Source organism: Chryseobacterium sp. AG363 (assembly GCF_003610675.1).
Taxonomy (GTDB): Bacteria; Bacteroidota; Bacteroidia; order Flavobacteriales; family Weeksellaceae; genus Chryseobacterium; species Chryseobacterium cucumeris.
The window spans coordinates 2,751,165-2,808,835 of sequence record NZ_RAQF01000002.1 but is presented as its reverse complement, the minus strand read 5'-3'; the positions used below and the strand labels follow the sequence as shown (position 1 = coordinate 2,808,835).

Genomic DNA, 57,671 nt, shown 5'->3' with positions numbered 1-57,671 from the left:
ATAACAGAAACATGATGGCTAATGCCAGTGGAACAATAAATGCCAGTCTGGAATAGGCTCTGTTTTGATTTTCAAACTGTCCACCCCATTTGATCTGGTATTTTTCATGATCATATTGGATATCTTTTTCAATTTTATCCTGTGCATTTTTCAGGAAAGAAGAAAGATCGGTTCCTCTTAAATTCAGCTTTACCGTAAGATGTCGTTTATTCATTTCTCTGGTAATAGTACTTTCACCTGTACTTAATTTTACTTCTGCCACCTGTGATAAAGGAATTTTTGCTCCGGAAGCTGAGGTTAGCATCAGATTTCCGATTTTATCAGGAGTGTCACGGCTGTCTTCTGTATATCGGCATGAAATATCATATACTTTATTGCCGATAAAGATCTGGGAAATGGCTTTTCCACCTAGTGCAACCTCAATGAGATCGGCGACATCGGCTACATTCAAACCATATTGGGCAATTTTATCTCTGTTGGCAATAATCTGCAGTTGAGGCAATGGGGGTTCCTGATCTATAGCAAGATCTGCTGAACCCGGAATTTTATTTAAAGTAGACAATACATTTTCAGCAATTCTTCTGGTTTCTTTAAAATCTTCTCCATATACCTTTACTACTAATTCGCTGTGAGCTCCGGAAATTTTATCCATAACTCCGTCAATCATAGGCTGTGAAAAACCTACGGTAAATCCCGGCATATCTTTATAATCAGCTGCCAGTTCTTTGATGAGGTCTGCTTTGGTTTTTCCTTCGGGCCATTCGCTGTAAGGTTTTATCCCGACCGAGACTTCAAAATGGGAAGCTGTCCACGGGTCGGTACCATCATCATTACGTCCCGCCTGAACCATCATATACGTAATTTCAGGATGTTTTAAGGTGCGGGCACGTAAGGTATCACTCATTTCTTTTGATTGGGCTAAAGAAATTCCGGGAGGCAGCTGTACCTGCAGCCATATAGAACCTTCATCCAGTTCGGGAAGGAAATCTTTTCCGACCTGATAGGAGAGAATTCCGGCAGATACTAAGACAATCATAATGGGAATGAGAACTCTTTTAGGAGTCTGCATTATTTTTTCAATGCTTTTTCCATAGGCTGCGCTGAGTTTCTCGAGCCATTTATTGTGATAAATCTTTTGTGGTTTCCGATAAATTACATAAGCTAATCCCGGGATAAGAAGTAATGCTACAGCAAGGGCTCCCAACAGAGCATATCCAACAGTAAAAGCCATGGGGGTAAATAATTTTTTTTCTACTCTTTCAAAAGCAAATAAAGGCAGATAGGCGGTAATGATAATGATGGTTGAAAAGAAAATAGGTTTTGCCACCTCAATCACTCTTTGGGTAATGGTTTTTTCTTCCAGTGTCTCTTCAGAATTTTCTTCCCGTTTCTTCAGAATGGTTTCCAGCATGACGATGGCTCCGTCCACAATGATTCCAAAATCAATAGCTCCCAATGAAAGCAGATTGGCGGGAATATTGGTAAAATGCATTAATATAAAAGCAAATAATAAAGAAAGAGGAATGGTAATAGCCACTAAGAACGCTCCACGCCAGTTTCCAAGAAATACAATCAGCACAATAATTACCAAAACAATTCCTTCGGTAAGAGTATGAGACACTGTGGTAAGCGTTGTTTTGACAAGGTCTGTTCTGTCCAGAAAAGGATGGATCTTTACACCGGGAGGAAGTGTTTCATTATTCAATTCTTCAATAGCTTTGTGTACTCCTTCCAGCACTTGTGATGGGTTTTGACCTCTCAATAAAAGCACGATTCCTTCCACACTTTCAGAATAATTGCGGTTTCTGTCGGTGTAGCCAAGAATTCCTTTCCTTTCCAGATTCCCGTATTTTAATGTTCCTACATCATTCAGGAAAACTGGAACTCCGTTTTGGGTTTTGACTACAATTTTTCCAAGATCATCTAAATCTTTTACCAAACCTATTCCACGAATTACATAGGCAAGATTTCCGCGGGGCAGCATACTTCCTCCAGCGCTTACGTTATTTTTGGAGATGGTTTCAGTAACTTCAGAAAGTGACAGTCCATATTGTTCAAGTTTATGCGGATCCAGCTCAATCTGAAACTGCGTGGTAATTCCTCCGAAATTGGTCACATCGGCAATTCCTGAAACCTGTTTGATACGGGGGATAATTACAAATTTTTGTAAATCCGTAAGTTCCCGCAGACTGTGGTTATTACTTTCGATAATATAACGATAAACTTCGCCAATAGGAGAGGTGAGAGGATCTAATCCAGGCTGTGCACCATAGGGGAGCTCCACATCCGTCAGTCTTTCCTGAATACGCTGCCGTGCCCAGTAATCGTCTATACCATCATCAAAAACCATAGTAATGATGGATAGTCCGAAGGTACTTTTGCTTCGCATTACATGCATTCCCGGAAGCCCGTTGAGTGATCTTTCCAGAGGAATGGTAATCTGTTGTTCTACTTCTTCGGCAGCCAAGCCCGGAACCTGTGTTACCACCTGGGAAGTTACATCGGCGATATCGGGATAGGCTTCTATGGATAGCCTGGTCCAGGAATAATACCCGAAGAATCCCAGTAAAAGGAAAAGGGCAAGCATGAGCCATCTCTTCTGTATCGAGATTGTTAGTAATTTCTTCATAGTTTTTCTTTTACATTATTTCGCATCCAGCATATAAATTCCTCCTTCAGTCATGATGGTTTCTCCGGATTTTAATCCCGATATAATTCTTACTGTTTTCTGATCGGTTTCTCCTGTTGTGACAGCACGTTTTGTATATTGGCTCTTGCCTGTTTTTACCCATACATACTGAGAGTTATCCTGCTGCATTAAAGCGGTTACGGGAATCATTACTGTCTTTTCAGGAGTTGTTGAAAAGTTGACTGTAGCGTACATGCCCGGCTTTAGTTTTCTGTCCGGGTTGTTACATTCAATAAGGACTTTGATGCTTCGGGTATCTTCGTCTACAATTTCATTGATGTGGTATACTTTTCCGGTAATATTCCTGTCGGGATAGGCGCTTACCTTTACAGAAACCTGATCTCCTTTATTCACAAAACGGATGTCTTTTTCTTTTACATCACCGGAAATCCAGACTTTTGATAATTCTGCGATGATCATTACCGGATCTGCATCTCCTTTCAGATATTGGCCGTTGACAATTTTGTTGGAAATAATTTCTCCGTTAATGGGTGCTCTTACCAAAAGAGGACTTCCTATACCTCCGCCTTTGCTGTTATATACCTTCAACGCAGAAGAAGTATTGGAGAGGGATGTTTTTTTATTTTTAAAATCAGTTTCTGCTTCGTCCAGTTCCTTCTGAATACCCACTCCATGTTTTACAAGATCCTGTTGGCGTCTGTAATTTTTTTCTGCAAGCTGTACATCATTTAACGCATCTGTGTAATCCTTTTGAACCGAAAAATAATCTGAAGAAAGGATTTCAAAAAGAGGGCTTCCTGCCGAAATATTTTGTCCAAGCTGAATAAAAGATTTTGTAATTCTTCCGGAAAAAGGACTGGCAATTTCCGCATAATGATTAGGTATTGCCTGGATTGTTCCCGCTGAAATCACTCCATCACTGTGTTCCTGTTCAGTAACGACCTGTGTTTTAATTTTTTTGAAAACGGGATGGGTTTCCGGAACGGTGACCTGATTATTTTTGATGAGGAGATCCTGATCCTGCGGAGTTTCACTTTTGGAATTTTTACAAGAGGTAACAATTGTCAAAAGTACCATTGTTAAGACTGTTTTTCTCATATAAGTTATTTATAACCATTATTTTATTGATAGATCTGCTAGCAATGAATTTTGTTACTAAAGCCACTGCCCGAATTTTCTGATAAACCATTGTTTCACAAACTGGGTTAAAACACAATATCCTGTAAGAATCCCTATTAAATAAGGGAAGTAGCTCAGAGGTAAAGGCTGCATTTTGAGATACACTGCCATTGGAGTGAAAGGAATCATAATTCCGATCAGCATGATTAAACTTGTTAAAGCAACAACTGGTGTGGCGGCCCAGCTTTGGATAAATGGAATTTTCTTCGTTCTGATAATGTGAACAATCAAGGTTTGAGATAATAAACCTTCCACAAACCAGCCTGTCTGAAACAACCCTTGTTGTTCTGGTGTATTGGCTTTGAAAATAAAAAATAGTACGGCAAACGTGACATAATCAAAAATGGAGCTCAAAGGACCTATATACAGCATGAATTTTTTAATGCTTGCAGCTTCCCATTTTTTAGGTTTTTCCAGAAAATCTTTATCCATTGTATCCCATGGGATGGAGGATTGTGATACATCATACAGTAAATTCTGTGTCAGAATCTGTAGCGGAAGCATAGGAAGAAACGGAAGTAGTGCACTGGCTCCAATCATGCTGAACATATTTCCGAAGTTGCTGCTGGCCGTCATTTTGATATACTTGACGATATTCCCGAAAGTTCTTCTTCCATAAATTACTCCGCTTCTAAGCACCATCAGATCTTTTTCCAACAGAATGATATCTGCACTTTCTTTGGCAATGTCTGCTCCGGTATCCACAGAGATTCCCACGTCTGCTTCTTTTATAGCTGCTGCATCATTAATACCGTCACCCATAAAACCAACGGTGTGACCTTTTGATCTTAATATTTTTACAATACGTTGTTTTTGTAACGGGCTTACTTTAGCAAAAACAGAATAGAGATCCATATCCTTGCAAAGTTCATCATCAGTCATATGCTCCAGTTCATCACCCAGCATAATGGTATTGATAGGAATTCCTACATCATGGCATATTTTTTTAGCAACAATATCATTATCTCCGGTTACTACTTTCACTTCTACACCAAGCTTGTGTAAAGCTTTGATACTTGGTTCTGCTGATGGTTTTGCAGGATCAAGAAATCCCATAAATCCTGTAAGGGTAAGTTTATTTTCGTCGGCAACGGAATAATTCAATGGATGATCACCGTCAAATTCCCGGATGGCAATTAGCAATACACGAAGTCCTTCAGCATTGAGCTTTTCAGACATTCTGATAATCTGTTGTTTCATATGATCATCCAACGGAACACTATTGTCATTCTCAACATGCAGGCTGCGATCATCTCCAGGATCTAAGGCATATTGACATAAAGGAAGCATTTCTTCCACTGCCCCTTTGCAGATCATAAGATGCTTTCCTTTTGATGTATTCAGGATGACAGACATTCTTCTTCTTTCAAAGTCAAAAGGAATTTCATCCACTTTTTGATACAATTCATCTGCCCTCATCATATTGTGAACTTCAGCATGATCGAGAACAGCCTGATCCAACAGATTTTTGAGGCCGGTTTGATGAAAACTGTTAAGGTAGCCCCATTTTAATACTTCATCATCTTCAATACCACGAACGTTGAGGTGGGTTTCCAATACAATTTTATCCAGCGTAAGTGTTCCTGTTTTATCGGTACACAGAATATCCATAGCTCCGATATTCTGGATGGCATTGAGTCTTTTAACAATTACTTTCTTTTTACTCATATTGACTGCACCTTTGGCAAGATTGGCCGTGACAATCATAGGAAGCATTTCAGGAGTCAATCCCACAGCTAAGGCAATGGCGAACAATAAAGCCTGCATCCAGTCCCCTTTTACCAATCCGTTGATCAGAAAAATAACAGGAGTCATGATCAGCATAAATCTGATCAGCAGATAGCTCACTTTATTAACTCCTATATCAAATGCAGTCTCAGGTCTTTTAGAAGCCAGACTTCTGCTGATGCTTCCGAAATAGGTGAAAATACCGGTATTGGCTACAACAACCGTTGCTGATCCGCTTACCACATTGGTTCCCATAAAACAGATATTCTGAAGGCTGAGAGGATTACGGTATTGGGCATCTTTGATAGGAAGTGCATTTTTTTCAACCGGAAGAGCTTCTCCTGTAAGAATGGATTCGCTGATGAAAAGATCTTTGCTTTTAAGAATTCTGCAGTCGGCCGGAACCATATCACCTGCGGACAGAACAATAATATCTCCGGGAACAATTTCAGTGATTTCTATTTCTTCGCTCTCATTAAATTTTCTTTTGGTAAGACAGCTTGTTTTTACCATCTTTTTTAATGCTTCTGCTGCTTTGTTGCTTCGGAATTCCTGAATGAATCTTAAAACAGTACTGAAGAGCAGCATCACCGAAATAATAATACTTGTACTGAAATCTTTTTCTCCTGCAGGGACAAGAATAGCATCAATAAATAATGAGATTATGGCAATGCAGGCCAGAATATAATTAAATGGATTAAAGAAAGAATGAGCAAATTGTTTTACCCATGAGGGCGCTTTTTGGGTAGCAATTTCATTTTTACCATAAATTTTCAGACGGTCTTTTACGGTGTTTTCACTAAGTCCTTCTTCTGAGGTTTCCAGCAGGGCATACACCATTTTTTCATTCTCGGCTGCAGCTTCTTTCAATTTTACAAGAGCCGCGGAATTGAGATTTTTGTTTGAAGATTTTTTTAACATCGCTTCAAAGGTTGTTTTTAATGTTACAAATCGTTTTCGGTACCTATAATTTCCCAGCTTACTTTGATGACTTTGTCTTCAATCGTTAATCTGCTGGCTGTTTTTTCCATGAAACTGTCCTGCGGAGTAGAAGCATGAACTTCCGCTGTAATGATGGCGTTTTCAGGCAGCCCATTATCATCGCTGGTAAGAGATTTCAGCAATACTTTATCATTTCCGCTCAGAGACTGCATCAGTTGCACGCGGATGTGATTTTCTACTTCACTTTTGCATTTGATGCTGAGAAGGTATTCTGTATAATGGTTTCTGCTGTTGATATTGTTGCCCAGTTTTACGCCTAAAGGACGAAGGGTGACATGAGTGAGGATAATAAATCCACTGGTAATGGCTGCTTCCACGGGAAATCCCATAGCACTGAGAGCACCTACAGAGGCCGAACACCAGATGGTGGCTGCTGTATTGAGCCCCCTCACGGTAAGACCATCTTTCATGATAACGCCTCCACCTAAAAAACCAATCCCGCTTACAATATAAGAAGCTATTCTACCTGTAGCATCGCCTCCGATTCTGATGGAAAGAAGTACGAATGCTGCGGAGCCAAGGCATACCAGTGTATTGGTGCGGAGACCAGCACTTTTCTGGCGCCATTGTCTTTCAAAACCAATGCTGGCACCCAGAGCAAATGCGGTAAGGAGACGAAGAGTAAATTCTAATGTAGTCATAACTTTTCCTTTTGTTATAAAGCTTTTCAGCTGTACGGGAAAAGTGAGTACAACTAAAGCTTTTAAGATTGATAATTACTGTAAGGATCTGAGTCCATATGCTTTATTTTTTACTGTGCAAAAGTAGAACGGTCTCTTTTTTTTTACCGTTAGAAAAGCTTTAGAATGTTATTAGAAAATCATTAGAGAAAGTTACTTCCTGTTTTTCTTAATGATCCTGCAGGAAATATTTATTATATCTTGTTAATATATGTAAACTGTACCCATGGTAAGAGATAAAATTTCAATACATTTAGAAGCTGATTTTTGTAGGTCGAATTTTACAATTTGTCATATGAAATAAAAGCTTGTTTAATCCCGGAGACTTCCTTCCAATACCTTTTGAATTATATATTTTAGATATGAAAAAATCAAACTTAGCAATACCAGCTACGCTTTTAGCGATTATCTGTGTGCAGGGAGGAGCTTCCATTGCAAAGCAGCTTTTTCCCGCTATCGGAGCTATTGGTACGGTTACTTTAAGAATTGTACTTTCTGCGGTTTTGCTTACGTTGATTAACCGTCCTAAATTTTTACAATTTGACCGTCAGAAATGGAAATACTGTGCAATCTATGGAGTTGGACTGGCTGCAATGAATCTTATTTTCTATATGGCTATTCAAAGAATTCCGCTGGGATTGGCGGTGACTGTAGAGTTTGCAGGTCCTTTATTTCTTGCATTGGCATTGTCCCGAAAACTGCTGGATGTTATCTGGGCGTTACTGGCATGTGTAGGAATTCTGCTGATTGTTCCCTGGAAAAGTGATCATGTAGATTTATTAGGACTTGGACTTGCCTTTCTCGCAGGAGTCTTCTGGGCACTTTACATTATCATGGGTGGAAAAGTTTCCAAAATAATGGATGGAAAAGATGCGGTTACTACAGGGATGATCTTTGCAAGTCTTGTGATTATTCCATTCACGATATGGGATGGTGCTGTTTTTAATATTACTGCGACGATTTTTATGAAAGGGCTTGGTGTGGCTATTCTTTCGAGTGCTTTACCTTTTTCACTGGAAATGATGGCCTTGAAAAAACTTCCTGCAAAAACTTTCAGTATTCTGATGAGCCTGGAACCTGCATTTGCAGCGCTTTCCGGATTGGTTTTTCTTGCTGAAGAATTATCTTTTTTACAGTGGATTTCTATTGCCTGCGTGATTACAGCGAGTATTGGAACAACTATTTTTAGCAAAGTTTCTAACCATTAAGAAGATTTTTACAATATGATAAGAATGCATTGGAAAATACAATTAATCTTACTTCTTATATCCCTGTTTTTTGTTGGGTTAGGTATGGAAAGTATTGTAGATGAAAAAAAATCAGGATATCTTTTGCTCAGACAATTGTTTCACATGATCCCTTTTATGACCAGCAGTGTGATTTTTATCAGAAATATTTATTACCAACGTAAAAAAAAGAATAAAAAAGTTGATTCTGAAGTTTAATTTCTTCGGTTGTCTATACAATATCAAATATCACTGCAAAAATAGTTTCGTTACCTTCTGATAGCACCGTAATTTTTGCATTATGGAGCAGAATAATTTTCTGGGTGAGAAATAATCCTATTCCATGGCCCTTTTCCTGTCTGGATGTTTCGCTTCTGTAAAAAGGTTCAAAAATATGTTGTAAATCTTCTTTGTTAATGCTATTGCCGGTATTGGTAAAACGCATTGTAAGAATTTTTGAATTGGTATTTACATCAATCAGGCAAGTGTGTTCCGGTGAATATTTGCAGGCATTGTCAATAAGATTGTTGAAGGCAACCTGAAGAAGATATTCATTTCCCTGAATGATAAGCTGATGCTCTTCCACGGAATCTTCTATGTTTAAAGAAACTTTATATCCTGAATTTTCTTTGGTGATTTTGGTATAAGATTCCAGAAGAACTTCATCAAGACGTACCTCCGAAAAACTGATCTCATTGGGATCATAGCTTGCTTTGGCAAGATCCATTAAACTATTCGACAATTTTACCATATTTCGGGCATCATCCAGTGCATATTGGATGGTTTCCCGATATTCTTCTTTGGTTTTATCCTTTGCTGAAGCCAGTTCCAACTCAGTAATAATGGCGGATAAGGGAGTTCTCAGTTCATGTGAAATATTGGAGACAAAATGTTTTTGTGAATCAAAAGAATTTTCAAGCCGTTCCAGCATTCCGTTGAAATTTTGAGCAAGCTCATTAAGTTCGTCTTTTTCCTTAGTAGTTTTCAGACGCAATTGAAGTTTTCCGGCTGTAATTTTTTTAATCTGAATAACCATTTCACTGAGCGGACTTAATGCTTTTTTGGAAAGAAATATTCCTGCCAGATAAATTAATATGAGAATACTGAAGAATGAAATAATACTGATGGTAAGAAGATGTGTCAGATAATCATATCCGTATTGATCATAGGCTGCTGCAGTTACTGCATATGTTTTTCCTTCATAATGATAGGTCATCCCGATCACCTGCAAATCATTTAAAAAGAAATTGATTTTCTTCTTTTGAAATATCTGAGCTAGCATTTCCGGAGTTTCCTTTACATAATCTACTTTGGCATCATCATGATAGATCAATTGCTTATTGGAATTATAAATGGCAACCTGAACTTCATTCAATGTTCTGGTATTGTTTTTATAAAGCTTATGCATTTCCTGTTCCGGAAGGGAGCTTCGGAAAAATAAATCAGCCTTGGCAATCGCCTCGTTCTGAAGTTCGCTGAAAAAAGATTTTTCTCTGGCTTCTTTGGATGAATAATAGATCGAAATACTGTAAATACTTAAAAGCATTGCAGTGATTAAGGTAAAAAGCAGGGTAAGTCTGGTTCTTATTTTCATCCCGATATTTTTAGTTTATCTTATTGATTTACTATACGGTACCTGATTCGTAGTCTTTTTTCAGAATAAATCCCATGCCGGCTTTGGTGTGGATCAGTTTGGTTTCAAAATCTTTATCTATTTTCTTTCTGAGATAATTGATATAAACATCAATAAAGTTAGTCCCCGTATCAAAATGGGTTTCCCATACTTTCTCTGCAATTTCAGTTCTGGAAAGAACCCTTTCGGAATTTTCCATCATGAATTTTAAAAGATTAAATTCTTTTGGGGTTAATTTGATAGGCATTTGATCACGGTTCACAGTTTTCTGTTCCAGGTTCATTTCTATGCCTTCATATTTAAGAACAAAAACTTTTTGATGTAACTGTTGTGAAAAACGTTTCAGAAGTACTTTTATCCTTGCTACCAGTTCCCGCATTTCAAAAGGCTTGGTGAGATAATCATCTGCTCCGGCATCAAATCCTTCCAGCTTGTCATCAGTAGTTCCCAGGGCAGTAAGCATAATGACAGGAAGATTGGGTTTTAAAGTTTTGATCTCATGGCAAAATTCAAGACCATCTTTTTTGGGAAGAATAATATCGGTCACTACCAGATCAAAATTTGTCTGTAAAGCCAGTTTCAGGCCTGTGACTCCGTCATATGCTACAGTGACCTCAAATTCAGCTTCCTGAAATCCTTTTGCAATCAGTTTTGAAAGCCTGTCGTCGTCTTCAACTAATAAAATATGGGGCATAAGATTGTGGAATGTTTGGGTTGGTGTGAGGAATAGATCAATATTCCCACAAATGTAATGAATTCTATTTTGTAATTTTGGTACCGAAAAGTATAATAAAATGTCTGAATGTAAAACATTTTTTAATAGAAGAATCAAAGGCATTATGTTGACTGGGCTCTTGTCCTGTTTAATCGTTTTGGTGATCCAGTGTAATCACTCTTATGCAGGTAATGTACAGCTTAAAAATGGAGATCTTCTTTTTGTAACCGCAAAAGAATCGGGACTTTCCGGAGCGATCAATAATGTAACTCAAAAAGAAAAAGCGGCTTCATTTGATCATATAGGAATTCTGGAAAAAGAAGACAACCGGATGTTTGTTCTGCACGCTGCTCCCAAAGGCGGTTCTCAGAGACAGGATTTGAAAGATTTTATTAAAGATCAGAAAGAAGAAGGGCAGGAGGTTATTGTTTACCGTTTGAAACCGGAATATCAGAAAGCAATTCCTGAAGCAGTTAAAAAAGCAATTTCCATGTTGGGAAAACCTTACAACTTCAATTATATTCTGGATGAACAATCCTATTACTGTTCGGACTTTGTAGAAAGAGCTTTTCGGACAGAAAATATTTTCAAACTGGAACCGATGACGTTTATTGATCCCAAAACAGGAAAAACGAATACATTCTGGGAAGAATTTTACACTAAGAAAAATCTCAAAGTCCCTGAAGGAGAGCCCGGTTGTAATCCTAATGGGCTGGCTGGTTCCGACAAATTGGAAAGAGTAGGGAATTTTTAAAATATAGAAAGAAGCTGAACGGGCTTCTTTTTTTTATGTTAAATTTTAAAAAAATATTAGTCTACTAATTTGGTGGACTAATATTTTTTTATATTTTTGTCACAGATTTAAAAACAAAAGTGTCATATGATCTGACAATGTTTAACCCAAAAATGTTTAGCAATGATTACACCTAATCCCGGCCTGCAGGTTTTACAAAATAAAATTAACCTGCCTAAAAAAGAATTGTTACTGGAAATAGAGTTGAATGGCAAAATGAAATTTGAACATTTGATGAATACGATCTATAATCAATTCGGCATCTGTCATAGAGTGTTATCTGCTAATGTAGAGTACGTGAACGGATACAGTTTCGGTTCGGTACAGTTATATATTAATGTTAATTCAGAAGATTTTCAGCAGCTTGAAGTCTATCTGAATAAAAATAAACTTATCAATACGACGGTAGAATATACCTGCAGAACCTATTTTTAAGTGAGATTCATATAGTTTTAATTACCAAAGTGTCCGGTGTTTTTACCGGGCACTTTTTATTTTTGCACTAAAAACAGATAAAAAAGATCAATCGTTAACCTGGATAAAATTCCCCTCATCTGGAGGAGTGGTAAAAATTCAAAGAATTTTTGACGGGGTGGTAAAACAAAAAAAACGCTCAGAATATTCTGAACGCTTTCCTATTATTAAATAAAATAATTTTAAATTCTTTCGATGTCAGCACCAATAGCTCTCAGTCTTCCATCAATATTTTCATATCCTCTGTCAATCTGCTCGATATTGTGGATAATAGATTTTCCTTCAGCAGAAAGAGCAGCAATAAGAAGGGCGTTTCCGGCTCTGATATCCGGGGAAACCATCGTTGTTCCTCTTAACGGAGCTTCCTGGTTTAATCCGATCACTGTAGCTCTGTGCGGATCACATAAAATGATCTGAGCACCCATATCGATTAATTTATCCACAAAGAATAATCTGGACTCAAACATTTTCTGATGAACCAGAATACTTCCTTTTGCCTGAGTAGCTACCACTAGAATAATAGATAATAAATCCGGTGTAAATCCTGGCCAAGGCGCATCCGAAATCGTAAGGATAGAACCGTCAATAAATTTCTGGATTTTATAATGCTCCTGTGCAGGAATATAGATATCATCACCGCTTTGCTCAAGCTGAATTCCCAGTTTTCTGAAGGTATTCGGAATCACACCAAGCTGGTTCCAGTTTACATTTTTGATGGTGATTTCAGATTTTGTCATGGCTGCAAGACCAATCCATGAACCGATCTCTACCATATCCGGAAGCATCGTATGCTCAGTACCTCTCAGATATTCAACCCCTTCAATCGTAAGAAGGTTGGATCCGATTCCTGAGATATTGGCTCCCATTCTGTTCAGCATTTTGCATAATTGCTGAAGATAAGGCTCGCAGGCTGCGTTGTAGATTCTTGTTTTTCCTTTTGCAAGAGCTGCTGCCATTACAATATTAGCCGTTCCGGTAACAGAAGCTTCTTCCAGCAGGATGAATTTTCCTCTTAGTTCCTTAGCTTTTAAAGAATAGAAATATTCCTCCTCATCATAATTGAATTCAGCACCTAATTCAACAAGTCCCTGAAAGTGAGTGTCCAATCTTCTTCTTCCGATTTTGTCACCACCCGGAGTCGGCATATAAGCTTCTCCATAACGGGCAAGCATTGGTCCCATCAGCATAATGGATCCACGTAGTTTTGCTCCGTCCTTTTTGAACTCATTAGATTTAATATAATCAAAATTAACCTGATCAGCTTTGAAAGTATAATCTCCCTGTCCGTTTTTAGTAATTTTTACTCCAAAATCCCCAAGAATTTCAATCAGCCTGTTTACATCATGGATATCCGGAATATTTTTGATTCTTACTTCCTCATCTGTCAGAAGAACCGCACATAAAATTTGTAGAGCCTCATTTTTGGCTCCTTGTGGAGTTATTTCACCCTGCAGTCTTTTTCCTCCTCTTATTTGAAATGTTCCACTCATTATTTTCTGTTTTTATGATTGTTATTATGCCTTCTCTTGTTAGGCTGGTTATTATTGTTTTTATTATTGTTGTTATTCCTGTTGTTATTGTTGTTATTTCGGTTGTTGTTATTGCTGGTGTAATAGATCTTACTCTTTTCAAGAGAATCTATTCCGGTAAGATCCAACCTGTTTTCGGAAAGTTCTTTCAGGTGGCGGAAAATCACATCATCCGTCACATGTTCTTTATTATAGACATTATAAGACTTCTTCATATTGTTGGCAATCACCTCGATTAGGGCTTCTTTTTCATCACCCGTTTCCAGTTCAATTGCTTTTTCTATCAATTGAAGAATACTTTTTCCGTAGAACTTAAAGTCACCTTGAAGTTTTGGATATTCCATTCTTTTAGGTTTTTCTGCCAGCTCTTCCATTGTGGGGAAGGGATAAGGAGAATCTACATCCAGATCATGATTGGCAAGAATATAAAGATGGTCCCAAAGTTTATGTTTATAATTTTCCTCGTCGCGAAGTTGTGGGTTTCTCTGACCCATAAAATCGATGATTGCCATAGCCATTTCGTTCCTTTCCTCTTTGGTAGGAAGTTCTTTGCAGCGCTCAACCAACTGTTGTATAATTCTGCCATATTCCGGCATATGAAGCTGAGTTTTTTGGGTATTGTATTCCATAGTATGCAAATATATGGATTAAAAGAAAAATTGTCTCGGGATTCTGAAAAATTTATGATTTTTTAATGAAAAAATTGAATGCCTTTCTTATTGATTTATTGTGGGAAATGAAAATATTTCCCATTTATTTGAATTTGTTTTTAATAAAATTGTATCTTGTTTAATAGATTGATAATTAATTAAAGCGATGAAAAAAACAAACTTTTTCCTTTCACTGCTGGCTTTAGCATTAGTAAGCTCATGTAGAACCAGTGATGAATTGACAACTGAACCTACCAGACAAGAAGAGGTTCACAACAAAACAGTGAATGTTACCCATCATGATGGACGCCCTTTCAGTACAGGAAACGGTTCCGGTTCTGCACAAAGTAAATTCACAGCCGGACCGGGTGGCGGAGTTCTGATGCAAGGTTTTTACTGGGATGTTCCGGAAGGGGGTAACTGGTGGAATACCGTTAAAGATAAATTAACCGCATGGTCTACCGCCGGAATTGGAGCTGTATGGCTACCGCCTGCATCAAAAGCTCAGAATGGGGCTTATTCTATGGGATATGATCCTACCGATTATTATGATTTTGGAGATTTTAATCAAAATGGAAGTACAGAAACCCGTTTCGGATCCAGAGCTGAACTGGAAGCATTGATTACCAAAGCGCATGCTGAAAACATGCAGGTGTATGCAGACATTGTAATCAATCACAACAGTGGCGGGCAGTCTGAAGCCAATCCTTTTACAGGAACCAATACCTGGACTAATTTTTCTGGTGTGGCTTCCGGAAAATTCCAGAGAAACTACAATGACTTTTATAAAAACTCTTACGGGAATAATGATGAAGGGGCTTTTGGTGGCTTCCCGGATTTATGTCATGCTAATCCTCATGTGCAGGACTGGCTTTGGGGGAGAGAGGATTCCGTAGCAAAATATTATAAAAATGTGATGAAATTTGATGGCTGGAGGTTTGATTACGTTAAAGGATTCGGGCCATGGGTTGTTAATACCTGGAATTCTAACGTAGGTGGATTTTCTGTCGGGGAATTATGGGATTCAAATGTCAACACATTGGAATGGTGGGCCAATAATGCCAACAGTTCCGTATTTGATTTTGCAGCTTATTATAAAATGGATGAAGCCTTTGATAATGGTAATTTAAATGCTTTGAATGATGATATGATGTGGAAAAGAAATCCATACAAAGCAGTCACTTTTGTGGCCAATCATGATACAGATATTATTTACAATAAAATGCCCGCCTATGCCTATATCCTAACCCATGAAGGTTATCCGACCATTTTTTACAGAGATTATGAAGAATGGTTAAACAAAGAAAGACTGAATAATCTGATCTGGATTCATAATAATAAAGCTACCGGAACAACTTCCATTCTGTATACTGATAACGATGAATATATTGCAAGACGTAACGGCTATAATGGTAATCCAGGGCTTGTTGTTTATATAAATACTTCTTCAAGTTGGCAGGAAAGATGGATAGAAACGAATTGGAGCAGTCAGCAAATCAAAGATTTCACAGGAAATTCAAGTTGGTATCCAACAACTCAGGGTGATAAATGGGTGAAAATCCAATGCCCTCCGAATTCTTATTCTGTGTGGTCGCTTAATTTATAAGTAATGAGCAATGGGTAATTATTGATAATTGATAATTGATAAAGCTGGTAAGAGACTATTCTTCAGTTTGATTTCCATTAAACATTAAACAGGAACACCTATCCGTCTTATTTGTCATTCCGTAGGAATCAATACAATGCATTAATATTGTAGCTAACTCTTACGGAATGATCTTTTTATAAGTTAAATGAAAAGGAGTAAGAACAATTAATTACACCTGAATAAATTTTTTCTTCTGATGCTGATCAGGTAAATAACATTTCTGATTGGCCAGCTTCATTCTGTTTCTGGAAATAACATCATACACTTTGTCACTTAAAGATGCCGGCAGGATTTTCCCAACAAAGGAAAGTTTATAAACTCCTCCCAGTAAATTAGCAATTTCCAGTACGGCTCTTGATTTGATCTGATAATAACGTCCGGGTTTCCAAAGATACATCGTATTGAATACATTGGTTTCAAGCCCTCTTTCAGATAAAAACTGTTGTCCGAAATCAGATTGAAGAGAAGCAAACATGAATTGGTCTTTTTTGTCTCTCTCCAAAATCCATTGCACCCAGAAATTACAAACTCCGCAATCTCCGTCAAAAAAAACAATATGTTTATTTTCCCAACTTTCCATGACTTTATTTATTAAACATGATTCCTCTCTCAGTGTCTTCTTTTACTTTTTTGAAATATTGAACAAGATCTGCACGCTGCTCATCCGACAGTTTGGCATCCTGATGACCTAAATAATAAGATTCTAGCGGCATTTCTTTTTTCTCAACCATTTCTATACATTCTTCCAACTTATGAAGTTGTCTCTGAGGTTCATATACTGCAAAGGTAGAAAAATTAAGATGTTTTCTGCCTTCGTCAATATGATTTTTTACCCACCATGAAGTTGGGGAAATACTGCTATACCATGGATATCTGGTTTCATTAGAGTGACAGTCATAGCAGGATGTTCTGAGGGTACGGGCAATTTTTTCCGGTGTATTTTTAATTTTTAGAAAGTCCATTCCCGGAGTAAGCGGTGGATTTGTTTTATCGATAGGGAAAAACTGGATGATAATAAAGGCAACGAGAATCACAACAATTATTTTTTTCATAGCAGATGTTCATGTTTGGTCAATATAAAGGTAGTTAATTTATTTTTAGTGGGAGAAAGCTGGAAGCTGGAAGAGAGGATGAAGGAAGAACTTTTAGAAATTGTTGAAATAGCGTGTTTTTTCAGTAATTATCAAATTACTTTTCATGATGCGATTAAACCTCCTTCTTCCAGCCTCCAACTTCCTTTTTCCTTTAAAATCTTACGTTGAGTAATTCTAAATTGGGCTGTATACAGCTGTTTTTATTTAAGTTAATCTGAAAAATGACTAACTTAATACCTCAATTATGTCTTGGCTTTTTAGCTGTTGAAATATTTATTTATAGTTTTTAACTATCGTTGAAATAAAAATTAATAGATTGTATTTATCGATCAAACGTTGTAGGTTTGTCATGTTCTTACAACAGAAAATTGAAACTGTATTAATCAACATAAAAAATAAAATAAACGACAATGGAAAAAGATTTGAATGACATCAGTAAATGCCCGTTTCATAACGGAACCATGAAGAAGAACGTAGCAGGCGGAGGAACCCAGAATTCTGATTGGTGGCCTGATCAGCTTAGAGTAGATCTTCTGCGTCAGCATTCTTCCCTTTCAGATCCTATGGATAAGGATTTTGATTATGCCAAAGCATTCGAAAGCCTTGATCTGGAGGCAGTAAAAAAAGACCTTCATGCATTGATGACAGACTCTCAGGATTGGTGGCCGGCGGACTTTGGTCATTATGGACCTCTGTTTATCCGTATGGCATGGCACAGTGCAGGTACATATCGTGTAGGTGACGGAAGAGGTGGAGCAGGAGCCGGACAACAGCGTTTTGCACCATTAAACAGCTGGCCAGATAACGTAAGTCTTGATAAAGCAAGAAGATTATTATGGCCCATCAAACAAAAATATGGAAGAAACATTTCATGGGCAGACCTTTTGATTCTTACAGGGAATATCGCCCTTGAATCAATGGGCTTCAAAACATTCGGATTTGCAGGAGGACGTGCAGACGTTTGGGAACCGGATGCTGATATCTATTGGGGATCAGAAAAAACATGGCTGGGAGGCGACCTGCGTTATGCTCACGGTTCAGAAGGAGTAGTAGAAGGACAATCAGCCGTTCTTCCTACCGATGATAATGCAGACGGAGATATTCATTCAAGAAATCTTGAAAATCCATTGGCTGCCGTACAGATGGGACTTATTTATGTAAATCCGGAAGGTCCGGACGGAAATCCAGATCCTATTGCGGCTGCTAAAGATATCCGTGATACTTTCGGACGTATGGCAATGAATGATGAAGAAACCGTTGCTTTGATTGCCGGCGGACATACTTTTGGTAAAACCCATGGAGCAGGTCCTGCAGATCATGTAGGTAAAGAGCCTGAAGCTGCAGGAATTGAGCAGCAGGGACTTGGATGGGCAAGCACTTATAAATCAGGAAGCGGAAAAGACGCTATTTCCAGTGGTCTGGAAGTAACCTGGACAGAAACTCCGACTCAATGGAGTAATTATTTCTTTAAAAATCTTTTTGAAAATGAATGGGAACTAACGAAGAGCCCTGCCGGAGCTCACCAATGGGTAGCTAAAGATGGAGCTGATATTATTCCTGACGCGTTTGATTCTTCTAAAAAGCATAAACCAACCATGCTTACCACAGACCTTTCTTTGAGACTGGATCCTGTTTACGAAAAAATTTCAAGACATTTTTATGAAAACCCTGATGCTTTTGCCGATGCATTTTCAAGAGCATGGTTTAAACTGACTCACAGAGATATGGGACCACGTGCCCGTTATTTAGGTCCGGATGTACCACAGGAAGAACTGATCTGGCAGGATCCTATTCCGGAAGTGAATCATGAACTGGTTGATGGAAATGATATAGAAACATTGAAGTCAAAAGTATTAAATTCAGGATTAAGTAATGCTGAGCTGATCTCTACAGCGTGGGCTTCCGCTTCTACTTTCAGAGGAAGTGATAAACGTGGTGGTGCCAACGGAGCCAGAATCAGGCTGGAGCCTCAAAGAAACTGGGAAGTCAACAATCCTTCACAACTGAATAAAGTATTAAATGTTCTGGAAGGAATCCAGAAAGAATTCAACGATTCTCAGAACGGAGGTAAAAAAATATCATTAGCTGATCTGATTGTTTTAGCAGGTAATGCTGCAGTAGAAGTGGCTGCCAGAAATGCGGGTCAGGACGTAAAAGTTCCTTTTGCTCCGGGAAGAATGGATGCTTCTCAGGAACAGACGGATGTAGAATCTATGGGATATCTTGAGCCTGCAGCGGATGGATTCCGTAACTATCTGAAAAGAAAATACACGGTGTCTACCGAATCTTTATTGATTGATAAAGCACAACTTTTAACTCTTACTGCCCCGGAATTGACTGTATTGATAGGAGGAATGCGTGCTTTAGATACGAACTTTGACGGTTCAAAACATGGCGTATTCACCAGCCGTCCGGGAGTTCTTACCAATGATTTCTTTGTGAATCTTCTGGATATGGGAACGCAATGGAAAGCAATGTCAGATGACAGAGAACTGTATATAGGAACTGACCGAAAAACAGGTCAGCCAAAATGGACAGCAACGCGTGCGGATCTTGTTTTTGGATCTAATTCTGAATTGAGAGCTATCGCTGAAGTATACGGAAGTGCTGATGCACAAGGTAAGTTTGTGAAAGACTTTGTGGCGGCATGGACGAAGGTGATGAATCTGGACAGGTTTGATCTGGTCTAATAAAATGAAAATAAAGAGAGGCAGCTTTTAAGGCTGCCTCTTTTTATATATCGTATTCATATTTCATTTTATAATAAAAGAAGAAAACCACCCTTAAAAAAGGATGGTTTGTTAAACATGTAAATTTTATATTTATTTATTTTTGTCCTAAGATCTTTATCATATTCCCAGGACTAGTTATAAATTTCCGTTCGGGAAATAAGTTATAAAATTATCATCTTTTAATTAATTTCTTCTGTTCGAACCTCGATATCAATTTCTTCAAAATCATCGGGAGTTTCCTGAATGGGTTCTTGAAGTCTTATTCCATCAAGATAATAAGTTGTTCCTAAATAGATTTCATCGCCAAAAACAACTCCATCTATTTTTCTTTTAAAGCATTTCCCAGGATCTGCTTTAATTATATTGTCTGTCTGTGTCATATGTTATTATTATGTTATCGGATAAATTTTTGCGGCAAAATAGCTCCAGTTGGTTGCTGTTTTATAAGCAGAAACACTGGCTGCGGGTACATGAATTTCAATTTTACTAAGGTAGACGTTGTTATTTAATAAATTAGTTGATATTAAAATAGGAGGCGTTGTTGCTAAAATTTTAATTACTATTTTTTGAACACTATCTTGACCATCTTGTGGATTCAAAATCATACAACCATTTTCTATATAATTAATAGAAGCAGGAAAGATAATATTCATTTCCCTTTCACCAGTTCTTAATCTTAATCTTAAACCAAGGAAATCTATCCTTTCAAGACTTGTGCATGCTTGAAAATCAGCAAGATTAGTAACATAACCTGGAAGATTTGTAAGGGAAATATACATGTTAAACATATTTTCAAATATTCGAGTGATATAAGGAAGATTATATATACCACCTACAGGATACATGGAAATAAATGAAGATTGTTGGTAGATCTTAACATTTTTAAATAGATTAATATTTAAGTATATTCCACCAAACGGAGCAATACCTAATTCTTCAATCTTGTCAAAGTTGGCATTTAAAGCAGATGCGTTGGCTAATTCAAAAGCATTATTTCCTATTTTTTTAACGTTAGGAGGAAAGAAAATGCTTTGCATTGTTTGATTACTAAAAGCATTATCCCCAATCGTCTCTACATTTGTAAAAAATCTAAATTCATCAAAATTCCCTAAAAGATGTGTTCCGGAATTAACATAAGGATTAAAAGTATTGGCAGGTATTTCAGTAACAGATCTTGCTTCTGAAAAACTTAATTCTTTATCACCATCAGTATCATAAAGTTTTAATAAAATATCTTTTTTTCTTGAATCACTAATTTGGATAAAATTAGTAATGTTTTTATAAGTAAATTTAAAATCTGGCCAGTTAGCTTCCATAAAATTTTTATCCTCTGCATAAATGTTTGTAAAAGTCCATTTTCCTTCAACGATAGAATGTGGGGTTGTATTACCCGAATCATCAATTCCTTTAGCATTTATAAGTGGAAAAAAATTTTCACTAGAAGTACTACTTCCGTTTAAATTGTTAATTCTCAATCTAGCCAAATTTTTCAACGAAGTGGCAATATCATAAACATTAATCAAAGGACAATCCTTAATTACAAGAGTTGTTATAGAACTTGCAGTAAAAGTTAAATTAGAATTTTTAATAAATTTTTGATTATCCAAAATCAAAGTATTGGCTGTATTTGGCAAAATTAAAGAAAAGAGCAACCCGCCTTTAGGTAACAATACAGAGGTTATTCCTGTTCCTGCAGCGGAAATATTTTTAATACTTGTACAACCAGTTAAATCTATTGATTGTTTTAAATTTGGGCAATTTGAAATATCTAATTCTTCTAAAATTGTATTATTACCAATAAACAAGTTTCTCAAATTTTGATTTGAATAACCGGAAATTTGACTTCCTATTCGTAATTTTGACAAATTCGTCGCTTTGGAAACATCTAAAGTACCAAGATACTTTCCTGACAAATCTCCAAGATCTTTAATTGCAGATGCACCATAGATAATAGTTTCCGTGTCGTTAAAAGTAATAGCCGGAGCTTGAACTAAGGATGCAACATTTTTTCTAAGTCTCGCACGGTTGATATAAGAACCAAACTTAATTTTAGTATACCCGTCTTTTTGAGCAGTTAGTAAAAAATTAGCGTTGGGAGTAACTACAGGCGTGCTCGAAGGTGTATAAAGTCTCATTGTGATATAATCAGAAGAGAAAGTAGAGGTATCATACTTTCCGTCCATATATCTGAATCTGTTTAATAGCCAATAATTCCTGTGCGATTTTCTTGAGCCTTGTGCAGTGTATAAGTAACTTCCGTTCCCGGCAACAACCAAAGGGTCTATATATTTATATTTCGCATCTTCATTAAAAATACTTTCCGCCCATTTGTCAGATTCTAATGTGTTAAAATAAGTGTTGCACTTATCATAAGTCAGAATTCCTGAAGTTCTCATTTTCTGATACAAAGCCGTAATTTCAGTATCAAAAGCCACTTCAACCAGTTTCCAAAGCTCTGAAAGCGCGCCATTCCAGACAAAACCACTTCCTACTTGGTCGTGAGCCTCTACCCAGTAATCATATACATTGTGGCCTTCGTTATTAAGCCCTAAAACCGTATCATTATCATAAAAAATAAGATACCAACGTTTGTTTCCCTGCGCATCTGGATACATGGCAAACATTTGATTTTTAGCGCGCTGATCGACCATTGCAAAAAACTCAGTGAAGACATAATAAAACAGTAAAAACTGAATGTTAAAATGATCTGGAGCCTCGGTTTTGAATTTTACAGGATTATTTTTGCAACTCACAATCCATGTATGCAAAGCTTCAAGATTCGAAGTATCTTCATTATTTTCCGGATATCTTCCCTCAAAATCATTTTTCCATAAATGCTTACCATTTTCGTCTACACTTTGAAAATCTGTAGCAATAAATAATGTATTATCTGACGTATTGTTTAAAAATTCCCAACATTCCTGACCACCTGTAAAACCCGTTGTTGCTTCATTTGACTTGTCATTGTTAAAATTATATTTCCCTAAGAAAATACGCTCCGAATCTGGTGTTGCTCTGTGAAATATAAGCATTGGAAACCCGTCCATCGTAGTACGGATATTAGGATCAATTAATTGTGGTGGAACCAAATAACCCAATTGATTTAAAGAATCTTGTACAAGCCTCGCCAAACCAATGTTGTGAGAACCTGAAGATTCCATGAAGTCAGCTTTAAAAGTAAATGTCTTTTCCGCCAATGAATTGTCACGAAGCTTGTATTTTGAAGAATTTATTTCACCATTTTTAAAACCTCCATTAAATTTAATTTTAAAGTTTTTTCGGGGATAATATTGTGATGATGTACCCTGAACATCAATGCTCGCATTTACATAAGAAAACGATTTTGTAGGATCCTGAGCATTTTCATACTCTCCAACAATTGTTTTTTTATCGCCTTTATAAGTTGGCAAATCTCCAACAATGGTTAAGCATGGAATTGATTGTAAACATTTATCGTAGGACAAATTTCCGAATGCATCGTACAATTTATTTCTCTCGTAAATGTTGACTTTTTCAACCAGGTTATCCATGTCAGCGATGTAATTTGACAACATCTGATCGGCGTTTAGGTTATTATTATAGACCCGAATATTATATAGATTAATATTACAATCACTGCTTCCGATGGTAATGTTTTGAGGAGCTTGTTGTAAAAAGCTGTCTAGTGAATTATACTGATATAGTGAAGATATAATTCCATTGATATACACAAATACCAATCTTTGATCTGCAACCTTTGTAACGACTACACTTACGCGAATCCTTTCATCTTCTTTAAAAAATATGGACGTGCCGTCCTGCTCAGAACTGAACGAAAACGAATTTGAGGTAGCAACAAATCCAACATTTCCATTTTTACAAGAAAAAATAGTACTGTCACTGTTTTTTATATCTGAAGTTGAAAATTCAAATTCTAATGTTTTACCACCTGTTTTAAAATCATTTTCAAAAATCTTGAAAGGAATCTCAACCCTTGCATTTCCGCTCACTTTAAGCGCCACAGAACCCTTTGAATCTTGAATCCACCCATTGGTGCTGAAATCAAAATCTGTAAGAGTACATGACAGGTTTTTGTATTTCCACTCGTTTTTGTTAATCTCTGAATTGCTTCTGTTTCTACTGCTTAAAAATAATTCCAAGCCTAACGTTTCGGCTTCAACTTGAATATCGAAGGCAGTTACAACTACTGAAGTATTTTTCGTGACATTTCCACATTTAAAAGTTACAGTGTGTGCACCTGAGTCCGCAAATGTATAGGTGAACTTCTGCAAACTTCTATTTACAAGTAATTCAGAAACCTTCACTCCATCCACTAAAATCTCAACATCGCTATAATTTGACGATGGTGAATACACCAGATATTCAATCGAAGCTGGAGCATATTGATTAGCAACAACATTATTTGCTGAGGAAACCAAAGGCGTTAAATTACCGGCAACAACGCTGATGATATCTGTAAATAAGTGATTGCTTTCAATGATCTCTCCTGACAAATCAGCGGTCATATAAACCTCTAAAATATGAACTCCGTGCGACTGTGCAGGAATTTCATAAAGAAGCTCTTTGTTATTTATTGAAGTAACTACAGACGGAAGATCTGATCCATTTAATTTGAAATGAATCGTCTTCTCTACATTCCCGGTTGGAATATATCGAAAAATGATTGATCCCGAATTAATAGTGGTCTTGTCGTATGTGGTACTTAAAGCAAGTGCTATTGTTTGAATATCATATTTTAATTTTCTATTATTTCCATAACTATCTGTGATACTAAGCGTTATTGTATTGTCTCCTGCCAAAATATATGGCGTGATATCTATATCATTGGCTCCCTGATTAATATTTTTATTAAATAGGATCGTGTTTCCTTTTAAAATACTCGCAGTTCCTCCGCCAGTCTCACTACCATCAACGCTGTCGATGGATGACCACGAAAAAACTATTCTAACTTCACTTCCAAATGATTTTACGAACGATGCAGGTATTTCAGATTTTGCGCGGAAAACAATTCCATTGCCTCCTCCGGTTCCACCACCAGTTCCGTATTCACTTTCTGACTTTTCTCCTAAAGCTGAATATGCAATCTGTTTAATGATTTTTCCATTTTCATTTTTAATGAAAAACATGACGGGATAAATGAAATTATCTGCAACTTCTTTATCTGATCTTTCATAATTTGTAAAATAAATTCTTCCTGTATTTCTCATTTTAATCTTCTTGTGTTAAATCAATAAAACCATCTGTTCCACCTCCAGGCATATTAACCTCCAGAACAGACCAAACAAAACCGTCAAAGGAAATTATTCCGAAATTTTCAATCGTAACTCCTGAAGCATTTTCGTAAACTCCACTCCCTGCCCAAAACCATTTTGCTGATCCCGGCTTAATAATAATATTATCAGTAGGCCTTAAAATTCCTCCAAAGGAAGAATTTGCTCCTGAACCTTTAAGTAATTCTATCTGCTCCCTGTTTTCTTTGATATAGTCTACGATTTTCTGAAGCTTATCAAAGTTATCATCATTCGAGGTTAGTATTTCGCTGATTTTTGCAGTCAGCTCAAGCATTTCATTATCTTTTGCCTGAAGTATATTTACAATTTCCTCGATTTGCTCCTTTGTATAGACATTTCCTGTTTCTTCACCATTGTCTATAGTGGCTGCTGGTTTGATCTTTAATTTTTCTTTCCATTCTTCTACATTTCTGGCAGTAAGATTGGATGCATTAAGTCTTGCGAGCACTAAATCGTGTGCTCCTTCATCTTGCAGATGATTTGTAAAAGTTGTGCTGGATACCGTTTTTTGAAAAGTTTCATTTAACCCCGTTACCTCATCCATCCTGATATTTTCATCTAAATGACGGAATGAAGAAAAGGTCTGCTGAAACTGATGTTCTGTGGGAATATCACCCTTTTCAAACCAGCTAAATATTGTTTTTAATGGTACTTTCATTATTATTGATAATTAGTTTTTATAAGATTGATAATTTGAGGGAGAGTCTGTTCTTGACAGACTTAATGTAGTTAAATAGAATTGTGTTTTTTGAACAGTTATTGATTTTTGGCCTCTTTTATCGTACTGTCAATTAGTGAATTATTAATATGGTTACAGCTTAGAAAACATATGTTTTTGCATGTTTTTTTGTAATTTTATTTTAAATCAACTCCATTCTTTTATATTTTTTCTACGCTGTTTTCTTGGTATATTTTTTTGACTTCAATGATCATTTACATTCTTTAGAGTGCAAATTTCATTGTTTTCCGGTCGTTATAAAAGTTTTTTGACCTCGCTATTCTGTAGTTGCAGTAACAAGTATTTTTAACCGAAATAAGACGGGGGTATTTTATAGTAGTACCATAAATATCAATCTCAAAAGTTGTGGATGTAGTGTTAAGTTTTAAATTTGGAATACGTATATTCCTGATGAGCTAGTAAAACTCTTGCTTCAGAATTTTTAGTAGAGTACTTTGATAATAGAAGAAGAAGAAGAAGAAGAAGAAGAAGAAGAAGAAGAAGTTGATGGAGTGATGGGAAAACGGGTTCTACTTCATATCAAAAGAAGGGGATGGATTGATAAAACCACTGGAGAATCTATCAATAATGAATCATTATAGAGAAATCTTAGCCTTTTTTAACCAAAGAAGCACTGATGCTTTTGCTGAATCTTTTAATGCTAAAATCAAAAACTTCAGAATGCAGCATAGAGGGGTAAAGGATAGGTCATTTTTCTAACCAAATTTTTTGCTTAGCCCACTACTTTTGTGCTTGATCCTTTTATGATTAATTCACTATCTACCTTTTTAATTTTCGAAAGGGAACAAAAAACAAAAACCATCCTTAAAAAAGGATGGTTTGTAGACCCACAGGGATTCGAACCCCAGATGACTGAACCAAAATCAGTAGTGTTACCGCTACACCATGGGTCTGTTTCTATGCCGCGAAATTATAGAAATTATTTTAAATATGAAAATCTAAATTAAAGATTAATTAACATAATAAGGATGCAAAACGCTTTACTTATTGATATCCAAATAATTATTTTTTAATAAAAATTTAAAAAAAAATCTGCTTCTCCTAGTAAATAGGAGATTTGTGGATATTATCTGTTCAATTGGAAGAGTACGGTTAACGTTAATTTATCAGATAGATAATACATCTCACCTCTTTTTCCCAGCTTCCATCTGTTAAATAATAAAACCCTATCTTTGCAAAAAATTGGGCTCCAAAAGTTGGAGTAACCCATTAATAACATATCCTTGAGCAAAGCAAAAGGATTATTAAACATTTTTTATGTCAAATATTGTTGCAATCGTTGGACGTCCCAACGTAGGAAAATCCACGCTTTTTAACCGTTTATTAGAAAGAAGAGAAGCTATTGTAGATTCTACAGCTGGTGTTACCAGAGACCGTCACTATGGAAAATCAGACTGGAACGGAGTAGACTTTACCGTAATTGATACCGGAGGTTATGATGTAGGTACAGATGATATTTTCGAAGAGGAAATCCGTAAACAGGTACAATTAGCGGTGGATGAAGCCACTTCTATTATCTTTATGATGAACGTAGAAGAAGGGCTTACCGATACAGATCACGAAATCTACAGACTTCTTAGAAGATCCAACAAACCAATTTATATCGTTATCAATAAAGTAGATTCTGCAAAGGAAGAACTTCCTGCAACAGAATTCTATCAGCTAGGAATTGATAAATATTATACACTTTCTTCTGCTACAGGTTCTGGAACGGGAGATTTATTAGATGATATCGTTAAAGATTTTCCTACTACAGAATATAAAGATCCATTTGAAGGATTACCTAAAATCACGATTGCAGGTCGTCCAAACGTAGGAAAATCTACAATGACCAATGCTTTATTGGATGTTGAAAGAAATATTGTAACCGATATTGCAGGAACTACAAGAGACAGTATCCAGACTTTATATAACAAATTCGGACACGAGTTTGTATTGGTAGATACGGCGGGGATGCGAAGAAAGTCTAAGGTAAATGAAGATCTTGAATTCTACTCTGTAATGAGATCGATCCGTTCTATTGAATATTCTGACGTTGTGATCATCATGGTGGATGCTACACAGGGTTGGGAATCTCAGGATATGAATATCTTCGGTTTAGCTCAGAAAAACAGAAAAGGAATTGTAATCCTTGTGAATAAGTGGGATTTGATCGAAGACAAGCAGACCAATACGATGCGTGATTTCGAAAAATCAATCAAAGATAAAATTGGTCAGTTCCAGGATATTCCAATCCTATTCGTTTCAGCTTTGACGAAGCAGAGAATTTTAAAAGCTGTAGAAGTAGCCATGGAGGTTTATGAAGACCGTAAGAAGAAAATTAAGACTTCAAAACTGAATGAAGTAATGCTTCCGATCTTCGAACAGACACCACCACCGGCGTTGAAAGGAAAATACATTAAAATCAAATATTGTGTACAGCTTCCTACACCTTCACCACAGTTTGTATTCTTCTGTAACCTTCCACAATATGTGAAAGAACCGTATAAGAGATTTACTGAAAACCAGTTGAGAAAACAATTCGGGTTTACCGGAGTTCCGATTGAAGTTTATTTCAGACAAAAATAATAAGAACTTATGTTCACGAAAACTCCGGCAAGCGAAGCTTGCCGGAGTTTTTTATACCATCAGAACGGACTTCTCCTTAAGTGCAATCTTTCAATTCGTTTTTTAGTTGTAATTTTGCAGCAATTAATATCTGAAATTAAAAATAAAAATTTTCATGCTTACTATTTTATCGCAACACTTTTCTCTGGTCAACGAATGGATTAACGAACTTAGAAACGTTACGATCCAGCACGACCGAATGAGATTCAGAAGGAATATGGAAAGAATCGGGGAGATTGCCGCTTTTGAAATCAGTAAAGGACTGGAGTATAGAGAAGTTGAAATTCAAACTCCTTTAGATACAATAAAAAGCAGAGAAATTGCCGTACAGCCGGTTATTACAACCATTTTAAGAGCAGGAGTTCCATTATTTGAAGGAATTCTTAACTATTTAGACAGAGCAGACTGTGGTTTTGTAGCAGCATACAGAAAACACGATGCTAACGATTATTTCTCAATCAAACAGGATTATCTTACCTGTCCTAGTATCGAAGGCAGACCTTTGATCGTAGCAGATCCTATGTTGGCAACCGGAGCTTCTTTAATTGAAGCGATCAAGGATTTGCTTACCAACGGAAATCCAACCCAGCTTCACATCGTAGCAGCCATTGCTTCAAAACAAGGAGTTGAAACAGTTCAGAACGCTTATCCTGAAGCGCACATCTGGGTAGGAGCCATTGATGAACATTTGACTTCAAAAGGATATATCACTCCAGGATTAGGAGATGCCGGAGACTTGAGCTACGGAGAAAAACTTCAGAGATAATTTAAGAAAGATTCCAGAAATCTTTTATTAAATTCAATAATAAATCAGGTCGTACTTTATCCATAGGATGCTTTGTGTCCGGAAGTACGGCCAGTTTTGCGTTTGGAAGGCTTCTGTACACTCTCATACACTCTTCAATAGTGACCATATTATCTTTATCTCCCACCATAATTTGAGTTGGAGTAGTAATCGTGGCAAAATTATTTTCCAAAGGAGGATTTTTACCTAAATCAACCATTAGATCAGCAATAGCCGGAAGAAGTTGTTTCCATTTTGTTCCGTGTTGTGATTCTAAAAGCTGAGCATACTGCGGAATTTTTTCAAGAATAATATCAGGATTAAGCATTTTACTTTCTTTTAAAGCCTCTTCCTCAGTCCAATCGAACTTTGTTCCCAATGTTATAATAGAATTTACATTTTCAGGGTTTTCCATAGCATAACAAAGCGCTACATAACCACCCATACTATGTCCGAAAATTGATACTTCAGTCAAATTGTTCACCTTACAATATTCAGATAATTCCTGAGTATATTTTTCAATGTTGATGCCACCAGCAGAGAGTTCCTGATCTCCGTGTCCTGAAAATAAAGGGGTGTGTACCGTGAAATATTGGGACAGTGTATTCAGATAAGGTTTAAAAATGTCGCTGTGACCTAAGGCTCCGTGCAGTAAAAGCAGATTTGGCATAGTTGTATAGTTTCCGGAAAATTAGGAAAAAGAATTGAATGGTGAAAATGGGTGGTATATAGAGTAAGAGTGCTTGAGAATGGGAGAGTTTGAGTGGGTTTTTACCTTATAATATTTTTGAAGATGGTCTCCACACCTCGTCTTCCGCCTCAAACATCCACAGCCATCACCAATACACTTACTTTATTGTCACCAGCATTTAAAATCTCCCACGCAACCGATGAAACAGTATTTCCTGTAGTAAAAACATCATCAATCAGGAGGATATGCTTTCCGGAAACAGGTTGGGTGACTGAAAATGTATTAGTGGTCTTCAGCCTGTGTTTTTTGTCTTTTAAAGCCTGAGCTTTGGAATAATGATTTCTTTTGACTAATTCATGATCAAACGGAATATCATAAAATTCTGATAATGTTTCTGTGAATAAATGAAGCTGATTATATCCCCGTTCTCTTAATTTCTTTGGATGGAGTGGTACAGTTACTAAAAGATCAGGATGGTCATCTCTAAAATCCAAACGATCTATCATCCACTCTGCAAGAATCTTTCCTATTCTTTCCCTGCTTCTGTATTTCAGTTCATGGATAATCTGCCGGCTTAAACTTTCCTCTTCAAACTGAATTAAAGAAAACGCATTTTCAACCGGAAAAAATAAACTGCATTTTTCCTTGACTGGATTATTTTCAAAATAATTGTAATGGGTAAAATGAATCTGGCTGAAACAAAGGCCACAAACCAATAGTTCTGGATCAATGATTGTGTTGCAGTGGATGCAGCGGTTGGGAAACAATACATCTAATATCATAGTGTGTTTTTACTAAGATAGAAAATAATTGTCAAATTTTGCTTTGCAAAGCCAATGTTGAATTATTATTAACGCTAATGTTCACAAAGTTTGTTATTTTGTATTGTTCTCAAGGGCATTTCATTTAGCAAGGGAAAAGCCTTTTTGTTGCTGAGTGTAACGTCTTGGCGAGCAAAATATTCTAAAATTATAATAGAAAACTTTGTGATCTCTGCGTTTAAGATGAAAATAAGTTATTGTGGATTTTACCCAAGTCCATTACTCACAACTTGCAACTTACAACTTACAACTCACACTCCACATAAAATTCACGAGCGAAGCGTATTGACGATTCACTATTCACTTACTAATTCTCAAATCTCTTCCTGATCTTCTCCACAGAGCTCTTCATACTCATATTAAAATGTTCCTTTTCCAGTCTCACAGGGGGTGCCCGTCTTACTTCACAATCTGCAATACTGCAGGATTCGCAGGTGACTCCTACATTGATGGTTTTTAAAGAAGGAGATTTGATAAACCCTATTTTCTTTATTGTTTGAGAATTCAATAGAATCCCCAGGCAATAACTTCTGTTGCTTCCATCTGAGAAGGGATTTTTTTGTGAAGTAGAAATCACAAGATAGCTTATTCCCTGATCCTTATAGTGAGAAACCTGAGCATCTGTAAGGGTTTCATTTTCTTTTAAATCACCAAGGTTTTTTACCGCAATCCATCTTCTGCAGTAATGCTCGTTCATTGCATTGGCATGAGGAGCCTGCTGGTGATTAAGATGAAGCTCCTTTAAAATCTGAATCTTATCCGAATTTTTCTTTTTTACCAGACATAAATAAAAAAGATCTTTGATTCCCATTTCAGCCGAGAGGATGTTGGTCAGCCGGTAATAAAATGTTTCAGGCGAGTGGGTGAAACTGCTGATAAGACTCTCAAAATTTTTAGGTTCCCATGTATTTTGCTGGAAAAATTCTGCGGTTTTTTCAATGACAGGTTCTTTTGAAATGAGCAATGCACCTGCGAAATAAGACGCGTAAAAGTTATTCAGAATTTCTTCAAAGCTTCCGAAATCAAGCCACGAATATGTATTGGGACGATTTTTTAATTCCAGTACATTGAAGCCGATTTCTTTAGCCAGAATGAATGTTTTCTGATCCTTTTCCAGTTTTTGATTCAGAAGTAAAAGTTTTTTCTCAGGAATGAAAAGAGAGCGGAGATTATCCAGAGTTCCATATTTTTCAAAATCTTCAGACTGAATGGTGTAACTGAATTTTTCTGCAAGAATTGCCTCCAGGATGTCAGACTTTAGATCTTTTCCGGGTTGTAACTGATTTTCCCGGGTAAACAGATCAACCTTTTCTTCAATTTCCGGAAAATAGTTATCATATAACTCCTGAAATGACCTTAAGACGGCAAAATAAAATCTTTCCTTACCAAGATTGTAATTCTGAGAAATTTCGATCAGTGCATTGATAAAAGCCGTTACTTTTTTAGGAGCATCACTAATAATACTGATTAGGTTGTTCTTATTGATTCCAAACAGCTCTAGTGGGACTTCTTTGAAGAAATCAGACTGAAGAATTTCGTTGAATGGGGCCAGACTTTTATCCAGCTTGGTAGAAACAAGATCATCGAAAGTGCAGCTGAGTGCTTCAGAAAGCTGAATAATTTTATCGTGTTTGGGATACTTCTTCCCATTCTCAATTTCGTTGAGGTAAGATTTTGATAATCCTGTCTTTACAGCAAGGTCCTGCAGAGACCAGTTTTTCTTTTGTCTCTGCTGTTTCAGTTTTAGCCCGAAAACTGTTTTGATAAAGTCGCTTTCTGAATTCATTACTCAAATATAAATAATTAGATGCGATTATTCGCATAATAATTTTTTAAATAAATTTAGCGAACGTTCGCTGTTTATGAAAATTTTTATTTATGTTTGTAACATCAAATCACAAAATCAATAAGTTATGGAAACAAAGACTCAATTAGAAATAAAGTCACAGAAGCAGTTTGAGGAAGTATTTACTCCTGATTTGGCAGATTTTCTGATTTCGCTTCATCAGAACTTTAATCATAAAAGACTTGAACTTTTAGAAGAAAGAAAAATTACTCAGCAAAATTTTGATAAAGGAAATCTTCCTGAGTTCTTGAAAGAAACAGCAGACATCCGGAATGGAAATTGGGTATGTGCTCCGCTTCCTGACGATATGCTGGATAGAAGAGTAGAAATTACCGGCCCCGTTGACCGCAAGATGATTATCAATGCCTTGAATTCCGGTGCTTCTACGTTTATGGCTGATTTTGAAGACAGCAGTTCACCGGTTTGGGAGAACTGTATCCAAGGACAGATTAATCTTTCTGATGCCATTAACCGGACTATTGATTTTGTCAACGAAAAAGGAAAGGCATACACCCTTAATGAAAAAACGGCTGTTTTACAGGTTCGTCCACGCGGCCTGCACCTTCCTGAAAAACATATTGAAATCAATGGAGAAAAAGCTTCCGGATCACTGATTGATTTTGGAATTTATTTTTTCAGAAATGCAAAACAACTTTTGGAAAACGGAAGTGGCCCTTATTTTTACCTTCCAAAATTAGAACACTATAAAGAAGCCCGATGGTGGAATGAAGTTTTTGTTTTTGCCCAAAACTATCTCGGAATTCCGGAGGGAACCATTAAAGCGACTGTTTTAATAGAAACGATTACTGCTTCGTTTCAGATTGATGAAATTTTATTTGAATTAAAAGAACATAGCGCAGGATTGAATTGCGGAAGATGGGATTATATTTTCTCTTACATTAAAAAATTCAGAAATCTTCCTGAATTTATAGTTCCGGACAGAGATCAGGTGACTATGACCTCTCCTTTTATGAGTGCCTATTCAAAAAGAGTGATCGAAATCTGTCATAAACGAAATGTCCATGCAATCGGTGGAATGGCAGCCCAGATCCCTGTAAAAGACGATGATGAAGCTAATCGTATTGCTTTTGAAAAAGTAAAAAATGATAAAGAAAGAGAAGTGAAAAATGGTCATGACGGAACTTGGGTTGCACATCCGGCCTTGGTACCTGTAGCAAAAGAAGTTTTTGACCAGTATATGCCTTCCAAAAATCAGATCGATAAAAAATTCGAATACCATATAACAGAAAGCCAGTTGCTGGAAATTCCTAAAGGTGATATTACCGAAAAAGGAATCCGAAAAAATATCAATGTAGGAATTCTTTATCTGGAAAGCTGGCTGATGGGAACTGGCGCAGCCGCCATTTATAATCTCATGGAAGATGCAGCTACTGCTGAGATTTCAAGAACACAAATCTGGCAATGGCTGAAAAACGAAGCGGTCCTGAGTGACGATAGAACATTAACCCGAAGTATGGTATTACAGTGGGAAAAAGAGGAAATGGACAATATTGAAAAGTATGTAGGAGAAATCCGTTTCCAAAACGGAAAATTCAACCTTGCCAAAGAACTTTTCAATGAATTGATTTTCTGTGAAAAGTTTGAAGAATTTCTAACCCTTAAAGCATATCCTTTTATATAGTTTGAGAGTGAGAGAGTAGGAGTGTCCGAAAGTTTGAGAATCATATCTCGAAACCTTGTACCCCGAATCCCGTATCTCGAACCCTTAAATTTAATCAAACAAAATCCAAATATTATGAAAACAAGACAAGAACAAATCCAGGCTATAGAGCAAGATTGGCTGACAAATCCACGTTGGCACGGTGTAAAAAGACCTTATACGGCAGAAGAAGTTCTTAAACTTCGCGGTTCTTATACCATTGAATACACTATTGCGACAGAAATGTCCAAAAAATTCTGGGATAAATTGAATACTCAGGATTATGTGGCAGGGCTTGGTGCATTAACGGGTAATCAGGCAGTGCAGGAAGTAGATGCAGGTCTGGAAGCAATATACCTTTCAGGATGGCAGGTGGCTGCAGACGCCAATCTATCCGGGGAAATGTATCCTGATCAGTCATTGTATCCAGCCAATTCAGTACCTTCAGTGGTAAAGAAAATTAATAATGCTTTATTGAGAGCAGATCAGGTGCAGTCGGTAAGCGGATCAGGAAATAAAGAATATCTTGTGCCTATCATTGCCGACGCCGAAGCTGGTTTTGGAGGCAATCTGAATGCTTTTGAGCTGATGAAACAGATGATTGAAGCAGGAGCAGCTGGTGTACATTTTGAAGATCAGCTTTCTTCGGCCAAAAAATGTGGACACTTAGGAGGAAAAGTATTGGTGCCTACACAGGAAGCAGTCAATAAACTGATTGCGGCACGTCTGGCTGCTGATGTACTTGGAGTTCCGAGTCTCATTATAGCAAGAACAGATGCGGATGCAGCAGATTTACTGACCTCCGATATTGATGACAGAGATAAGAAATTCGTTACAGGAGAAAGAACTTCCGAAGGATTTTACGTGGTACGAAATGGAGTAGAACAAGGCATCGACAGAGGACTGTCTTATGCTCCCTATGCAGATCTTATCTGGATGGAAACTTCAAATCCCGACCTGGAACAAGCCAAAAGGTTTGCAGAAGGAATTCATGCGAAATTCCCGGGAAAAATGCTGGCTTATAACTGTTCACCTTCATTCAATTGGGCAGCAAAACTGAGTGTGGAAGAAATGTCTACTTTCCGTGAAGAGTTGGCTAAAATGGGATACAAATTTCAGTTTATTACCCTTGCAGGATTCCATGCCTTGAACACCGCTATGTTTGAATTGGCATTAGCTTATAAAGAAAGAGGAATGGCAGGATACTCAGAACTTCAGGAGCGTGAGTTTGCATTACAGCACAAAGGATTCAGAGCAGTGAAACATCAGTCTTTTGTAGGAACAGGATATTTTGATGAAGTACAGAATATTGTGACCAACGGCTCTTCAGCTACTGTAGCGATGAAAGATTCTACAGAAACGGCACAATTCCATTAGTCGTTTTTCCATATTTTTTTGATGTTAAACCTTCTCGTTTGTGGGAAGGTTTTTCTTTTGTTTAAAGGGCTTTGAAACTGTTTTTACAATATGTATATTTCAAAATAATAAAGAAATAAATGCGACATGATAAGTAATTGAAATTTGAATTATATTTGGGGCTGGAAAAAATATTATTAAAAATGAATTTAATTAAAGTACTTTTTATTACATTAGGATTAACGCTTACTGCAAATGCTGCAAATGCTCAACAGAAGGTTGGAAGTGTAAACACAGAGGATATTTTTGCAAGTTTATCTGAAGTAACCACTATAGGAACTACTATTGATAATCTGACTAAGTCTAAGCAGGCTGAAATTGAAAAAATGATCGGTGATTATCAGACTAAATTGAAAGCAGCACAGGCTAAAGAAAAGACTCTTAGTGAAGCCAACAAAGAAGCTGTGACTAAAGAACTGATGGCAGCACAAACAGAATTGCAGACTTTAGGTAAAAAAATAGAAGATTCAAGAGCACAGGCTGCTAAAGATATTTCAGCTAAGCAAAGTGAATTGTACACTCCTTTACAACAAAAGGTAAAGAGCGTTATTTCTGCTGTTGCTAAAGAAAGAGGATTGAATTTTATCTTCGATACATCATTCCATGAATCTAATAATTTAGTTTACACAGATGGAAGTGAAGATATCACAGCTCTGGTAAAAACCAAATTAGGAGCTACAGCAACGCCTGCAAAACCTGCTGGAAAGTCTAAATAAGAAATTCAATATACTGAATATTATACCGGGATCAGAACTTATGATCCCGTTTTTTTATGTATAAAAGTGTTGGGTTGAATGAAGAAATTTTATTTTAAAATGATACATTTGAGTAAACTTTAAGCAGAATGAATTTAATGTACGAAAAACAAATAAAGGTAACAGAAGATCATATTGATCAGAATAATCATGTGAATAACGTACAATATGTGCACTGGGTGGAGGAAGTAGCAGCGGAACACTGGGATCTTCTGAAACAGCAAACAGAATATGTAAACGATGCCTGGATGCTTCTGGATCATCATATCCGATATAAAAAACAGGTTTATCTGGATGATATCATTACGGTAAGAACTTATCCTCTGACTCCCGAAGGAGCCAAACAGCCAAGAAAAGTTGAGTTCTATTGCAATGAAGAACTTGTGGTAGACTCAAGCACGCTTTGGATTCTGTTCGATCCTGAAACCAAAAAAATAAAACGTCTGGAAAACGACTGGCTGGAGAAGTTTTTTTAGCTATATAACCCTAAATCAAAAACTAAATACACATGAAATTCTCTTATTCACTGGCTTTACTCTTGTTAAGCATAATAGGCTATGGTCAGGAAAATCCTTACTGGTTTACAGATGATATCAAAAAAAAGGTAGCAGACTCTACCCAAAGTCAATCCTGGAGAAGTCAGATGGCAGCAACATACTACTCAATAAGCGGACAATACAAACCGGCATTGGAAAGTTGGGATGAGACTTTTGGACGTGTAAAAAAGTTGAGTACTGCAGATAGTCTGAGATTCACAAAATTAATCCCCGTCAATGCAAAAGATTATATTTTAGACAGAGCTGCCAGTGAACAGATTATCATCATTAATGAAGCTCATCATAATGCCAGTCACAGAGCATTTGCCTCTTCCTTACTCCAAGGGTTGTATGACAAAGGCTACAGATATTTGGGCCTCGAAACATTGGCGAGTGATTCTTTAAATATTACAAAATTTGCTGCTCTCAGTAGCGGATATTATTCCAAAGAACCGGAATTTGGAAATTTTATCTACAATGCTTTGAAAATTGGATTTAAACTTTTTCCCTACGAAGCAGAAGGAAATAACAAAGAAAGAGAAATTGGAGAAGCAAAAAATATCTTCGATTTTATGCAGAAAAATAAAGATGGCAAATATCTTATCTACTGCGGTTATCAGCATGCTTATGAAGGTATTCATAAATCCTGGGAGAAAACAATGGCAGGACGACTTTCAGACCTTACGGAGATCAATCCTTTTACGATTGATCAGACTCAGTTTTCAGAAAAAAGTAGCCTGAAATTTAATGACCCTCTTTTAAGACTTGTGAAAAATACTGTCCCTGTTGTTTTAAAAGATCAGAATCATGGAATATATAATGGGGAAGACAAAGAGTTGTATACTGATATTAAAATCATTCATCCCGTTACAAAATATGTTGAAGGCAGACCCAATTGGATGTTGAACAAAAACAGAAAGTTTTATAAAATTCCAGCCTCTAAAGTTTCGATATATCCGGCCTTGGTTTTAGCATACAGAAAAGGAGAGTTTGAAAAACAGGGAATTCCTGCTGATATTATTGAGCTCAAAACGTCCAATGACAGTCGTTTTTTAATCCTGGATAACGGGAATTATGAAATTGTTATCAAAGACAAAGAGTATAAAGTCATTAATAGATTTGAAAAAAAGATAAAATAATAGCTGAAGTAACAAAATTTTTCCTAAATGTAATACAAAAAGGCCCGCAGTTGTTTTTAATAAGGAAACATCAAACAAACATCTCCATGAAATCATCTATTTTAACAATATTATTTTCAGGCTTTTTCGTTACAGCTTATGGTCAGACTGCAGAACAATCGAAAGCGATAGACAGCTATATAAAGAAAGTTATTCAAATCAATGAGATACCGGGAATGGCCGTAGGAATTGTAACGAATAATAAAGTGACTTTCCAGAAATATTATGGAACAGAAAATTTGGAAAGCGATAAAAAAGTAGATCAGAATTCCATGTTCAGGGTGTATTCTAGTACAAAACTGATGTCAAATGTTGGGCTTTTTCAGCTTGTTGAGCAAGGAAAACTTTCTGTGGAAGATAAAATTTCAAAATATATTGACAATATACCAGAAGAATGGAAAAATGTTAAAGTAAAAAATCTTCTTTCCCACTCTTCAGGACTTCCGGACTGGATTAATTTCAATGATATTGCAACAGATGCTACCAACGCTGAAGTTATTAACCGCTTATCAAAAGAAAAAATGGAATTTGAAACCGGAAGTGATTACAGATATAATCAGACCAACTACATGCTGATTACGATGATCATTGAAAAAATAACAGGAGAGAAATTTGAAAATTATATCCTGAAGAATCAGTTTTCAGACTCCAAAAATAAGGTAGTGTTTTCATCCAATTCCATTGAAAAAATCCCTAATAGAATTGTAAAATATAACTACAACAAAAATACACATCAATACGAAAAATCCACATTTGTAGAAGGGAGAAGAGCGCATTCAGCGAATGGCTTAGCGATTGCATTGCCTGCATTTTTACAATGGAGCATTCATTTGAGTAAAAATGATTTTCTGAAACCTGCCACACAAGCGTTGATGTGGAAACCGTTTGAATACAAAAATAAAGAGATCACCTTTACTCATGGTTGGGATACGGACATCTTTAATGCTATAAAATCCTATGATTTCTCAGGAGGAAATGTGAGTGCTTACAGAATTTTTCCGGATCAGAATATAGCTATTATAGTTATGTACAACGGATATAAAGAATTTCCTGTTTTTTATCCTATGATCAATCAGATTGCCGGCATGATGGATAAACGAATGCTGAACCCATATATGGTGGCAGAAGAATATACAAAGTCTGAACCTATTGTTCATCCCAATCTTAAAAAAGAAAATTATGGCTACCGGACTGAAAAGGATAATATCATTTTTTCTTATCAATTTCCAGAAGGGAAAAGTGTAGAGTACATCAAAAGTATTTCTGTGACAGGTTCTTTTAACAACTGGAATCCTGATGATCAGGTGTATTATATGAATCTGAAAAGGAACAATACTTTTGAATTAACACTCCCAAAATCTCATTTCGAAAGTGGGAAAACTTACCAGTTTAAATTTGTTATGAATAAAAAAAACTGGCTTTCTGTACCTTACAATGCTGCTAATGTAGATGAGACCCAGGATCATAATCTGACTTTCAAAATTGATTAAAAAGAATATCTTAAAATCGCTGTAATAGAAACAGTCTTTTCTGTATTAAGCTGTTTTATCCTATCTTTGTATTATGATACGTATTACAAAAATTTTTACATTCGAGACGGCTCACGTGCTTTACAACTACGATGGGAAGTGTAAAAATATGCATGGACATTCCTATAAACTGTTTGTAACAGTGAAAGGAAAACCGATTAATGATATTGAAAATCCTAAAAATGGAATGGTGGTAGATTTCGGAGATATCAAAAGTATCGTAAAATCTGAGATCGTAGATGTATGGGACCATGCGGTTCTTGTCAATGCACTGTCTCCACACAAAGAACTGGGAGATGACCTTGAGCAGAAAGGCCATAAAGTAATCTATTGCAGCTTCCAGCCGACTTGTGAAAACATGCTGTATGCTATTGCTGCTAAAATCAAATCAAGACTTCCCGAAGGAATTTCTTTAGCTTATCTTAAACTTCATGAGACAGAAAACTCTTATGGAGAATGGTTTGCAGAAGATAATCAATAATTTTTCACAAAACTCAGAAAGTGTTAAAAACAACAATTAATTTAGAACCTGGGAAAAAAGTATACTTCGCTTCGGATCAGCATTTTGGTGCTCCTACACCCAAGGAAAGCAAGGTGCGCGAGGAGAGGTTTATACGCTGGATGGATGAGATCAAAGAGGATGCTCAGGTTTTGTTTTTAATGGGAGATCTTTTTGATTTCTGGCATGAATGGAAGCATGTTATTCCTAAAGGATACGTTCGTGTGCTTGGAAAAATTGCAGAATTGAAAGACAGAGGAATTCATATTTATTTCTTTGTAGGAAATCATGATCTCTGGATGAAAGATTATCTGGAAGAAGAAATCGGATGTACCGTATTCTATCAGAAACAATATTTTGAAATGGGAGGAAAGCAGTTTCTGCTGGCTCATGGAGATGGTTTGGGACCTGGTGACAAAGGATATAAAAGAATGAAGAAACTATTCACCAATCCGGCGGCTCAATGGTTTTTCAAATGGCTTCACCCTGATATCGCGATGAAAATTGCATTATACCTTTCCCAAAAAAATAAAATGATCTCCGGAGAAGAAGACAAAGCTTTTTTGGGAGAAGATAAAGAGTTTCTGATTATTTATTCCAAAGAAAAGCTGAAAACTCAGAAGATTGATTATTTCATCTATGGTCACAGACACCTGCCAATGGTACTGGATCTGCAACAAAACGCAAAATATATCAACCTTGGAGACTGGATATCCTATTTCACTTACGGAGTTTTTGAAAAGGATTTTGAACTCAAGACTTTTGAAAAATAAAGCAAAAAAAATTACCCCTAAAAAGAGGTAACTTTCGAACGGGTGGAAGACCCACTCTTGTTTTTAATCCATATTCCAAGTAATACATTGCAATAAGTCTACCAAAATAGGTTTTATATAGTAAAAAATTATTAAATAACAATATTTTATCTCTGTAATTGCCTTGTAGTAAGGGATTAAGGAATTTAAAAATTATGGAATTGAAAAATATATTCAACATAAAGACTGAACAGCATTTTCTAAGTGCATCATTGAAAACATTTCGTTATCAATATGAAAATGTTGAAATATACCGGAAATTCGTTGATTTTCTGAAGGTGAACCCCGATGAGGTAGATAGCCTGGTGAAAATTCCGTTTCTTCCTATTGAAATGTTTAAAAACCATCAGATTCTGGATAAAAATGTGGATACGGATCTTTACTTTCAAAGTTCGGGAACCACCCAGATGAACCTTTCCAAACATTTTATTGCAGATCCGGAGCTTTATGAAGAAAGCATTTATAAAAGTTTTGAACAATTTATCGGAAAACCGGAAGATTTTATTTTTCTTGGGCTACTTCCAAGCTATCTTGAGAGACAAAACTCATCACTGATCTATATGGTAGACTATCTGATGAAGAAGTCTGCAAAACCGGAAAACGGATATTTTCTTTATAATCATGCTGAGCTTTTTGAATTATTAAATACACTGCAGGGCAAAAAAGTTATTCTTTTTGGGGTTTCTTTTGCCCTATTAGACTTTCTTGATTACTGTCATTCCGAGCAAAGCGATGAATCCCTGAACTTCCCTGAAAATTTAATCGTAATTGAAACCGGCGGTATGAAAGGGCGAAAAGAAGAAATGACCAAGGATGAATTGTTGAAAATCTTGCAGGAAGGACTTAAAACGGACAGAATATATTCAGAATATTCCATGACAGAGTTACTTTCACAGGCTTATTCCCTTGGAAATAATGAATACGAATGTCCGAACTGGATGAGAATCATGGTTCGGAATGCAGAAGATCCTTTGGCTTACGAAAAAGAAGGCCGTACAGGAGCTATTAATATCATTGATCTTGCCAATACGCATTCCTGCTCATTTATTGCAACACAGGATTTAGGGAAAATAATGGGTGATAAATTTCAGGTATTAGGAAGAATAGATCATTCAGATATCAGAGGATGCAGCCTGCTGGTGAGTTGATGATTTTGGACATAAGAGAACAATTGTGAATGGTCAATTCGCTTCGCTTGTCAATTTTTGTATCATAAAATAATTTGCGACTTTTGCTGAGTGAAACGCCCTTGCGAGCCTTTAAACACTTGGATATTAAAGACTTTGCGGGCATTGCGTTTTATTAAAATATTTTTACCATCATAAAAAATGATCAAAATAGAAGAACTCATACATGCCTACATCCATTCCCATTGCGATTTTGAAAAAGAAATTGTACTGACGAATTATTTTCAGGCAGATTGGGAAGCGGACATATTAATCATAGATTCGGAAGGTGGAAGTCATGAAATTGAGATCAAGCTTTCAAAGAGTGATTTTAAAAATGATTTTAAAAAATCATATATCAACAAAGATACCGGGGAAAAATTTCTGAAACATGATAAAATTTCCTGTGGAGATTATGTATGTAATTCCTTTAGTTTTTTGCTCCCGATGGGAATGGTAGACGCAGCTCTTATCCCTGAACATTGTGGAATCATCGAATTCTATCATAATGCAGATACCTGGGAAACTGAATTCTATCTGATCCGCCAGCCTAAAAAGCTTCATGAAGATTCTTACTGGAAACTGAATGACAAAGATCTTTTCATCAGGAAAATGGCGCTTAATCTTCTTCAGCGCAAAATGGAAATTAAAGGGAAACATGAAGAGCTCATCTTTAAAAATCCTTTTGAAATCAAAAAGCTGAAATAAAAAAATGTTGGGTTTAACGAAAAGTTTAATCTCTATTTTTAAGTTTTATGGAAGCAAAGGTGAAATCAATGACATTGATTCTTACTAAGCCAACATTACAATTAGCTTCATAAGCAACGTATTTGTAACCACTTTGTCCCCTTTTAAATAAAAAGTTTCTCTTATAAAAAAACTTTGCGTTTACAAGAATTTCAAAGCAATTTATTCAAATCAGAAATAAAAAAATCCTGCCGCCTGACAGGATTTTATCATTAAATATTATTTTAAAATTAATCTGCAATTTCAGCAGTATCTCTCTGAAGTAAGAACTTGTAGATCAATCCGCCTACAACTCCTCCCAAAATAGGGGCTACCCAGAACAGCCAAAGCTGTGACATGGCAATTCCTCCCATAAAGACTGCCTGAGAAAGGGACCTCGCAGGGTTTACAGAGGTATTGGTAATCGGGATAGAGATCAGGTGGATCAACGTAAGCGCAAGACCGATGGCAAGACCGGCAAACTTACCGTTAGCCCACTTATCTGTAGCTCCCATGATTACAATTAGGAAAAATGCGGTTAATAGAAACTCGGCAAGAAATGCTGCTCCCATACTGAAAGCTTTTCCATTGTAAACGGCTTCACCGTAAAAGTTCGTGGCAAAATCTCCGGGTTTTGAGAATTCTACCGCTCCGGCACCGTTAAGGATTGTGTACAGACATCCTGCTGCTACAATCGCTCCCAAACACTGGGCTACAATGTAAGGAATAAGGTCTTTAGCAGGAAATCTTCCTCCTGCTAAAAGCCCGAAAGAAACTGCCGGATTAAAATGCCCTCCTGAGATATGCCCTACAGCGTAAGCCATGGTAAGAACAGTAAGACCGAAGGCTAAAGCAACGCCTAAAAGTCCGATGCCGATGTCTGGAACACCCGCTGCGAAAACAGCGCTTCCACACCCTCCGAAAACAAGCCAAAATGTGCCGAAAAATTCAGCGAAAAGTTTTTTTATCATGTTGTTTATTGTTTATGTATCTCAAATGTAAAATTTAAATCTTAAAGTAAAAAGTTAAAACTGAAAAAATATTTCAAAAAAGAGGGAACAAAAATTGCAAAATCTGTAATTTGGTGTAATGTTTGTTTGGGATTTATTGAGAGAGTATTATCATCAGTCTTGAAAGATCTAACATAAATGTTTTATCTTTCATTTGTAATTTAAAAGGAAGGTGAATGAGAAAGTTTTTTTGTGTGGTCTTTGTACCTTTTATTTATAGTTTACATTATTCGCAGGCAGCCAAAAAAGCTTTTCCCTGCTATGATCTTGCCACTGTATTAAAGGTAGAACCTACACCGCTTTATAAATCTCATCTTGATGCTTCCAAGGGGTTTGGAGTGCAGTTATTGAAAGATTCCAAAACCGTACAGAAATATATCAACAACGGAAAATTCCACAAAATAAAAAAATCCGGCAAAGGGTATCAGGTTCAGAGACTTGATTACAGCAGGGCTTATATGGTATCCAAGGCAAAAACTACTCTGGAAAAAATAGGGTCAAAGTTCAGTAAGGATACAAAAGGCGGTACATTTACGGTTTCATCCATTACCAGAACCCTTGAAGACCAGTGCAGGCTGAGAAGAGTGAATTCTAACGCCTCACTAGGAATTAGTTCTCACAACTATGGCAACTCTTTTGATATTTCTTACATAAGATTCAACAACGTTTTAAAATACAATCCGAAAATGGAAATAGCTCTGGAGAAAGTTTTAAAGCATTATGAGAAGGCTGGTAGAATATATTACATCAAAGAGAAGCAGCAGAGCTGTTATCATATTACTGTGAAAAATTATTAATTAAAATCCTCTTGCATAGCATATTTAGTTTGTATATTTTTATACGACTAAAAACTATGCTTATGTCAACATTAAACATTGTAGACTATATGCTGCCTGTAGAAGAATGTAGAGCAGCGTCAAACCAGTGGAAAGCATGTCTTTCTGACTTTTCCAAAATTCAAAAGCTTATCCCTACCAACTATGTTTTTAATATTTCCAGAGAACACCTTGAATGGATGAAGGGGTTTAAGGATTATAAAGACTTCTGTGCTGCAGTAGGAATTTACAGAGACCGATTGATTCTTATCTTTTATCCTATGAACAATGATGGGGTAAAAATAGATGTAAAAGAATATCCATATAGTTTCCTTACCGAACTTGAAAAAGATCTGAGATTGCAGGAAATTCAGGAATATACACTTATTAGAAACGCCGTTCTATCCAAAGATCTTGAAAGCATGGAAAAAAATGCCAATATGGGATTGCCTGTTTCCAATACACCCATTCTTGAACAGGACAAAGCTGTAGATGCTATTGAACGTTGGAGAAATCAAGGTATGGATTGGTTTTATAAAGAGACCAGAGAAAATCAGGGAAGTGGAATTTTCAGAAAATTCTATGTTCCTACAGCAGACCTTTGTCTTTCAGATGAAGGATTGGCAGGTATTACCTGTTCTTTTGGGATCAGATACAATGATATTTACGGAAAAATGTTGGTAACGCTTATCTTTATCTCTTTCCGTGAAAACCTTAGAAATGCAGAACTGGGAGCAGAATCAATTTCCAATACTTACGACTGGGCAAAACCATGTCCTCCTATTTGCCGTATCCCTGATGTAGATGTAGGAAGTGAATTTTAAAACGATCTATTGAGGAATGGCTGAACTTTATAAGGCAATTTTATTCCTGAATTATGCACTGCTCCTGTCCGTTATACTACTGGGAGCAGCAAAATACCGCATATTAAATCATAAAGAAAAGCAATATTTTCATTGTATTGCTTTTCTTTTTTTTATTGAATTGCTGAATCTGGCGCTGCCTTATATCTTCAGACTGAATGATACCTCATTCCTTTATCCCTTATACATTGCGGGAGAGTTTTTCCTGCTTACAGGTTTATTTATCAGAAAGCTGGACTGGCCAAGATATGTTTTGTGGATTGCAGGTGTATTGGCAACAGGTTTTATGATCTCGAAATACGGATTTGATTATCCTGCCAATGCTGACATAGCGAAAGTGGTTTCCAATATTATCATCATCTGTCTTTCCGGATTTACTCTGATTCGGGAGATTAAGAATACCTCTACACAGAACCGCTTTCTTTTGGTAGATGCCAGTATATTTTTCTATTACTCTGTCTCAGTATTTATTTTTATCATTCAGCACCAGATCGCCAATCTGTCCGAAAACGATTATTATACTATTCTCAGTGCCAATAATATTCTTTCGAGTATTTTGTACTGTTCATTTTTATATACTTTTTTCAGATTAAAGAAGTAACACTAAATATCAATCTGCTGATCCTGATAATTGTTACCATAACAGTTATCGTATCCTTTATTCTGCTAGCTTACAGAGCTTTTATTACCAGAATTATTAAGGAAAAAAATGTACAGCATGAAGCGGAAGTTCTTCATCAGAAAAAATTAGTTCTGGAAAACATCAAGGCCCAGGAAGAAGAAAGGAAAAGAATTGCTGTGATGATTCATGATGATATCGGAAACCGCCTCAATATTCTTTCTTTGTGGTTGAATAACCTCGATACTCAGGGTGATGAGCTCATCAAAAAAAATATCTACGGTCAGATGTCTTCCCTGATCGATGCTGCCAGAAGTATTTCCCATTCATTATATCCTGTAAACCTGGAATCTGTGGGTCTGGTTTTATATGTTGAAGAATTAATAGCCAACCTTTCCCATAAAATCAATATTTCCCTGCAGGTAATGTCTGGATATGAAAAGAAAGATCTTTTCGTGGAAGTACAGCTGTACAGGATTATTCAGGAGTTTACCACCAATGTGATCAAGCATTCCGATGCAACGGATATTTGGATTTACATTAAAGATTATCCTGAAAATATGGCCGTTGTAATTTCTGATAACGGACAGGGATTTGAATATGAAGAAGTGAAAAAAGGGATGGGAATCAAAAATATTGAATCCCGTATCAAATCAATGAACGCCACACACAAATGGAAAAAAACATTTTCAAATAAAGGAAGTCGTTTAATTATAAAAATTCCAAAATATCATGAGTTCCCAAATCAAACTAGCACTGATTGATGATGAACAGCTCATCCTTGAAGGGGTAAAAATGTTGCTGTCCAATGAAAAAAATATATCGGTTTGCCTTACCGCAGATAATGGCCCCGATTTTATAGAAGACCTCGGAAAACTTTCAAAAGATGAATTTCCTGATATTGCTCTCGTAGATGTTCAGATGAAACCTATGAATGGTTTTGAACTGGTAGAAATCCTGAAAGAAAAATATCCGGATCTTAAAATTATTATCCTGTCATCCCATTATAAAACCTCTATTCTCGGATATATGGTTAAGCTAGGAGTATCAGCATTTCTTCCCAAAAACTCGAATAAAAAAACCTTTATTGAAGCCATCACAATGGTAGATAAAAATGGTGTCTTTTTTACGGCCGAAGATCATCAGATGCTGTTTACTTATATGAACAGCTCTGCCAAAAAAAAATCTCTTTTTGAAACAGAAGATGAATTATCCGAAAGAGAAAAAGATGTGGTAAAACTGATCTGTCAGGAATTGACCAACAATGAAATCGGAGAAAAACTCTTTATCAGCCCCAGAACTGTAGAAAGTCACAGACAACGTATCCTGGAGAAAATCGGAGCCAAGAATACTGTGGGTATAGTAATCTATGCCATTGTCAACAATATTTACTCCCTTGAAAAAATCTAAATTGATTCCGTAGAAATACGGATTTTTTTATTTGGTACTTTTCACTCTAGCGAACCTTATTTTTCTTCTGTTATTTTGGAATGTCTCTTTCAGGGATGGTAGTTGAAAAAAAACACAAACAGGATCTTTAGTAAAAATTAAAGTAGAAACATGAATGGTAACAGAGTGATTTCCGTCGGGATTTTCTTTGACGGTACAGGAAATAATGGAGCAAATATTCTTTCACCGGATAAACCGCTGAATAATAATGAAAGCTATTATGGTACTTTCAGCAATATCTATAAATTATACAGTTTATTCGTTGGAGATGAAAAAATATATATTGAAGGAATTGGTACCGCGACAGGCAGTGAAGATAATAATTTTGCCATGGCAACCTGTGCAAATCCACCCTATGGAAGCGGATATTCGTCTGATGATAAACTTCAGAAAGCCGGAGATTTTGTGCAGAAAATAATCCATGATGAGACAAAGGAGTACCATTTCTATATCTATGGATTCGGGAGAGGAGGGATGCTAGCAAGAACTTTCTGTAATCAGCTTCTGACTTTTTATGCGGTAGGAAATTGCAGAATAAAATTTTTGGGGCTTTTTGATACGGTTGAGTCTAAGCCTTTTAATAATTATAACATGAAGATCTCTGCACAGGTAGAGAATGCTATGCATTTCTGTGCGGTTAATGAGGGCAGGTTTTTCTTTCCATTGACAGGTTTGTTTGAGAATTCGAAAACAATGCAGGATCAGAAATTGGAAAATCAGTCTTCAGTTTGGAAAGAAATATTTGTTCCTGGAGATCATGCTGATATTGGAGGAGGATATCTGGAAGGTCCACAATCTGTTTATATTTCTACAGATTTCATTAATGTTGATGATCTGCATGACTACGTTTCAGATATCAGAAATGCAAAAACCAATGCTGATGGAAATAAAATATGGGATGCTTTACTCTCGGAATATAAAGTGGAAACGGTTAATGCCCTTTCACAGGCCTATGTTTGCCGGGATAAAGTATATAATGACCTGTCAAAAGTATATGGAAAACTCATGATGGACGAAACCAATACCATATTATCAGTATTTAGTACTGAGAATGAAGCGTATTTTGGAACAGATTATAATAAGCATGCTTTTCTCAATCGGTTTTATATCAAAATGAAAGAATATGTAAAGGATCTTTCTACAAACAAAAAACCGATATATGATTTCGAAAGATTTGTGGATTATACCCATATTTCTTCAAACTTCGGATTGTATAGTGATAGTTTCCGGTACAGAACTCAGCGTGAAATTAATATTGAGTTGATTAATAATGGATTAAATGTATCAAGTCGTACCACCGTTGATGAAACAAGCCGTACAAAAAGGCTTTCCGTAGAACTTCATCTTCCTGAAGACAGCTTTGTTGCAGATTTCCTATATGGAACAAACGTTCCCAATAATGATATCTGGGTTCGTTCTATTATAAAAGCACCGGCAGCTACGATATTAAATGAATGGAAGAATTAATGAAAAACTTCTCAGTTTTAAATTTAGGTTAGGGGACATCTGAGGGTGTCTCCTTTTTTCGGTTTAATGTATTATATACAAGGAAAAACTGTTGAATCCTGACCACTTTTTTTATTTCTCGGCTATTCATTTCTTTTTCCGTATTTTTGCACCCGAAAATTCATTATTCATTACTAATTATTAATTAAGATGCTTTCGGTTCAAAGTTTAGGATTACACCATTCAGGAAATTATTTATTTCAAAATGTCAATTTCACCATTAAAAAGGATGATAAAGTAGGTCTCGTTGGTAAAAATGGAGCAGGAAAATCCACTTTGTTGAAAATGCTTTCAGGAGAAATTAATTTCTACGAGGGAGAAGTTGTCACTGAAGGAAGTGTTACCATTGGTTTCCTTAAACAGGATCTTGATTTCGTAAAAGGAAGAACAGTGTGGGCAGAAACCATGCAGGCTTTTGAACAGATCAATGCCTGGAAAAACGAACTGGAAGAGGTGAATCACCAGATGACCGTAAGAACAGATTACGAAAGTGATTCCTATACGGATCTGATTAATAAAATGACCGAGCTGAATGACCTTTTGATGAACCATGATGCCTACAATCTTGAAGGCGACATGGAAAAAGTGTTATTTGGTTTAGGATTTAAAGCAGATGACTTTCAGAAAATTACCGATGAATTTTCCGGAGGATGGAGAATGAGAATTGAATTGGCAAAATTACTTCTTCAGAAGAACGATATCATGCTTCTCGATGAGCCTACCAACCACCTGGATATGGAATCTATCATCTGGCTGGAGAACTTCCTGAAAGATTATCCGGGAGCTATTGTTCTGGTAAGTCACGATAAACAGTTTATGACAGCGGTGTGTAACCGTACTTTTGATATCAACAATAAAAAAGTTGATGATTATAAAGCGAATTACTCGAAATATCTTGTCATGAGAGAAGATCGCCGTGAGAAACTGATTCAGGCTAAAAAGAACCAGGATGCGGAGATCAAACAAATGGAGGATAACATTAATAAGTTCCGTGCAAGTGCTACCAAAGCATCTTTCGCGCAGTCCCTTATTAAGAAATTAGATAAAATCGAACGTATCGAAGTGGATAACGAGGACGTTTCGAAATTCAATATCCGTTTCGTACAGTCTATGGTTCCGGGGAAAGTGATCTTCGAAGCCATCAATCTTGGAAAAGCTTATGGGCAGAAGCAGATTTTTGATGATGTAGACTTTATCGTTCAGAGAGGAGACAGAATTGCCCTTTTGGGACAGAACGGACAAGGAAAAACGACATTGGCTAAAATTTTAGCCGGAGATATTAAAGATTATTCCGGAACCTGGAATCTTGGACATAATGTTAACATCGGATATTTCGCTCAGAATCAGGAAGAGGTTTTAACACCTAATAAAACGGTTCTGGAAGAAGCTGAAGATGCAGCAACAGAAGAAACAAGACCAAGAGTAAGAGACTTATTAGGATCTTTCCTTTTCCAGGGAGATGCCGTTACTAAGAAAACAAAAGTACTTTCCGGAGGAGAGAGAAACCGTCTGGCACTTTGTAAACTGTTACTTCGTCCTTTCAACACGCTGATCATGGACGAACCTACCAACCACCTTGATATCCAGTCTAAGGAAATTATCAAGCTGGCACTGCAGAATTTTGAAGGAACTTTAATAGTAATCTCTCACGACAGGGAATTCCTTCAGGGACTTTGTGATAAAATCTACGAATTCCGTGACGGGAAAATGAAAGAATTCCTAGGTGATATCAACGAATACCTGGAGTACAGACAAAAGGAAACCATCAGAGAGATTTCTGCAGAAAAGGCAAAACTTCACAGCGAAGTAAAGGTAGAGCCTAAGAAAGTGGAAGAAAAACCTGTCGTAAGCAACAGCCAGTCTTCAAATATTGTAAGTAAAGAACAGAAAAATATTCAGAATAAAATTAAGAAAGTGGAAGAGAAAATTTCTGAGCTTGAAACAAAAGTAGAGCAGATGGAAGCATCTTTTGCCAAAGAAAATCCTTCAGATGAAACCTTAGAAGAATACAACAAAGCTAAGGAAGAGCTGGATACCGCTTTACAGGAGTGGGAATATCTTGGAACACAACTGGATTAAACTAAAATATAAATGCTTCATCAAATCAGTAAGATGAAGCATTTTTTTGTAACAAAATTGTACTTGTTTCTACCTATTGTCAACAATCATTAAGTAATTTAATAAAAGTTTAAGGAAACAATTAAATTATTTTCATAATTTTGAAGCATGATTTTTAAAGAAAGCAGAAACATAAAGAGTTTTATCTCCAAACTGTTGTTTGGAGTGTATTTCCTCGCGCTGCTTTCTCAAAGCTTTCACCATCACGATTCTGTAGACTATTTTAAGGCTTTTCATCTTAAAAAAGCAGAGAATACGATGACGAAAGCCGTTACTAAAGAGAAAGCTGGCGACTGTCTGGCCTGCCACTTTTTGGTTACCGGACATACATTAGCTCCTGAAGAATTCAATTTTACTTTTGAGCATTACAGCCATGAAGTAAAACAAATCATCGCCATCCAGGAGAAAATCTGGTCACAGACCAAATTCACCTTCCAGCTTCGGGGACCGCCCGCACTTGCATAATTCATAGATTCTATAGGGTTTAAAGTTCAATGTTTACTGCTTTAAATTCAATGTTTAAAGTTTAAAGTTTAAAGTTTAAGGTTTCAAGATGTTGGGAAAAATACCTGATAATCTGTAATTGATATTTAATATTTAATAATGTTCAATTACTATTTTCCGGTTTCTTAACTTCTTATCAAGAATACATTGTACCATCAAAACTAACCCTTCCCACAAATTTTAACGAAAAATGTACCCTGTTGAAAAGGGTACGCAATCAATCTATTTACAATGAAATTGATATATTGCCTGCTGCTGGTCTTTTGCGGATCAGTATTTACAAGTGCACAAAAAACTTATACTGTAGAGGGAACCGTTCAGGATTTCCATGATAAAACATTGCTGGAAAATGCAGTGATTAAAATCGGGAACTTTACAGCCAAAACAAACAAGAAAGGTAAATTTTCTTTAGATAAAATTCCTGCAGGGAAGTATACACTCATTGCACAACATCCTGATTGTGATGATTATACTGAAAATATAGGAGTTAATCAGGATGTTCAGCTGGTGATTACACTGGAACACCATGTTAAAGATATTGAAACGGTTACCATCCATGGTAGTCATAAGAACAATGGAAGTATGGTGGTGAAAACACTTGATAAATCAACGCTTTCAAGAAATGTTACCGAAAACTTAGGGAATTTATTAACCAATATTTCCGGTGTAAATGTTCTTAAAACAGGAAATAATATTGCTAAACCTATTATCCATGGGCTTTATGGAAGCAGGGTTTCCATCATGAATGATGGGGTAAAACTTGCCGAACAGGAATGGGGAGTAGAGCATGCCCCCAATGTGGATGTCAATAATTTTGAACATATTGATGTGATCAAAGGGGCATCTGCTTTGAAATATGGAGCCGGCGCTGTAGGTGGAGTAGTTGTTTTACAGCCTCAGGTTTTGCCTAAGAAAGATACTATTATGGGAAATGTTTCTCTTTCCGGAATTTCCAACGGAAGAGGAGCCGATCTTAATGTAAAACTGGCAAAAACATGGGAGAATGGATGGGGCATAAAAACCAATGGAAGCTATAAAAAGCTTGGTGATCTTGAAGCTCCGGAATATGGACTGATGAATACCGGGCTTGAGAGTTCAGGATTTAATTTCGGTGTGCAGAAGATGACATTTGAAAAAGGATTTTCATTTGATTACTATCTGACGAAAAGCACAGTCGGGATTCTTAGAAGTTCTCACGTAGGGAACTCTGAAGATCTACGTAATGCTCTTACATCACCAGAACCTATCTATCAGAGAGATTTTAGCTATGATATCGATAATCCCAGACAGGAAATTGAACATCATATCGCTAAAGTTTCGGCCTATAAAAGGTTTGAAAATTTTGGAAAAATAACGGCTACTTACAGTTTTCAGTACAATCATAGAAAAGAATATGATATCAGACGTACAGAAGTGTTGAATAAGAAGCCGGCATTGAATCTTGAGCTGATCACCAATGATCTGAATGTAAACCACCTCATAGAAAGAGGGAACTGGAATCTTGAGACAGGAATTAATGCAGGATATCAGAATAACTATTCCAATACGCAGACTGAGGCAAGACGTCTTGTCCCGAACTATGACAGATATTATGCAGGAATTTATTCTGTACTAAAATATAAAATTACGCCGGAACTGGATCTTGAACTGGGAGGGAGATATGATTACGATCATTATGATGTAACAAAATGGTTTGGTCTGAGCGACTGGAATAAAAAATATGCTGCAGATTATTCAAATTTTGCAGTGAGAATAGATCAAAATAGAATTCTCACAAAACCATCATTAACGTATAATAATATTTCAGTAAACGGGGGAATTGTTTATCATCCATCCGAATATTTTAACCTGAAATTCAATTACGCCAGGGTTTCAAGATCTCCGAATATCGCAGAACTTTTTGCAGACGGACTTCACCATTCTGCAGCTATTATTGAAAGAGGAGATATGAGAATGAAAAGTGAAACCGGAAATCAGTTTAACTTGGTGGCAGATGTAAAAGCAAATGTCTTAAAAGGACTGAATATTTCTGTTAACCCATATTTCTTTTATACTCAGAATTTTATCAACCAGATTCCTACAGGATATCAGAATACTCAGTGGGGCGGAGCTTTTGTGGTATACAACTATCAACAGATCAATGCAAAAATGTATGGATTGGATATTGATGCTCAGCTTAAGATCACAGATAATCTGACTTACAAAGGAAGCGGATCTTACGTTTATGGGCAGGATCAGACTCATGATGTACCGCTTATTCTTATGATGCCTCCGAACTTTAACAATTCATTGGAATTCAATAAAAAAGAATGGAAGAACTTCTATTTCACCGTAAGTAACAATACATATCTGAAACAGACGAGATTTCCTGTTTATAACGTTCCGATCAGATTATTTGATTCAGACGGAAATCCTTACAATGAAGAAGTGGATATTTCTACACCTCCAAACGGATATTCCCTTTGGAACCTTCAGACAGGGGTAAATCTGTCTAAAAATTTCGGAATTGATTTCTCAGTTCGAAATGTATTCAATACGTCTTACAGAGATTATCTGAACAGACTTCGTTTCTTTTCCAACGAAATGGGAAGAAACTTCATTTTAACTCTTAAATATCAATTTTAATTATTTAAAATCAAAAACATGAAAAATATTTTTAAAAATACAACACTTATCTTAGGACTTTTATTCTTAGCTGTTTCTTTAAGCTTAATATCGTGTAACAGAAGCGATGATGAAGCAGATGACCTTCCTCAGGAAGAATTGTCAGATGTCCTTTTAAGAGTAACGGATCAGGCTGACCCTAATAATCCTATTGTTTATGATTATCAGGTGAACAGTACTACTAATCCTAATGTTAAACTGATCAATGGCCATACTTATAATGTAGAAGTTATTTTTAAAAACGGAGATGAAGATGCTACTCAGGAAATTAAAGACGCAAAGGATGAACATTTCCTTGTATATAATTTTCCTAACTCAGATATTACCTTAACCCGTACAGATGACGAAAAATCAACCAGAAAAGATGGAAACCGTGTTGGGTTGAAAACAAAATGGGTAGTCAATACTGCGGTAAAAAATGCTTCTGCACCTAGTCAGTTGGTTCTTACATTATTCCATGAGCCGGTAACGGTCTCTGAAGCTTCTGCCGTAAGCGGAAACGGAGTGATTTACGGAACTCATACAGGAGGAGAAACTGATGCACAGGCTAACTATAATATTGTTAATTAATATACCTTTAATCTTGTTTGGGCCACCGGAATTCTCCGGTGGTTTTTTATTTAACAATATTTGGCTTTATTAGTTGATTTTAAATGGGCTTTTTTCATAAAAAATTCCTATTTTTGCAACCTAAAATTTTAATCAATAATGAAGGTTACCGCACAAAACCATGATGACGTAAGTGCATTGCTTACAGTAACATTGGAAAAATCTGACTACAAAGAAAAAGTAGAGAAGCAGTTGATTAATTATGCTAAAAATGCGCAAGTTCCTGGATTCAGAAAAGGGAAAGTGCCTTTGAGTATGGTTAAAAAACAATATGAAGCAGGTATTGCATTTGAAGAAATCAACAGACAAGTTTCTGATGCTTTAAACAACTATGTTAATGAAAACAAATTAAGATTAGTTGGTCAGCCTGTTCCTCAGCCAGTAAACGAATTAAATTACAACGCTGATCAAATAGAAGTTGCTTTCGAAGTAGGATATGAGCCTGAATTCACTATAGATTTAGCTAAATATGAAGCTCCTCATTACAAAGTAGAAGCTTCTGATAAAGAAATCAGTAAGAGCATTGAAAACATGCAGAAGCGTTTCGCTGAGCAGGTTCCTCAAGATAAAATCACTAAAGATTCTTACATTGCTTTAGAAGTTTCTCAGGTTGTGGAAGAAGATGCTGAAGGAGAGCACCACCACCACCCAAAAAACCTTACTATTACTGCTGAAAACAAAGAAGCTTTCAAATTGGTAAAAGGTTTGAAAATGGAAGGTTCTGTAAAAGTAACGAAAGAAACTCTTGCAGGTGACGAAGAATTAGCTAAAGAATTAGGATTCAGCAAGGAAGAAGTTGAGCACCTACACCACAATGAAGTAGAAGTTAAAGTAAAAGATTTCTATTCATTAAACTTAGCTGAACTTAACCAGGATCTATTCGACAAAGTATACGGAGAAGGAAACATTAAGTCTGAAGATGAGCTTAAAGATAAAGTGAAAACTGAATTAGACGAGTATTTCCAACAGAATGCTGATGTTCACTTCGTGAATAAAGTATTAGAGCAAGTAACAGAGAAAGAAGAAGTAAAACTACCTGAATCTTTCCTTGTGAAGTGGTTATTATTCTCTAACCAGAATATCCAGTCTGAAGAACAGGCTAAAGAAATTCTTGAAGCTGAGAAAAACCAATTGAAATATCAGATCATCGAAGGTAAATTGATGACTGAGAACGAAATCAACCTTGACTATGCTGATGTATTAGCTCAGGCTGAGCAGTTAGTGAAAAACCAATTGGCAATCTACGGAATCCACCACTTAGGGGATGAAGAAATCCAGAAATATGCTGTTGAAATGTTGAAAGACCAAGAGCAGGTAAGACAAATTTCTTCTGAAGTAGCAATGGCTAAATTGAAAGATGTAATTCTTGAAAAAGCTAGCAAAAAAGAAACTAAAATTTCTCACGACGAATTTTTAGAAGAACTTAAGAAATAATTATATCCAGATATAAATATTTGAAAACCGTCAATTTTTTGGCGGTTTTTTTTATATATCCCACCTGAAAATCATTAATCATTAATCAATTATCAATCATTACTAATTGCTCATTATTTATTTGTATGTCCGCCAATATTCCTATATTTACTCTTTAAACTTTATTATAAATATGAAAAAGATCATCATTCCGTTTTTCTGCGCTGTACTTTTCTCAGTGCCTGCAGCAGCTCAGAAAAAAGGGGCTGCATCTGCTAAAACAGAAGCCGTACAATCAAAACTTACACCTAAAGAGGTTATTGATAATTATTTCAAAGCGTTAGGTGGAAAAGATAAACTGGACGCTGTAAAATCTACCATTACTGATAACACAGTGGCTGTACAGGGAATGGAAATCCAAATGACAACTAAGAAATTAGGAAATAAATTCAAATCTGTACAATCTTTCATGGGGAAAGAAATGGTACAGCTTTTTGATGGTGAAAAAGGATATTTTGATCAGATGGGAACCAAAACAGATATTCCTGCTGACAAAATTGCTGAACTTAAAAAAGGAAAGCCAATGGATGCTTTAGCATTTGATGCTTCTAATTTCCAGGCTGTATCTACAGAAAAACTTGACGGAAAAGATTATACTGTATTGTCTTCAGACAAAGGTAAATTCTATTTCGATGCCGGAACAGGACTTTTATATAAAACAGATGCCGGAGAAGGTAAAGCAACCATTAAAAGCTATATGGCGGTAGACGGAATACAGTTCCCTGCTGAAGTAGAAGCTGAAGGTGGAGGTCAGAAAATGACAATTAAAACCACAAAAGTGGTTATTAACTCCGGAGTTTCGGATGCTGATTTTAAATAATAAGATACTTTTTAAGACACAAAAACCGGGAATTTCCTGGTTTTTTTTATATATAAATAATTTTAACTCAAATTTAACTATAAAATTGATTTAATGATTTCTTCACCTTCTGAATAAATATTAGTTTTAAGCCGTAAATAAAATCAAATAACCATGAAAAAAGTATTATCTTCATTTGCAGTCATTTTCCTGATGTCTGCGAATGCCTTTGGACAGAATATTCCAGTGGATCCATCTGTACGAATTGGTACTCTTTCCAACGGAATGAAGTACTATATCAAAAAAAACACATTACCTGAGAAAAAAGTAGACTTCCGTCTGGCAATCAATGCCGGATCTATCCTTGAAGATGAGAATCAAAGAGGGTTGGCTCACTTTATGGAGCACATGAACTTCAATGGAACCAAAAATTTTCCGGATAATAAATTAGTA

General features: G+C 36.3%; 48 protein-coding genes, 1 tRNA gene and 1 pseudogene (1 of these 50 only partly in view). 32 read left to right on the top strand and 18 right to left on the bottom strand.

Features of this window, described 5'->3' with window-relative positions; translation table 11 throughout:
• The 4 genes in view from DEU39_RS12760 to DEU39_RS12745 are tightly spaced (at most 57 nt apart) and all read right to left on the bottom strand, a layout consistent with a single transcriptional unit that may run on beyond the window.
• Positions 1–2,629: the 5' portion of an efflux RND transporter permease subunit gene (locus DEU39_RS12760; RefSeq protein WP_120232155.1), read on the bottom strand. 467 nt of this gene lie to the left of the window's left edge; 2,629 of the gene's 3,096 nt are visible here — the first part of the coding sequence; the start codon lies at positions 2,627–2,629; its stop codon lies beyond the left edge, outside the window.
• A 15-nt stretch (positions 2,630–2,644) separates the two neighbouring features.
• Positions 2,645–3,748, bottom strand: coding sequence for an efflux RND transporter periplasmic adaptor subunit (locus DEU39_RS12755; RefSeq protein WP_062676185.1), 1,104 nt, complete (start codon positions 3,746–3,748; stop codon positions 2,645–2,647).
• Positions 3,749–3,805: 57 nt separating this feature from the next.
• Positions 3,806–6,478, bottom strand: coding sequence for a magnesium-translocating P-type ATPase (mgtA, locus tag DEU39_RS12750; protein WP_120232154.1), 2,673 nt, complete (start codon positions 6,476–6,478; stop codon positions 3,806–3,808).
• A gap of 23 nt (positions 6,479–6,501) precedes the next feature.
• Complete coding sequence (locus tag DEU39_RS12745) at positions 6,502–7,200, bottom strand: MgtC/SapB family protein (RefSeq protein ID WP_120232153.1); 699 nt, start codon at positions 7,198–7,200, stop codon at positions 6,502–6,504.
• Between the two features lie 401 nt (positions 7,201–7,601).
• On the opposite strand from DEU39_RS12745, the gene DEU39_RS12740 reads away from it, so the two are divergent.
• On the top strand, positions 7,602–8,447 hold the full coding sequence (locus DEU39_RS12740; protein ID WP_120232152.1) for an EamA family transporter: 846 nt from the start codon (positions 7,602–7,604) through the stop codon (positions 8,445–8,447).
• A gap of 250 nt (positions 8,448–8,697) precedes the next feature.
• Here the strand turns inward: DEU39_RS12740 and DEU39_RS12735 are convergent, their stop codons facing one another.
• Together DEU39_RS12735 and DEU39_RS12730 are read right to left on the bottom strand one after the other, a co-directional pair.
• Positions 8,698–10,059 carry an ATP-binding protein gene (locus tag DEU39_RS12735; RefSeq protein WP_120232151.1) on the bottom strand — a complete coding sequence of 454 codons (1,362 nt, stop codon included), beginning with the start codon at positions 10,057–10,059 and terminating at the stop codon, positions 8,698–8,700.
• Positions 10,060–10,090: 31 nt separating this feature from the next.
• The gene (locus DEU39_RS12730; RefSeq protein WP_120232150.1) at positions 10,091–10,792 is read right to left on the bottom strand and encodes a response regulator transcription factor; all 702 of its coding nucleotides are present in this window, start codon (positions 10,790–10,792) and stop codon (positions 10,091–10,093) included.
• Between the two features lie 100 nt (positions 10,793–10,892).
• Here DEU39_RS12730 and DEU39_RS12725 point away from each other — a divergent pair, with 100 nt between their 5' ends.
• Positions 10,893–11,567, top strand: coding sequence for a YiiX/YebB-like N1pC/P60 family cysteine hydrolase (locus DEU39_RS12725; protein WP_120232149.1), 675 nt, complete (start codon positions 10,893–10,895; stop codon positions 11,565–11,567).
• Positions 11,568–11,729: 162 nt separating this feature from the next.
• Positions 11,730–12,041: an NIL domain-containing protein gene (locus DEU39_RS12720; protein WP_062676181.1), complete on the top strand. Its 312-nt coding sequence runs from the start codon at positions 11,730–11,732 to the stop codon at positions 12,039–12,041.
• 221 nt (positions 12,042–12,262) lie between these two features.
• On the opposite strand, the gene murA is transcribed toward DEU39_RS12720, so the two are convergent.
• Both murA and DEU39_RS12710 read right to left on the bottom strand, forming a co-directional pair.
• Positions 12,263–13,570: a UDP-N-acetylglucosamine 1-carboxyvinyltransferase gene (gene murA / locus DEU39_RS12715; protein WP_110008022.1), complete on the bottom strand. Its 1,308-nt coding sequence runs from the start codon at positions 13,568–13,570 to the stop codon at positions 12,263–12,265.
• Positions 13,570–14,238 carry a DUF4290 domain-containing protein gene (locus DEU39_RS12710; protein WP_034695011.1) on the bottom strand — a complete coding sequence of 223 codons (669 nt, stop codon included), beginning with the start codon at positions 14,236–14,238 and terminating at the stop codon, positions 13,570–13,572. The genes murA and DEU39_RS12710 overlap by 1 nt, the downstream gene beginning before the upstream one ends.
• Before the next feature lie 187 nt (positions 14,239–14,425).
• On the opposite strand from DEU39_RS12710, the gene DEU39_RS12705 reads away from it, so the two are divergent.
• Entirely contained in the window at positions 14,426–15,865 is a 1,440-nt protein-coding gene (locus DEU39_RS12705; RefSeq protein WP_120232148.1) for an alpha-amylase, read from the top strand.
• 211 nt (positions 15,866–16,076) lie between these two features.
• On the opposite strand, the gene DEU39_RS12700 is transcribed toward DEU39_RS12705, so the two are convergent.
• Positions 16,077–16,487 (bottom strand): thiol-disulfide oxidoreductase DCC family protein, encoded by a 411-nt coding sequence (locus DEU39_RS12700; RefSeq protein WP_120232147.1) that lies wholly within the window; start codon positions 16,485–16,487, stop codon positions 16,077–16,079.
• 4 nt (positions 16,488–16,491) lie between these two features.
• Entirely contained in the window at positions 16,492–16,959 is a 468-nt protein-coding gene (locus DEU39_RS12695; RefSeq protein ID WP_120232146.1) for a heme-binding domain-containing protein, read from the bottom strand.
• Between the two features lie 452 nt (positions 16,960–17,411).
• Here DEU39_RS12695 and katG point away from each other — a divergent pair, with 452 nt between their 5' ends.
• Positions 17,412–19,691: a catalase/peroxidase HPI gene (gene katG / locus DEU39_RS12685; protein ID WP_120232144.1), complete on the top strand. Its 2,280-nt coding sequence runs from the start codon at positions 17,412–17,414 to the stop codon at positions 19,689–19,691.
• Positions 19,692–19,912: 221 nt separating this feature from the next.
• On the opposite strand, the gene DEU39_RS12680 is transcribed toward katG, so the two are convergent.
• The 3 genes from DEU39_RS12680 to DEU39_RS12670 are packed head-to-tail and all read right to left on the bottom strand — an operon-like array spanning position 19,913 to position 25,682.
• Entirely contained in the window at positions 19,913–20,113 is a 201-nt protein-coding gene (locus tag DEU39_RS12680) for a hypothetical protein (protein WP_062676176.1), read from the bottom strand.
• A 9-nt stretch (positions 20,114–20,122) separates the two neighbouring features.
• Positions 20,123–24,940: a leucine-rich repeat protein gene (locus tag DEU39_RS12675; protein ID WP_120232143.1), complete on the bottom strand. Its 4,818-nt coding sequence runs from the start codon at positions 24,938–24,940 to the stop codon at positions 20,123–20,125.
• A gap of 1 nt (position 24,941) precedes the next feature.
• Complete coding sequence (locus DEU39_RS12670; protein WP_120232142.1) at positions 24,942–25,682, bottom strand: hypothetical protein; 741 nt, start codon at positions 25,680–25,682, stop codon at positions 24,942–24,944.
• A 515-nt stretch (positions 25,683–26,197) separates the two neighbouring features.
• Here DEU39_RS12670 and DEU39_RS24410 point away from each other — a divergent pair.
• Complete coding sequence (locus tag DEU39_RS24410; RefSeq protein ID WP_183037410.1) at positions 26,198–26,344, top strand: hypothetical protein; 147 nt, start codon at positions 26,198–26,200, stop codon at positions 26,342–26,344.
• A pseudogene (locus DEU39_RS12665) lies at positions 26,325–26,462 on the top strand (transposase); the annotation flags it as partial. The gene DEU39_RS24410 and the pseudogene DEU39_RS12665, both read left to right, overlap by 20 nt.
• Positions 26,463–26,585: 123 nt before the next feature.
• Here the strand turns inward: DEU39_RS12665 and DEU39_RS12660 are convergent.
• A tRNA-Gln gene (locus tag DEU39_RS12660) sits at positions 26,586–26,656 on the bottom strand.
• 364 nt (positions 26,657–27,020) lie between these two features.
• On the opposite strand from DEU39_RS12660, the gene der reads away from it, so the two are divergent.
• Both der and upp read left to right on the top strand, forming a co-directional pair.
• Complete coding sequence (gene der, locus DEU39_RS12655; protein ID WP_062676152.1) at positions 27,021–28,331, top strand: ribosome biogenesis GTPase Der; 1,311 nt, start codon at positions 27,021–27,023, stop codon at positions 28,329–28,331.
• Positions 28,332–28,485: 154 nt separating this feature from the next.
• Complete coding sequence (upp, locus tag DEU39_RS12650) at positions 28,486–29,136, top strand: uracil phosphoribosyltransferase (RefSeq protein ID WP_062676151.1); 651 nt, start codon at positions 28,486–28,488, stop codon at positions 29,134–29,136.
• Between the two features lies 1 nt (position 29,137).
• Here the strand turns inward: upp and DEU39_RS12645 are convergent, their stop codons facing one another.
• The 3 genes from DEU39_RS12645 to DEU39_RS12635 all read right to left on the bottom strand — a co-directional run bounded on the left by DEU39_RS12645 (position 29,138) and on the right by DEU39_RS12635 (position 32,452).
• Positions 29,138–29,824 (bottom strand): alpha/beta fold hydrolase, encoded by a 687-nt coding sequence (locus DEU39_RS12645; protein ID WP_120232140.1) that lies wholly within the window; start codon positions 29,822–29,824, stop codon positions 29,138–29,140.
• A gap of 149 nt (positions 29,825–29,973) precedes the next feature.
• Positions 29,974–30,627 carry a ComF family protein gene (locus DEU39_RS12640; RefSeq protein WP_120232139.1) on the bottom strand — a complete coding sequence of 218 codons (654 nt, stop codon included), beginning with the start codon at positions 30,625–30,627 and terminating at the stop codon, positions 29,974–29,976.
• A gap of 346 nt (positions 30,628–30,973) precedes the next feature.
• Positions 30,974–32,452: a helix-turn-helix domain-containing protein gene (locus DEU39_RS12635; protein ID WP_120232138.1), complete on the bottom strand. Its 1,479-nt coding sequence runs from the start codon at positions 32,450–32,452 to the stop codon at positions 30,974–30,976.
• A gap of 127 nt (positions 32,453–32,579) precedes the next feature.
• Here DEU39_RS12635 and aceB point away from each other — a divergent pair, with 127 nt between their 5' ends.
• The 10 genes from aceB (at position 32,580) to DEU39_RS12580 (ending at position 42,771) form a co-directional block, all read left to right on the top strand.
• Positions 32,580–34,154 (top strand): malate synthase A, encoded by a 1,575-nt coding sequence (gene aceB / locus DEU39_RS12630; RefSeq protein WP_120232137.1) that lies wholly within the window; start codon positions 32,580–32,582, stop codon positions 34,152–34,154.
• 114 nt (positions 34,155–34,268) lie between these two features.
• Positions 34,269–35,549: an isocitrate lyase gene (gene aceA, locus DEU39_RS12625; RefSeq protein ID WP_120232136.1), complete on the top strand. Its 1,281-nt coding sequence runs from the start codon at positions 34,269–34,271 to the stop codon at positions 35,547–35,549.
• Positions 35,550–35,731: 182 nt separating this feature from the next.
• Positions 35,732–36,304: an OmpH family outer membrane protein gene (locus DEU39_RS12620; RefSeq protein WP_120232135.1), complete on the top strand. Its 573-nt coding sequence runs from the start codon at positions 35,732–35,734 to the stop codon at positions 36,302–36,304.
• A 128-nt stretch (positions 36,305–36,432) separates the two neighbouring features.
• On the top strand, positions 36,433–36,819 hold the full coding sequence (locus DEU39_RS12615; RefSeq protein ID WP_120232134.1) for an acyl-CoA thioesterase: 387 nt from the start codon (positions 36,433–36,435) through the stop codon (positions 36,817–36,819).
• A 32-nt stretch (positions 36,820–36,851) separates the two neighbouring features.
• A complete protein-coding gene (locus DEU39_RS12610; protein ID WP_062676143.1) occupies positions 36,852–38,018 on the top strand; it encodes a hypothetical protein in 1,167 nt (388 codons plus the stop codon).
• 86 nt (positions 38,019–38,104) lie between these two features.
• On the top strand, positions 38,105–39,547 hold the full coding sequence (locus DEU39_RS12605) for a serine hydrolase (RefSeq protein WP_120232133.1): 1,443 nt from the start codon (positions 38,105–38,107) through the stop codon (positions 39,545–39,547).
• A gap of 73 nt (positions 39,548–39,620) precedes the next feature.
• Positions 39,621–40,067 (top strand): 6-pyruvoyl trahydropterin synthase family protein, encoded by a 447-nt coding sequence (locus DEU39_RS12600; RefSeq protein ID WP_047097353.1) that lies wholly within the window; start codon positions 39,621–39,623, stop codon positions 40,065–40,067.
• A 20-nt stretch (positions 40,068–40,087) separates the two neighbouring features.
• Positions 40,088–40,858 (top strand): UDP-2,3-diacylglucosamine diphosphatase, encoded by a 771-nt coding sequence (locus tag DEU39_RS12595; RefSeq protein WP_062676140.1) that lies wholly within the window; start codon positions 40,088–40,090, stop codon positions 40,856–40,858.
• Positions 40,859–41,052: 194 nt separating this feature from the next.
• On the top strand, positions 41,053–42,045 hold the full coding sequence (locus DEU39_RS12585) for an acyl transferase (protein WP_183037409.1): 993 nt from the start codon (positions 41,053–41,055) through the stop codon (positions 42,043–42,045).
• A gap of 180 nt (positions 42,046–42,225) precedes the next feature.
• Entirely contained in the window at positions 42,226–42,771 is a 546-nt protein-coding gene (locus DEU39_RS12580; RefSeq protein ID WP_120232130.1) for a hypothetical protein, read from the top strand.
• A gap of 269 nt (positions 42,772–43,040) precedes the next feature.
• Here the strand turns inward: DEU39_RS12580 and aqpZ are convergent, their stop codons facing one another.
• Positions 43,041–43,757 carry an aquaporin Z gene (gene aqpZ / locus DEU39_RS12575; protein ID WP_034696881.1) on the bottom strand — a complete coding sequence of 239 codons (717 nt, stop codon included), beginning with the start codon at positions 43,755–43,757 and terminating at the stop codon, positions 43,041–43,043.
• A 218-nt stretch (positions 43,758–43,975) separates the two neighbouring features.
• Here aqpZ and DEU39_RS12565 point away from each other — a divergent pair, with 218 nt between their 5' ends.
• From DEU39_RS12565 to DEU39_RS12505, 13 genes are all read left to right on the top strand, one after another.
• A complete protein-coding gene (locus tag DEU39_RS12565; RefSeq protein WP_062676138.1) occupies positions 43,976–44,596 on the top strand; it encodes a DUF5715 family protein in 621 nt (206 codons plus the stop codon).
• A gap of 62 nt (positions 44,597–44,658) precedes the next feature.
• Positions 44,659–45,438 (top strand): hypothetical protein, encoded by a 780-nt coding sequence (locus tag DEU39_RS12560; protein WP_228411949.1) that lies wholly within the window; start codon positions 44,659–44,661, stop codon positions 45,436–45,438.
• Between the two features lie 16 nt (positions 45,439–45,454).
• A complete protein-coding gene (locus tag DEU39_RS12555) occupies positions 45,455–46,078 on the top strand; it encodes a hypothetical protein (RefSeq protein ID WP_120232129.1) in 624 nt (207 codons plus the stop codon).
• A gap of 200 nt (positions 46,079–46,278) precedes the next feature.
• Positions 46,279–46,860 carry a sensor histidine kinase gene (locus tag DEU39_RS12550; protein ID WP_228436768.1) on the top strand — a complete coding sequence of 194 codons (582 nt, stop codon included), beginning with the start codon at positions 46,279–46,281 and terminating at the stop codon, positions 46,858–46,860.
• Positions 46,829–47,506 (top strand): response regulator, encoded by a 678-nt coding sequence (locus tag DEU39_RS12545; RefSeq protein ID WP_062676134.1) that lies wholly within the window; start codon positions 46,829–46,831, stop codon positions 47,504–47,506. Before DEU39_RS12550 ends, DEU39_RS12545 begins: the two co-directional genes overlap by 32 nt.
• A 150-nt stretch (positions 47,507–47,656) precedes the next feature.
• Positions 47,657–49,012 (top strand): T6SS phospholipase effector Tle1-like catalytic domain-containing protein, encoded by a 1,356-nt coding sequence (locus DEU39_RS12540; protein WP_120232128.1) that lies wholly within the window; start codon positions 47,657–47,659, stop codon positions 49,010–49,012.
• Between the two features lie 189 nt (positions 49,013–49,201).
• Positions 49,202–51,130: an ABC-F family ATP-binding cassette domain-containing protein gene (locus DEU39_RS12535; protein ID WP_120232127.1), complete on the top strand. Its 1,929-nt coding sequence runs from the start codon at positions 49,202–49,204 to the stop codon at positions 51,128–51,130.
• 147 nt (positions 51,131–51,277) lie between these two features.
• The gene (locus tag DEU39_RS12530; RefSeq protein ID WP_228436747.1) at positions 51,278–51,634 is read left to right on the top strand and encodes a hypothetical protein; all 357 of its coding nucleotides are present in this window, start codon (positions 51,278–51,280) and stop codon (positions 51,632–51,634) included.
• A gap of 270 nt (positions 51,635–51,904) precedes the next feature.
• Complete coding sequence (locus DEU39_RS12525; RefSeq protein WP_120232126.1) at positions 51,905–54,298, top strand: TonB-dependent receptor; 2,394 nt, start codon at positions 51,905–51,907, stop codon at positions 54,296–54,298.
• A gap of 18 nt (positions 54,299–54,316) precedes the next feature.
• Complete coding sequence (locus DEU39_RS12520) at positions 54,317–54,907, top strand: hypothetical protein (RefSeq protein WP_120232125.1); 591 nt, start codon at positions 54,317–54,319, stop codon at positions 54,905–54,907.
• A 138-nt stretch (positions 54,908–55,045) separates the two neighbouring features.
• Positions 55,046–56,380 carry a trigger factor gene (locus DEU39_RS12515; RefSeq protein WP_062676128.1) on the top strand — a complete coding sequence of 445 codons (1,335 nt, stop codon included), beginning with the start codon at positions 55,046–55,048 and terminating at the stop codon, positions 56,378–56,380.
• A gap of 172 nt (positions 56,381–56,552) precedes the next feature.
• On the top strand, positions 56,553–57,239 hold the full coding sequence (locus DEU39_RS12510) for a hypothetical protein (protein WP_120232124.1): 687 nt from the start codon (positions 56,553–56,555) through the stop codon (positions 57,237–57,239).
• Positions 57,240–57,392: 153 nt separating this feature from the next.
• Positions 57,393–57,671, top strand: a 279-nt coding sequence (locus tag DEU39_RS12505) for an insulinase family protein (RefSeq protein WP_147367591.1), incomplete at its 3' end; no start/stop codon positions are given.

Coding starts and splice junctions, on each gene's coding strand:
- DEU39_RS12755 (WP_062676185.1), bottom strand. CDS start 3,748: ATGAGAAAAACAGTCTTAACAATGGTACTTTTGACAATTGTTACCTCT.
- mgtA (WP_120232154.1), bottom strand. CDS start 6,478: ATGTTAAAAAAATCTTCAAACAAAAATCTCAATTCCGCGGCTCTTGTA.
- DEU39_RS12745 (WP_120232153.1), bottom strand. CDS start 7,200: ATGACTACATTAGAATTTACTCTTCGTCTCCTTACCGCATTTGCTCTG.
- DEU39_RS12740 (WP_120232152.1), top strand. CDS start 7,602: ATGAAAAAATCAAACTTAGCAATACCAGCTACGCTTTTAGCGATTATC.
- DEU39_RS12735 (WP_120232151.1), bottom strand. CDS start 10,059: ATGAAAATAAGAACCAGACTTACCCTGCTTTTTACCTTAATCACTGCA.
- DEU39_RS12730 (WP_120232150.1), bottom strand. CDS start 10,792: ATGCCCCATATTTTATTAGTTGAAGACGACGACAGGCTTTCAAAACTG.
- DEU39_RS12725 (WP_120232149.1), top strand. CDS start 10,893: ATGTCTGAATGTAAAACATTTTTTAATAGAAGAATCAAAGGCATTATG.
- DEU39_RS12720 (WP_062676181.1), top strand. CDS start 11,730: ATGATTACACCTAATCCCGGCCTGCAGGTTTTACAAAATAAAATTAAC.
- murA (WP_110008022.1), bottom strand. CDS start 13,570: ATGAGTGGAACATTTCAAATAAGAGGAGGAAAAAGACTGCAGGGTGAA.
- DEU39_RS12710 (WP_034695011.1), bottom strand. CDS start 14,238: ATGGAATACAATACCCAAAAAACTCAGCTTCATATGCCGGAATATGGC.
- DEU39_RS12705 (WP_120232148.1), top strand. CDS start 14,426: ATGAAAAAAACAAACTTTTTCCTTTCACTGCTGGCTTTAGCATTAGTA.
- DEU39_RS12700 (WP_120232147.1), bottom strand. CDS start 16,487: ATGGAAAGTTGGGAAAATAAACATATTGTTTTTTTTGACGGAGATTGC.
- DEU39_RS12695 (WP_120232146.1), bottom strand. CDS start 16,959: ATGAAAAAAATAATTGTTGTGATTCTCGTTGCCTTTATTATCATCCAG.
- katG (WP_120232144.1), top strand. CDS start 17,412: ATGGAAAAAGATTTGAATGACATCAGTAAATGCCCGTTTCATAACGGA.
- DEU39_RS12680 (WP_062676176.1), bottom strand. CDS start 20,113: ATGACACAGACAGACAATATAATTAAAGCAGATCCTGGGAAATGCTTT.
- DEU39_RS12675 (WP_120232143.1), bottom strand. CDS start 24,940: ATGAGAAATACAGGAAGAATTTATTTTACAAATTATGAAAGATCAGAT.
- DEU39_RS12670 (WP_120232142.1), bottom strand. CDS start 25,682: ATGAAAGTACCATTAAAAACAATATTTAGCTGGTTTGAAAAGGGTGAT.
- der (WP_062676152.1), top strand. CDS start 27,021: ATGTCAAATATTGTTGCAATCGTTGGACGTCCCAACGTAGGAAAATCC.
- upp (WP_062676151.1), top strand. CDS start 28,486: ATGCTTACTATTTTATCGCAACACTTTTCTCTGGTCAACGAATGGATT.
- DEU39_RS12645 (WP_120232140.1), bottom strand. CDS start 29,824: ATGCCAAATCTGCTTTTACTGCACGGAGCCTTAGGTCACAGCGACATT.
- DEU39_RS12640 (WP_120232139.1), bottom strand. CDS start 30,627: ATGATATTAGATGTATTGTTTCCCAACCGCTGCATCCACTGCAACACA.
- DEU39_RS12635 (WP_120232138.1), bottom strand. CDS start 32,452: ATGAATTCAGAAAGCGACTTTATCAAAACAGTTTTCGGGCTAAAACTG.
- aceB (WP_120232137.1), top strand. CDS start 32,580: ATGGAAACAAAGACTCAATTAGAAATAAAGTCACAGAAGCAGTTTGAG.
- aceA (WP_120232136.1), top strand. CDS start 34,269: ATGAAAACAAGACAAGAACAAATCCAGGCTATAGAGCAAGATTGGCTG.
- DEU39_RS12620 (WP_120232135.1), top strand. CDS start 35,732: ATGAATTTAATTAAAGTACTTTTTATTACATTAGGATTAACGCTTACT.
- DEU39_RS12615 (WP_120232134.1), top strand. CDS start 36,433: ATGAATTTAATGTACGAAAAACAAATAAAGGTAACAGAAGATCATATT.
- DEU39_RS12610 (WP_062676143.1), top strand. CDS start 36,852: ATGAAATTCTCTTATTCACTGGCTTTACTCTTGTTAAGCATAATAGGC.
- DEU39_RS12605 (WP_120232133.1), top strand. CDS start 38,105: ATGAAATCATCTATTTTAACAATATTATTTTCAGGCTTTTTCGTTACA.
- DEU39_RS12600 (WP_047097353.1), top strand. CDS start 39,621: ATGATACGTATTACAAAAATTTTTACATTCGAGACGGCTCACGTGCTT.
- DEU39_RS12585 (WP_183037409.1), top strand. CDS start 41,053: ATGGAATTGAAAAATATATTCAACATAAAGACTGAACAGCATTTTCTA.
- DEU39_RS12580 (WP_120232130.1), top strand. CDS start 42,226: ATGATCAAAATAGAAGAACTCATACATGCCTACATCCATTCCCATTGC.
- DEU39_RS12565 (WP_062676138.1), top strand. CDS start 43,976: ATGAGAAAGTTTTTTTGTGTGGTCTTTGTACCTTTTATTTATAGTTTA.
- DEU39_RS12560 (WP_228411949.1), top strand. CDS start 44,659: ATGTCAACATTAAACATTGTAGACTATATGCTGCCTGTAGAAGAATGT.
- DEU39_RS12555 (WP_120232129.1), top strand. CDS start 45,455: ATGGCTGAACTTTATAAGGCAATTTTATTCCTGAATTATGCACTGCTC.
- DEU39_RS12550 (WP_228436768.1), top strand. CDS start 46,279: ATGATTCATGATGATATCGGAAACCGCCTCAATATTCTTTCTTTGTGG.
- DEU39_RS12545 (WP_062676134.1), top strand. CDS start 46,829: ATGAGTTCCCAAATCAAACTAGCACTGATTGATGATGAACAGCTCATC.
- DEU39_RS12540 (WP_120232128.1), top strand. CDS start 47,657: ATGAATGGTAACAGAGTGATTTCCGTCGGGATTTTCTTTGACGGTACA.
- DEU39_RS12535 (WP_120232127.1), top strand. CDS start 49,202: ATGCTTTCGGTTCAAAGTTTAGGATTACACCATTCAGGAAATTATTTA.
- DEU39_RS12530 (WP_228436747.1), top strand. CDS start 51,278: ATGATTTTTAAAGAAAGCAGAAACATAAAGAGTTTTATCTCCAAACTG.
- DEU39_RS12525 (WP_120232126.1), top strand. CDS start 51,905: ATGAAATTGATATATTGCCTGCTGCTGGTCTTTTGCGGATCAGTATTT.
- DEU39_RS12520 (WP_120232125.1), top strand. CDS start 54,317: ATGAAAAATATTTTTAAAAATACAACACTTATCTTAGGACTTTTATTC.
- DEU39_RS12515 (WP_062676128.1), top strand. CDS start 55,046: ATGAAGGTTACCGCACAAAACCATGATGACGTAAGTGCATTGCTTACA.
- DEU39_RS12510 (WP_120232124.1), top strand. CDS start 56,553: ATGAAAAAGATCATCATTCCGTTTTTCTGCGCTGTACTTTTCTCAGTG.